Raw genomic sequence first — 57,671 nt, forward strand, 5'->3', positions numbered from 1 at the left:
CCGCGCCGGCGGGGGGGGGGGCCGCCCCCGGGGGGGGGGGCGCCCGTCCGGCGGCCGCACCCGGCTCAGTCCAGGTCCGGGACCTTCGCCAGCTTGTCCGGGTTGCGCATGATGTCGATCGCCGTGATCCGCCCCGCGTCGACCGTGAGCGACAGCACCGCGAGCTGCCCGGTCCCGGCCCGGATCGCCAGCCCCGGCACGCCGTTGACCTCGACCGGCCGGATGCTCAGCGGCCCCACCTTGCCCGCGTACGTGATGATCATCTGCGCCACCCGCGCCGCCTCGCGCTCCGTGCGCTGCAGCGTGACGACCTTGCCGCCGCCGTCGCCGCGCAGCACCACGTCCGGGTCGAGCAGCGCGATCAGCCCCGGCAGGTCGCCGTCCTGGCACGCCGCGGTGAACGCCTCCACCACCTTCTGCTGCTCCGCCACCGTCGCCGGCGTCCGCGGCCGGCCGTCCTCCACCTGCCGCCGCGCCCGCGACGCCAACTGCCGTACCGCCGCCGGCGACCGGCCGACGACCTCGGCGATCTCCGGGAACGGGACGCTGAACACGTCGTGCAGCACGAACGCGGTCCGCTCGGCCGGCGACAGCCGCTCCAGCACCACGAGCAGCGCCATGCTCACCGACTCGTCCAACGTCACCCGGTCCACCGGGTCGTGCGAGCGGTCCGCGACCAGCGGCTCCGGCAGCCACGTGCCCACGTACTGCTCGCGCCGAGCCCGCGCGCTGCTCAGGGCGTCCAGCGCCAGCCGGCTGACCGTCGTCGTCAGCCAGGCGCCCAGGTCCCGCACGGAACCGGGGTCGTCGAGCCGCCGCAGCCGCAGCCACGCGTCCTGCACGCAGTCCTCGGCCTCCACCAGGGAGCCGGTCATCGTGTACGCCACGCGCAGCAGCCGCGGCCTGTTGGCCTCGAAGGAGCGCGCGAGCTGCTCCTCGGCGTCCCGCGAGGCGCCTTGTCCGGCGTCCGGACCGGTGTCCCGTGCGTCCCGTTTCGTCATTGCCCCGTCCCGTTCAGACGAATGGCCGGTCACGTGGCGACACGGCCCGGTTCCGGCGAGTATCCATGTCACACCCCGGGGGGCTGCGTCGTCAACAGGCTACGGAAGCCCGGGGCCCACCCCGGGGACGCTTGACGACCCTCCGGGGAAGAGATCATGACGATTACCGATGACCGAGAAGAGACCGCGGAACCGCCGGTGCAAAAGGGCGTGTTCGTCCGGGTCGGCGGCTTCGCCCACCGCCGCAAGTGGATCGCCCTGGCCCTGTGGGTGGCGGTGCTGGCCGGCGTGTGGGGCATCGCCACCGCGGTCGGCGACTCCTACAAGAACGACACCTCCCTCCCCGGCACCGAGGCGCAGGCGGCCGCCGACCTGCTGAAGGAGCACGGCGCGGAGCGGGCGGCGGACACCATCGACATCGTCCTGCACGACCGGGGCGGGGTGGACGGCGTGCGTGAGCGCGTCGACCCGATGCTCGCGGAGGTCGCGGAGCTGCCCAACGTCGGCGACGTACAGAGCCTTTACGACAACCCGACCGCGATAGCCGAGGACGGCACGATCGGCTACGCCACCGTGCGACTCGAGGTGGCGTCCGACGACATGCCGCTGGAGGACACGGAACGCATCGTCGACGCCGCGCAGGAGATCGAGGGCCAGGGGCTCCAGGTCGAACTGGGCGGTGACGCGGTCCGGCTGCTCGCGGAGGGCGAGACCGGCACCGGGGAGATGGTCGGGCTGGTGGCCGCGCTGGTCATCCTGGTGCTGATGTTCGGCACGTTCATCGCCGCCGGCCTGCCCATCGTGATCGCCCTCTTCGCGGTCGGCTCGACGGTCGGCGTCATCGTCCTGGCGTCGCACCTCTTCACCATCGCGTCCTGGACCCCGCCGATCATGTTCCTCGTCGGCCTCGGCGTCGGCATCGACTACGCGCTGCTGATCTTCGCCCGCTACCGCGCCGAGCTGGTGCGCGGCGCCGAGCCGGAACGGGCCACCGTCACGGCCATGGACGCCGCCGGCCGCTCGGTGTTCTTCGCCGGCTGCACCGTCATCCTGGCGCTGCTCGGCCTCACCGCCCTCGGGCTCGGCTCGATCCAGGGCATGGCGCTGTCGGTGGCGCTGACCGTACTGATGACGATGCTCGCCGCGCTGACCCTGCTGCCCGCGCTGCTCGGCATCTTCGGCAACCGCTTCGCCCGCCAGTTCACCAAGCGGGCGGAGAAGCGCAGGGCCAAGGGCAAGTCCGCGGACGGCGAGGGCTGGCGGAAGCTCGCGGCGGCGGTGCAGAAGCGTCCGCTGGCCGCCCTGCTGGGCGCCGCGATCCTCCTCGGCGCGCTCGCCTTCCCGGCACTGGGCATCCGCCTCGGCTTCAACGACGCCGGCAACGACCCCGACGACTCCACCAGCCGGCAGGCGTACGACCTGCTCTCCGACGGGTTCGGCCCCGGGTTCAACGGCCCGCTGCTGGTCGTCACCGAGGGCGGCGGCGGCAGCAGCGCGGAAGACGCTGCGGCGGCGGTGTCCTCCGCGCTGCGCGGCACCGAGGGCGTCGCGGCCACCGCGCCCGCGACGGCCACCCCGGACGGCGAGGCCGCGACCGTCCTCGTCTTCCCCACCACCTCGCCGCAGGACGAGGAGACCACGGAGCTCGTCGGCACGCTGCGCGACGACGTGCTGCCGGGGCTGACCGAGGACAACGGGGCGGAGTACCTCGTCGGCGGGGCCACGGCGGCATCCGAGGACTACGCCGGCAAACTCGGCGACCGGATGCCGCTGTTCATGATCATCGTGGTGGGGTTGTCCATCGTCCTGCTGATGGCGGTGTTCCGCTCGGTGCTCATCCCGCTGAAGGCCGCGTTCCTGAACCTGCTCAGCATCGGCGCCGCGCTCGGCGCGATGAAGCTGGTCTTCCAGGACGGTGCGCTCGGCTTCGAGGGCGGCCCCATCGAGGCGTACGTGCCGGTGATGATCTTCGCGATCGTCTTCGGCCTCTCGATGGACTACGAGATCTTCCTGATCTCCCGGATGCACGAGGAATGGGTCAACTCGGAGGACCGGGACCCGTCGCGCGCCGTACGGGAGGGGCTGGCCCATACCGGCTCGGTGATCACGGCGGCCGGTTCGATCATGATCGTGATCTTCGCGGCCTTCGTCCTCAGCCCGACCCGGCTGCTGCAACAGGCGGGCTTCGCCTTCGCGGTGGCGATCTTCGTCGACGCGGTCATCATCCGGTGCATGGTGGTGCCGGCGGCGATGGAGCTGATGGGCAAGCGCGCGTGGTGGATGCCGGCGCCGCTGGCGCGGATCCTGCCGAAGGTGGAGCTGGAGAAGCACTGAGCGGCCTCCGGCCGGGGGAGCCGGCCGGGCCGCGGAAGGGCCTCGCGGGTCGTCGACGGACGACCGGCGGGGCTCTTTGCCGTAGGCGGACAGGGGCGCCATGTGCGTACGGGCGGACGGCACCCGGCGCGTACGGGAACCGGCGTCACCCGGGGCGTACGCGGGACGCGTGCCGTCGGCCCGCTCACCCCTTGCGCGTGCGCGGCTCCCACAGCGGCAGCATCGCGTGCCGCACCTCCGCCAGCAACTCCCGCATCCCGGTCTCCGCGTCCCGCGGCCGGCCGCCCGCGACCGCGTCCGCGACCGCCTCGTGCAGGTCGAGGGCCGCGGGCTCGGGGTGGTGGGGCATGAGGCCGAGTTGGGTACGGCCCTGGAGCACGACGGCGACGACGTCGGCGAGCGCGCCGAACATCTCGTTGCCGCTGGCCTGGAGCAGCAGGGTGTGGAAGGCGATGTCCGCCTCCAGGAAGCGGTCGAGGTCGCCGGCCTCGCCGAGTGCGCGGAGGGTGGCGGCGATCCCGACCGCCCGTTCCCGCTCGGCGGCGGAGGCGCTGCGGGCGGCGGCCCCGGCGGCGAGCGGCTCGACGGCGATGCGGAGTTCGGTCAGCGAGCGGAGCTGGGCGTTGCGGCCGGGACCGGAGAGGCGCCACCAGATGACGCGGGGGTCGTAGACGTTCCACGAGGCGCGGGGCTGGACGGTGATGCCGACGCGGCGGCGCGAGCGGACCAGGCCCATGGACTCCAGGATCCGCATGGTCTCGCGGGCGACGGTGCGGGAGACGCCGAAGCGCTCGCGGATCTGCTCCAGCGTGAGCACGTGGCCCTCGGGCAGGGCGTCGCCGGTGATCTCCTCGCCGATGGTGTCGAGGACGGAGCTGTGCAGGACGGCGGCGTCGGTGGCGGGGGGCGGCGGGGACGCTGCGGCGTGCTCGCGCTTCCCATGGCCGACGCCCCGTAGCTCCACCGCTGAAGAGTATCCCGGACGGGACCCTTCCCCGGTTTCGGCCATTGGTGCTACCTTTCCCAGCGATTGGTAACACCATTCTAGGGAGGCTTCATGTCACCGCCTTCTACGCACCGGTTGATCACCTCGGGCACCCACACCGGGCTCGTGGTCATGGGCGTCTCCGGCGCCGGCAAGAGCACCGTCGCCCGGCTGCTGGCCGACCGGCTCGGCTGGGCGCTCGCGGAGGCCGACGACTTCCACCCCGCCAGGAACATCGAGAAGATGCGCGCCGGCACCCCCCTCACCGACGCCGACCGCCGGCCCTGGCTGCGGGCCATCGCCGGGTGGCTGGCGGCGTGGGCGGACGCCGGCGAGAACGCGATCGTCACGTGCTCCGCGCTCAAGCGCGCCTACCGCGACGTCCTGCGCGACGCCGGCCCGCGGGTCCGCTTCGTCCACCTGCACGGCGACCACGACACCCTGGCCCGCCGACTGGGCGGCAGGTCCGGCCACTTCATGCCGCCGGCGCTGCTCGACTCGCAGTTGGCGGACCTGGAGCCGCTGGCGGCGGACGAGGACGGGGTGGTGGTGGACATCGGGGGGACGCCGGAGGAGGTGGCAGCCGAGGCGCTGCGCCGCCTGGGCCCGGCCGTGACCGCCACCCCGGGCCCGTAACGCGTCACGCCACGCGGTCCACGCACTCGCGCCGCGGGTCCCCGCCCGCACCCGGCCCGTAGCAGCCCGACGCCTCCCACCCTCCCCGCACTCACGACACCCCACCCGCTCTCCACCCGATCCCCGCCCGCAACCCCGTCCCCGTACCCGAGAAGCGCCTCCCTCCCTCCCCGGACCCACCACACCCACCCGCTCTCCGCCTGCTGCTCCCACCCCTTCCCCGACCACAACCCCGTCCCCGTACCCGAGAAGCGATGGAGCTTTTCCGATGACGACGGTGCATCTGGCCCAAGAGGTCGAAGACTGGACCCAGACGATGTCCGCGGGCCCGCTGCTCGCGATAGCCGGCGCGGCCGTGGCCGTGCTCCTCTTCATGGTGATCTACCTGCGCATCCACGCCTTCCTCGCGCTGGTCACCATCAGCATCCTCACCGCCTTCGCCGCCGGCATCCCGGCCGCCCAGGTGGTCCCCGTGGCGACCGAGGGCTTCGGCTCGACGCTCGCAAGCGTCGCGCTGCTCGTCGGCCTCGGCGCGATGCTGGGCCGGCTGGTGGAGGTCAGCGGCGGCGCGCAGAGCCTCGCGGACGCCATGATCCGGAAGTTCGGCGAGGACCGCGCCCCGTTCGCGCTCGGCCTCGCGTCGCTGATCTTCGGCTTCCCGATCTTCTTCGACGCCGGCCTCGTCGTGATGCTGCCGATCGTCTTCACCATCGCCCGCCGCCTCGGCGGCGGCGTCCTGCGCTACGGGCTGCCGGCCGCCGGCGCGTTCTCCGTCATGCACGTCTTCGTGCCGCCGCACCCGGGCCCCGTCGCCGCGACCGAACTGCTGGGCGCGGACGTGGGGCTCGTCGTGGCGATCGGCGTGGTGATGGCCATCCCGATCTGGTACGTCACCAGCTACCTCTACGGCCTGTGGATCGGCGAGAAGATCGTCCTGGCGGTGCCGGACATCCTCACCGGCGGCCCGCAGGAGGACAAGCAGCCCGAGCCGCCGAGCGCGTCCACCGTCATCGGGCTGCTCATGCTCCCGCTGGTGCTGATCTTCGCCAACACCGGCCTGGACACGGCCCGCGCGGCGGGCTGGGTGGAGGACACGGAGTCCTGGTACAACGTCGCCCGCGCCCTCGGCTCGACACCGGTGGCGCTGCTGCTGACGGTCTTCGTCGCGTCGTACGTCCTGGGCACGCGCCGCGGCAAGGGCGTGGAGATGATCGAGAAGCTCGTCGACTCCGCGCTCGGCCCGGTCTGCGCGATCATCCTCATCACCGGCGCCGGCGGCATGTTCGGCGGCGTACTGCGCGCCAGCGGCATCGGCGACGCCCTCGCCGACGCCATGAGCGACCTGGGCCTGCCGGTCATCGTCGTCGCGTACGTCGTCGCCACCGCCCTCCGCATCGCCCAGGGCTCCGCGACGGTCGCCCTGACGACGGCCGCGGGGCTGATCCAGCCGGTGGTCCTGGACGCGGACTACAACGCGGTGCAGCTCGCGGCGATCGTCCTGGCCACGGCGGCGGGGTCGGTCACGGCCAGCCACGTGAACGACTCGGGATTCTGGCTGGTGGGGCGGTTCTTCAACATGGACGTGAAGACGACGCTGAAGACCTGGACGGTGATGGAGACGACGATCGGCCTCTCGGCCTTCGGCCTGGCCTCGCTCCTCTTCGTCATCGCCTGACACCGCGCCCCCCCCGGCCGGGACCCGCGGCACGCCTCCCGGCCGGGGGTGCGCCGCGGCTCCCGGCCGGGCCCGCCGGCCGGGCTCGGGGCACCGGAAGGAATCGTTTTGGCGATCTCCCCCGCCATCCCATATCCTGCTGGAGCCCCCGAGCGCGGCTCAACCAGCGCCCCGGCGGGCCGTCGGCCCTCATCGTCTAGTGGCCCAGGACGCCGCCCTTTCAAGGCGGTAGCACGGGTTCGAATCCCGTTGGGGGCACCCACTCTTCGCCCCTCCGAACTGCGAGAATGCGGTCGGAGGGGGGGTCGTGCTGACGTGTCAGCACGGCTGTGCTGACACGAGGCTTCCGTGACCCAGGGCCCGGCGGTGGAGAGCATCCCCCGGCCCCGTGGCCGATACAGTGCTGGCTTCCGGCTCCGGAGAAGGTCGTCGCGATGTCCTGGCGGGACTGACGAACCATGCGAGCCGTTCAGCCATAGTCCTCATCGATCGCGTGACACCGACGGCATCCGTCGCTCTCCCCGCTGCACTCCTGTACGTTATCGTGTACGTCGTGAAGACAATGAGTGTCACTGAGCTGCGCGCCGCCCTCGCCGACGCCCTCGATGCGGTCGAGCAGGACGCCGAGGAACTGGTCATCACCCGGGCCGGTCACGAGCCGATGGTCGTCGTCTCGCTCGCCGAGTACGAGGCACTGAAGGAGACCGACTACCTGCTGCGGTCGCCCGCGATGGCCGAGCGTCTGCGCAGGTCGATCGAGCAGGATCGCGCGGGCCATGGCACGGTCCGCGAGTTGGTCGACTCCGGCGACGAGGCCGGACAGGGCGCCGCGTGAAGGTTCTCTTCCTCGATGACGGCTGGGAAGACTACCTGTGGTGGCAGGCGAACGATCGCAAGCTTCTGAAACGGATCAACCAGCTCATCGCCGACATCGACCGCAACGGCCACGAGGGGATCGGCAAGCCCGAGCCGCTACGGAGCGACCTCTCCGGCTACTGGTCACGGCGCATCAACTCCGAGCACCGGCTGGTGTACCGCATCGACGAGGACGACACCGTCCACGTCGTGGCATGCCGCTTCCACTACGAACGCAGATGAGGACGCGCCGCCCGTAGACACCGCCCCCACCGGGCGCGGCTCACGGCGGATCCAGCCACCACACGCCTCGCAAGCCCTCATTCGCGACAGCAATGGTCCGCCACTCCGTGCTGACGGGCACCCACACACCAAGGCCCTGACCAGCATCTACGCGGTCGGGGCCGTGCCGTCGGCAGCCGGTGGCCGCAGTCGCAGAACCACGGCCTCGTACACGGGGGCGGCACTCCCCGGCTGGGACCTGCCGAGCTTCCGGTACCCCCACGACTCGTACGCGGCCCGAGCAGGCGCCGCCCCGGGCTCGGGCCGCACGGTAAGCGCCACCCGCTCCACGGCCAGCCCTGCGAGGAGAGCGGCATGCAACCGCCGGGCGACCCCCTGCCGCCGCCAGGGCTTGCGGACGGCCAGCTCGACCACGGCGAAGGTGCGCTGCCCGTCCTCGGCGGCGAACGCGGCCGGCGGCGGCCGGAGGAGGTTGCGCCACCAGCCGGTGTCCGGCGGCGGGCGGAAGCCGTAGCCGAAGCCGACGACCTCGCCACCGGCGACGGCCAGCGCCACGCGGAAGCCCGGCCGCCCGGCGTGGACGGCGAACAGCCCGGCGAAACCGGCGATGTCCTCGGGCCCCTCGCGGTACGGCGGCTCGACGTAGATCTCCCGGTACGCGGGCAGGAACGCCTCAAGCGTCTCCGCGGCGGCACCCCCGTCGAAACACCGCACCGTCACCTCATCCATGCGGCTCCCTCCGCGCGGCCCTCGCCGTCGCGTCCAGGGCCCGGTCCCAGGGAAAGCCCGCCGCGTTTCCGTGGCGCGGTGGGTGAGGCTCGTACCCCTCCGGGCCGTCCAGGTACACCACACCCTGCGACCGCAGCGTCTCCACCGCACGCGCGACCGCCGGCTGGGCGCCCTGTGCCTGGTTGAAGTAGGGCATGGCCAGCACCGGAACGCCCATGTGCACGCCCTCCGACACAAGGCCGAGGGCCAGTGTGTCCGCGATCCCCGCGCCCCACTTGCACAACGACGTGCAGGACAGGGGAGCCACCAGCATCGCGTCGCACTTCGGAAGCGCGTCCCTCTCGCCCGGCAGCTTGTACTGCGACCGGACGGGGTGCCCCGTCAGCGCCGCGAGTTCGGCAACCCGCGGCCCCCACCAGCGGGCCGCCGACGGCGTCAGGACCAGGCACGTGTCCCACCCTCCGCCTGGGCGGCGCGCACTCCGTCATCGACATGCTCGGTCGGACCGGCGGCACATGCGATCAGGTACAGGACGCGGGTCATGCCTGGAGTCCACACCGCCCCGCCAGCGCACACAACCGTGCTCCCGGCCGGGGCGTCGCTCCCAGCAGGTTCTTCACCAGACTCACCGTTTCCGGGCGGCCCTCGACTTCCTCGGGTGCCAGCGTGTCCGCTTTGAGCAACTCATTCGCGGCCTCGTCCTTCCGCCGTGTCAGGAGCGACGCGTGTGCAGGGCGATGTGGTGCCTGGCCCGCCGCTCCCGGGACATGTCCGCGACCGCCGACGGCTCCAACCCCGCGGCGGTGTCCAGCGCGGACCACCCGTCCTCGAACCTCCCAGGGGCCTCCGGCGGCCGATCCCCGCAGTGTCCATGGTGGCCCCCTGCGACAAGGCACACACTCTGTGTGCCCCTCATTGGTATACCGCGTCCTACCTTCTGAGCACCCGAACTTGACCGAAGGGCTGTGATGATGCCTGAGGGTATGGCAACGCCGCCGATTGCCGCCTACATCTACGACCGGTGCGCCACGTTGGCGACCGCCGCACTGGACGAGCGCATAGAGCGCTGCCGCCGCTACGCCGTCGAGCACGGCTGGGTGGTTGCCGGGGAGTGGGTGGACCGTGCGCTCACGAACTGGCCGCGCCCGCGGTGGCAAGGCATGGCGCACGCAATGCGGCGGGCCGCCACCGGCAGGGTGTGCCTCGTCGACTCGTGGGAACGCATCAGCCGGGAGCGGGACGGGTCCGCGGTCCTCCGGCGGGCCGTCCATCTGGCCGGCGGGTACTGCGTCACCGCGGCCGGCGAGGACGACTTGGGCCAGGGCCGGATGTACGTCGCCGCCCCGCCGGCGTCGAAGGGGCGGCCGTGAGCACCAAGGGCCGTACCTCGATGGAGGACCACCTGTCTGCCATGTTCCCACCCGCGGACGCCACTTCCGCCCCCGGCTGCGGGCGGTGTGCCGAACTGGTCGCCGCACGGGCCGCGGCCCGTGCGGTGGGGGACCTGTCTGCCGTCAGTGATGCCAATGTCCTTATTCGGAGGTACGCCCACTGAACCCGTGCCCCCGGCCGGGGCAGCGGGGGGTGAGGGTCATGCGGATGTCTTCTGCGGCCCAGAGGACGAAGCGTTCCACCGGTGTCACCGTCTGGTCCGGTGTCAGCGTGAGGTCGAACCGTTTCAGTACGACCGCCAGGGCCAGTTTCGCCTCGACCAGGGCCAGTGCCGCGCCCTCGCAGCTCCGCGGGCCGATGCCGAACGGGATGTAGGCGAGGCGGTGGCGGGTCGCGGAGGCTTCCGGGGTGAAGCGGTCCGGGTCGAAGCGGGTCGGGTCCGGCCAGTGGGCGGGGTTCATGTGGACGGCCCAGAACGGGTAGAAGACCGTCGTGCCGGCGGGGAGGGTGTAGTCGCCGAGGCGGAGTTCCGCGGTGGTCTCGCGGGCGCCGTACGGGCCCGGTGGGTACAGGCGCATCGCCTCGCGGAGGACCGTGTCCAGATAGCGGAGTTGCTTCAGGTCGGCGTACGTGGGCGTGGCGCGGTCGCCCAGGACCCGGTCCAGTTCGGCGGCGGCGCGCTCCGCGGCCGAGGGGTGCTGCGCGAGCAGGTAGAGCGCCCAGGAGATCGCCACACCCGTCGTGTGCTGGGCGGCCATCATCGTCATCAGCACCGTGTCGCGTATCCGCGCCGGCGACTCGCCCGCCGCGACCAGCGCCGCGATCATGTCGCTGTGGTCCGCCTCCGCCGCGGGGCCGCGCTCCTCGTGGGCGGCGAGCACTCCGTCCACGGTCGTACGCAGATACGCCAGCGCCCGGTCCGACCGGGCGCGGCGCTCCTCCGCCGGGCCGGCCACGTCCACCTGGTACAGCCGCGCCAGGTAGTCGGTGAGCAGGTCCTCGAACGCCGACACGACCCGCCCCGCGGACTCCTCGGACGCCAGGCCGCTGCCCAGGGCGAACTCGCAGACCATCTGCAGCGACAGCCTGCTCAGGTCCTTCTGCAGTTCCACGGGCCCGTGCGCCGACCGCTCCGCCCACCGGTCGGCCATCGCCGCCGTCAGGGCGGCGAACTGCGCGAAGTGCGCCTCGTGCGCGGGCCGTCCGGCCAGCACCGACAGCATCACGCGCCGCCAGGGCCCGTGTTCCGCCGCCGGGAGCGTCTGGAGGTTGCCCGACTCCTGGAGGGGCGCCAGGAACTCGAAGAGCTTCTCCGGCCGCTTGTCGATCTCCGCGGTGGCCTCCAGCAGCACGGGATCGGCGACCGACACCGCCATGTCCGCGCCCGGTAAGGGGAACCGCACCAGGGGGCCGTACTCGGCGTGCAGCATCAGTTGATAGTTGTGCAGCCCGCCCGCCGCCGTGATCGCCTTGACGCCGTCGCTCTCGCTCGCGGCGGACGGCCCGGGAATCCGCTCGATGCCGTGGTCCGGCATGGCACTCCTCCTCCGTCGGTGGGCCACATGGTTCCACGTACCCGCCGACGGGGCAGGAGGCCCGGGCCGTACTACTGTGGCGCACGTCGAGAGGAGCGCAGTGTGACACCGGACGGTTTCCGTTTCGAGGAGATCGACGTCAGCAGGCCGCATCCCGCGCGGATCTACGACTACCTGCTGGGCGGCAAGGACAACTACGAGGTCGACCGCCGGGCCGGCGAGCAACTCGTCGCCGCCGCGCCCGAGGCGCGGATCGGCCTGCGCGCCAACCGCGCGTTCCTCCAGCGCGCCGTCCGCCACGTCGTCGGCAGCGGCATCCGCCAGATCCTCGACATCGGTACGGGCCTGCCCACCGCCCCGAACGTGCACGAGACCGCCCAGGAGACCGCGCCGGACACGCGCGTCGTCTACGTCGACAACGACCCCATCGTCCGCGCCCACGCCGACGCGCTGCTGAGCAAGGCCGGCGCGACGAGCATCGTGCAGGCCGACGTCCGCGACCCGCGGTCCATCCTGGACCACCCCGACGTCCGCCGGGTCCTCGACTTCGACGAGCCCGTCGCGGTGTTCCTGGTGGCGGTGCTCCACTTCCTCACCGACGCCGACGGGCCCCGGCAGGTCGTCGCCACCCTGCGCGACGCGCTGCCGTCCGGCAGCTACCTGGTGCTCTCCCACGCCACCGGCGACTTCGCCGACCGCACCGACGCGCAGGCCGTCTACAACAAGGCCACCGCGGGCCTGAACCTGCGCCCGTACGCGGAGATCGAGCCGTTCTTCGACGGCTTCGGCCTCGTCGAACCCGGCCTGGTGCAGGTCCCGTTCTGGCGCCCGGACACCCCGCCGCCGGCGCGGTACGAGGAGATCGGCATCTACGCGGGCGTCGGACGCAAGGACTGACGGCCGCCGGGCGCCGGTGTCAGACCCCTGCCCTACGTTGGCGGGATGCGCGCTGACACCCCCCGTATCGACCGCCCGGCAGACCTCGACGCCGTCCGCACCTCCTATGACCGAGTGGCAGACAGCTACGTCCACTTGATGCAGACGACGGGCATGGCCGACATCCGCCGCTACCCCTGGCTCAAGGCCGCGCTCGACGTGTTCGCCGACGCCGTGGGCGACTCCGGGCCCGTCCTCGACGTCGGCTGCGGACCGGGCCAGGTGACCGCGTACCTCGCCGAACGTGGTCTTGACGCCTCCGGCGTGGACCTCTCGCCCGGCATGATCGAGCACGCCCGCCGGCTGCACCCGCAGTGCCGCTTCGGCGTCTCCTCCGCGACCGACCTCGAACTCGCCGACGGGTCGCTGGGCGGGGTGCTCGGGTGGTGGTCGCTGTTCAACCTGCCGCGGGACGTCCTGCCGCAGGTGCTCGGGCTGTTCGCGCGGGCGCTGAAGCCGGGCGGGCACTTCCTCACCGGAACGCATGTGGGGGAGGGGGATCTGCTCCGGACGGAGGCGTACGGCACGGAGGGCGTGCGCTGGACGACGCACAGGTGGCGGCCGGAGGAGTTCGCGGCGTTGATCGAGGGGGCGGGGCTGCGGGTGGTCGCGGAGCTGCGGCTGCCGGGGGACGGGCAGACGGGGCCGGGGGTGGTGGTGATGGCGAGGAAGCCCGAGGCGTGACGGGCGCCCGCCGGGCCGGAGGCCTGACCGGCGCACCGAACCCCGGCCCGGCCCGGCCCCCGGCTAAAACACGTCGAAAACTCGCCACCGTCCGCGCTAACGTCCGCAACCATGTCGCGAACCTTCGAACGTCCTCCCCTCCTCGCCGATGAACGCACCTCCCTCACCGGCTGGCTCGAACTCCAGCGCAAGATCCTCCGGTGGAAGTGCGACGGCCTGAGCGAGGAGGACGCCCGCCGCTCCGTCATCCCGACCTCGCCGCTCATGACCATGGCCGGGCTCATGGTCCATGCGCGCTGGGTCGAGCACACCTGGCTCGACGTCCTGTTCCTCGGCGGGGACAGCACGCCGAACCCGTCCTTCGACGAGTCCGCGGCCGAGGACGCCGACTGGTTCACCGACGGCGCCACCCTCGCGCAGGTGCTCGCGGACTACGAGGCCCAGTGCGTCCACAGCGACGAGATCATCGCCGGGGCCTCCCTCGACGACGTCGCCCGCCACCCCGGCTTCCCGCGGAGCCAGGGGAACCTGCGCTGGATCCTCACCCACCTCATCGAGGAGACCGCGCGGCACGCCGGGCACGCGGACATCGTGCGCGAGCTGATCGACGGCAAGCAGGGCTATTACTGAGCGGGAGCGGGTGACCTGCCTCTTCTTCCGTATCAGGGCCGGTGTCAGTCCCGCTCACTAGGCTCCTGCCGCATGACCATGATCTTCGACGTCTTCACCGAGGCGACCCGCGGCACCACACTTTCCGGGACGGTGCAGTACCGCGACCCCGACAACTACGGGTTCAACCAGGGACCCGCTTTCGGGCTGCAGCTCATCATGGAGGGCTGGACCGAGCGCGGCGACTTCGGTCCCGCGTCCGTGTCGCCCGCGATGGAGGCCGAGTTCAAGGAGCTGTACGAGCTGTACTTCGGCCCGAAGGCGCGCGTGGACAAAGAGGGGTATCTGCTTCAGGACGGCTCCACCGAGGTGCGGATACCGCGCGTGAAAGCGGCGGAGTTCTACAAAGGCCGCCTCGACCCGTACGGCGGGCGGGGTTTCTCGGACGGCGTCCACTACCTCGACCTGATGCCGGAGCCCGGCGCGTTCGCGCGCCGTACGGAGGAGATCATCGTCTCCTGGGAGATCGCCGAGGACGACACCTACGAAATAGAGGAGGACGGCGGGACGGCCGCCTCCTTCACCCTCGAAGTGAGCGACAAGCGGTATCTGGAGCACTTCCGCAAGAACGCCTTCTTCCAGACCACGTTCACGGGCCACCTGCCCGAGGCGTAGATAGTCCCGGCCAGTTGCTCCCGCGCCCTCGTCCCCGACCGACCCGGGGACGAGGGCGCGGTGTCCGCAGAGGACGGCGTCAGTGGTCGCGGTACGCGACCTGGACCGCCATCTCCCCCAGCCGCTCCCGCCAGCCCGGTGCCAGCGGCGCGCTCTCCAGCGCCTCGCGGGCCGTCGCCACCAACTCGTCGATGCGGCTTTCCACTTCCTCCCGCATCCCCGACGCCAGCAGCGCCCCGTGGAGGCGGTCCGCGTCCCAGTTCTGGCCGTCCGCGACCAGGCGCGCCACCTCGGCGTCCTTCGTCGCCGCCAGGGCGAGCAGCAGGTTCATCTTGTGCTCGCTGATGTCGAGGCCCGCGGGCTTGCCCGTGACCTCCGGGTCGCCGAAGGCGTCGAGGAGGTCGTCGCGGAGCTGGAACGCCTCGCCCGCCGCCACGCCGTACGCCTCGAAGACCTCGTTCAGGTCGTCGCGGCCCGCGATCGTCGCGCCCAGGGACAGGGGGCGGTGGATCGTGTACTGGCCCGACTTGCAGATGGCGACGTAGCGCGCCAGAGCCGGGTCGGGGGCGAGTTCCGCCGCCAGGGACATGTCGAGCTGCTGGCCGAGGATCATCTCGGTGCCGAGGTGGTTCCACACCCGGCGCGCCGGGCCGGACAGGGCCTCCACGGCGGTGTGGGCGTAGCCGTACGCGAGGTCGCCGGCGATGATCGCCGCGCCCTCGCCGTAGCGGCGGGCCTCGCCGGCCCAGCCGTGGTCGGCGTGGATGCCGGCGTGCTTCATGTGGGCGGTCGAAAGGCCGCGGCGGGTGGGGGCGTTGTCCATGACGTCGTCGTGGATCAGGGCGAAGGCGTGCAGCAGTTCCAGCGCGGCGCCGGCCGAGACGACAGCGTCCTCCGCCTGCGAGCCGTCGAGTGCGCCGCCGGCGGCGAGGTAGCCGCTGATGCAGAACGTCGGGCGCAGCCGCTTGCCGCCGGCCCCGACCAGGTGGGCGATCGCGTCTATCGGCCGCGTCATCCGGGCGTCGACGTCGCCCCACGTCTTGCGCTCGGCCGCGAGTAAGTCCTCGATGCGGGCCGAGACGCGGGTGAGGAGCCTGACCGTGGACACGGCCAGCTCCGCCGAGTCCGCTGCCGGGTCCCCTGCCAGGCCCGCCGCCAAGTCTGCTGAGTCCGCCGCCGGGTCCACCTCGGTCCCCGGTTGCCCCGGGTCCGCCGGTGTGCGGAAAGACGGGTTCTCCTCCGCGGTCATGACCGGATCGACCTCCCCCACAGGCCAGTACCACCATCCGTGCGCTGCGTTCATTATCGGCCTGACGCCTTGTGCCGCACTGGAGTCCGAATTGGCTCCGACTTGGGATCCCCAGGCGGGCGAACCGGGGTGGGCCGCCAAGTCGGCGCCAAGCGGTTGGACAGTCCGTCTGCATACGCTCCGGCAGTCTCCTCGTCGAGTCTCCTCGTCGAGTCGCCCGGGCAGAGGCCACGTTGACGCCCGGGGATGAATGCTCCAAACTCGGTGCGTACCATCAGATCTCGGACTGTCGGCCGCAGCGACCGTCCGAGGAGAACCGAGCGGCGTGCGCCGCCGCTCCTGGTTGGCTCCCCCGCCGCCCCGGGTCACCCGTGGGCGGCGGGGTGTTGTTCAGGTTCTGCCCCCCACCGAGGAGAGAGATGACCAAGAAGCTGTACGCGGCCCTCGTCACCACCGCCGCGGCCGCCGCCGCCCTGCTGGCCGCCCCGGGCGCGTCCGCCCAGGCGGTGGCCGACGGCTACGACCGCTGTCCGGCGGAGCACTACTGCCTGTTCTCCGGCCTCGACGGCACCGGCGACATGGTCGCCCTCAAGGACGACACCCCGAACCTGGCCGCGGTCGGGATGGACGACCGCGCCAAGTCGGACTGGAACCGCACGGGTTACTGGATCAACCTGTGGTCCGACGCCGACTACGCCGGCTGCATGGCCGTCACCAGCCCCGGCGGCAAGGGCAACTTCTTCTCGTCCTTCCAGGACTTCTTCAGCTCGGTCGAGGTCGACGAGCCCAACGGCATGTCCTGCTGACGAAGCCGCACGCGCCGGGCCCGCCCCTCCGGGCCCGCCGCCCCCCGGTTCGCCGTTCGGGGACCCGTCCCGGCGCCGGCCCGCTAGCGTCTCCGTATGGCGTTCTGGCGGCGTGACCGCAAGGGGAAGAACCCGGGCAGCGGCACCGGCGGTACGGGCGGCTCCGGCCGCTCCGGCGGCATCTCGGTCAACGTGGTCGACCCCCGCAGGCCCGGTCCGGCCGACCGGCCAGGGCTGCTGCTCGGCGACCGGCAGCTCCCGCGGATCACGGTCTCCAGCTTCACCGACCGGCTCACCGCACACGCCCGTTCGCAGCATCCCCCCGGCACCGGACAGGTGGCCGTCGTCATGCAGCACCGCTCGTTCGCGGAGGACGACGGTGTGATCTTCATGGGCTTCGCCGGCCGCCCCGGGATCGTCGTCCGGATGACGCCGCGGCTGCGCGCCGACCTGTACGACCTGGGCGAGGCGATCGCCGCCGACGGCGGGGTGCTGTACCTCGACGCGCACGAGGGGTTCCTGCGCGCCACGCTCGTGCTGCCCGCCATGACGGTCGACCTGGACACCGGGATGCTGCTCCGGGAGGGCAACGTCCAGGAGTTCCTCGCCGCCGCGTACGCGACCGAGACCGTCGAACTGCACGTCCAGCACACCACCCACGACCGGCTGCTGAACTACACGTGCGCCGCCCCCGGCATCCGGGCCGTGCTCGACGAGGGCTTCGACCTCTACACCCAGCCCCCGCCGGCCGACCTGCGTGCCGCCCTGCTCGCGGTCAACGACCGCCTGAACCCGGCCGTGCGCCTGCCGCTCCGGGTCACGGGCAACGCCGACCTCGCCCTCGCGTGCCTGGTCGACGTCTGACGCGCCGCCGCCGGCTCACTCCGGCCCGTAGCGCAGGACGTGCGTGGGCAGGACGGTGCGCCGCGGGGGCCGGGCGGCGGCGGGGCCGCCGTTGATGCGGTCGATGAGGAGCCGCGCGGCCTGCCGGCCCATCTCGTCGGCGTCGTACGACACGATGGTCAGCGGCATCCCGAGGACGTCGGCGAGGTCGAAGTCGTCGAACCCGGCGAGCGCGACGGGCAGTTCGAGGGCGCGGACCGCGCGGATGGCGCCCTGGGTGAGGCGGTTGTTGGTGCAGAAGAGGGCGGTGGGGGCGGTTCCGGTGCCCGCGGGCCCCGCCGGCGCCAGCAGCCCCAGCGCCGCCTGCTCCGCCGTCGCCACGTCCGCCGGCCCGCGCCGCACGAGCCGGTCGTCGGGCTCCAGGCCGGCGTCCTCGTGGGCGGCGCGGTAGCCGCGGTAGCGCTCGGCGCCGGTGTGGATGGCCGGCGGGTTGCCGAGGAACCCGATCCGGCGGTGGCCCGCGGCGATCAGGCGGGCGGTGGCGTCGCGGGCGCCGCCGAAGTCGTCGACGAGGACGCAGTCCGCCTCCATGCCGGACGGCGGCCGGGAGGCCAGCACCACGGGCATGTCGCGCAGCGCCGCGGGTGTGAGGTGGCTGTGGCTGCCGCCCGCCGGGACCACGATCATGCCAGCGACCTGCCGCGACGCCAGGTCCTCCACCAGCCCGCGCTCGCGGTCCAGCTGCTCGCCGGTGTTGCTGAGCAGCATGCTGAGCCCGTGCTCGGAGGCGACTTCCTGGACGCCGAGCGCGAGCCGCGAGTAGAAGGGGTTGGCGAGGTTGGTGACGATCAGCCCGATCATGCCGCTGCCGCCCAGGCGCAGGCTGCGCGCGGTCGCGTTGAGCCGGTAGCCGAGGTCGTCGACGGCGGTGAGGACGCGCCGCCGGGTGTCCTCGCTGACGCGGGTGTCGCGCTTCAGCACCCGCGACACCGTCATGGTGCTGACCCCGGCGCGGTTGGCGACGTCACGCATCGTCGGTGCCCCGGCGTCGCCCGGTCGCTGCTGGGACATGCCCGTTCCCTCCACCCGCTCCGCGGTCCTTCGCGACCGCGAAACCGCCAATTCTAGGGTCCGGCTTCGATCTCGCGTCGTTCGCCCGAAGGGCGGGTGGCGCGGCGTCTGGTGCGTGCGATCGCAAGGCGGAGGGCCGACCGCATAGTGGGCCTATTCGGTCGATCCCGACAACGCGGCGAGCGTGCGTGCCCGGGGGTCGCGCCGCAGGCGGGAGGTTGAAGACAGACCCCGGGGGACGCTCCGCGGGTGCGGGGCCGGGGTGCCCGGAGCGGGGGTTCCGGCGGGCGCGATAGTGGCGGGGTGACTCGCGTACGCACCCGAAGGGCCGGCGCCGCCCTCGCCGGCGCCGCCGTCGTGGCCGCCGCCCTGCTCGTGGTCCCGTGGGGAGAGGGCGACGGGGACGGGGCCGAGGGCCGGGCGCTGGAACTGCCGCCGCCCGGCGCCGGGCTCGACTACCAGATCGGCGGCGCGTACGACCCGCCCCCCGGCGTCGGCGTCGTCGTCCGCGACCGCGGCGACGCCCCCGCCCCCGGCGTGTACAACGTCTGCTATGTCAACGCCTTCCAGGCCCAGCCCGGCGCCGAGGACGAGTGGGACCCCGACCTGCTGCTGCGCGACGCCGCGGGCGAGGTCGTCTACGACGAGGACTGGGGCGAGGCCGTGCTCGACCTGCGCACCGCGGACAAGCGCCGGCGCATCGCCGCGGTGGTCGGGCGCTGGATCGACGGCTGCGCCGAGCGCGGCTACCAGGCCGTCGAGCCCGACAACCTGGACACGTACACCCGCTTCCCGCGCCTGCTGACCGCCGCCCAGGCCCGGTCGTACGCCGCGCTCCTCGCCGAGCACGCGCACGGCCGCGGGCTGGCGGTGGCGCAGAAGAACACCGCGGAGCTGGCCGGCGACCGGGCGCGTACCGGGCTGGACTTCGCGGTCGCGGAGGAGTGCGGCGAGTACGACGAGTGCGCTGCCTACGCCGGGGCGTTCGACGACCGGGTGCTGGTCGTCGAGTACACCCCGGGCGGCCTCGCGGCGGCGTGCGGCGAGTGGGCCGACCGCCTGAGGATCGTCCGCCGCGACCGCGCGGTCTCCCCGGAGGGCGCCGCGGACTACGTCCGCGAGACCTGCTGAGAGACGGCTCCCTTCGGCTCGGCCGCCGCGTACCCGGACCCGGACCCGGTCTCGGACCCGGACCCGGACCCGGACCCGGGCTCCCGTTCCCGCTCCGGGCGCGGCGTCGCGAGCAGCGACGTCAGGCACGCCGCGCCCAGCAGCACCGCCGCCCCCACCGTCAGCGCCGTCGTGTACCCGTGCACCGTGGCCGCCGTCGCCGTGGTCCCGGCCGCCGACGCGAGGTGCGCGGCGGCGGCGCTCGCGGCGAGGGTGTTGAGCAGTGCCGTGCCCAGCGCGGCGCCCAGTTGCTGGGACGCGTTGTACGCCGCCGAGGCCGCGCCGATCTCGTGCGGGCGCATGTGCGCGGTGGCCAGCGCCGCCGTCGGCGGCATGACGCAGCCGAGGCCGAGACCGGTGAGCACCAGCGCCGGTACGAGGTACGCCCCCAGCACCGCCGAGGAGTCCGCCGTCAGCCGGGTCAGGAGCAGCATGCCGAGCGCCGCCGCGACCAGCCCCGGCACGATCAGCGCGGCGGGCGCGACACGCCCGTGCAGCCGCCCGGCGATGAGCATGGAGCCGGCGAGCGCCGCGGCGGCGTTGACGATGAGCGTCAGCCCCGACTCCACGGGCGAGTAGCCGAGGACGGTCTGCGTGTAGTAGCTCATGAACAGGTAGAAGCCGAAGATCGCGACGAACATCAGCGTGATGGCGGCGAACGCCCCGCCCCGCGCCCGGTGCAGCAGCACCCGCATCGGCAGCAGCGGCTGCGGCGCCCGCAGTTCCACGGCGACGAACGCGGCCAGCAGCGCCGCCCCGCCGGCGAGCAGCGCGAGCACCTTCGGGTCGCCCCAGCCGTGCGGCTCGGCCTCGCTGAAGGCGTAGACGACGGCCGCGAAGCCGGCGGTGCTGAGCAGCGCGCCCGGCACGTCGAGCCTGCCCGCGGCGCGCAGCGGGGGAGCGTGCGGCACGAACGCGGTGCCGAGGACGGCGAGGAGCGCGACGGGCACGTTGACGTACAGGCACCAGCGCCAGCCCGCGTACTGCGTCAGCAGCCCGCCCGCGATCAGCCCGACCGCCGCGCCCGCCGCGCCGACCGCGGCGAACACCCCGAAGGCGCGCCCGCGTTCGCGTGTGCCGGTGTAGGTCGTCGTCAGCAGCGAGAGCCCCGCGGGCGCGAGGAGCGCGGCGAAGACGCCCTGCAGCGCGCGGGCGCCGAACAGCATCCCGGGACCGGTCGCGGCGCCGCCGAGGGCGGACGCGGCGGCGAAGCCGACGAGGCCGACGGCGAACGCGCGGCGGTGGCCGAGGAGTCCGCTGACCCGGCCGCCGATCAGCAGCAGGCCGCCGAAGGCGAGCGCGTACGCGGTGATCGCCCACTGGCGGTTCGCGTCGGTCATGCCGAGCGCCTGCTGCGCGGACGGCAGGGCGATGTTCACGATCGTGCTGTCCAGCACGACGAGCAACTGGGCCGTGCTGACGGCCAGCAGGGTCCACCAGCGGCGCCGGCCCCCGGCGCGTGCGTGCGTCTCATCCGGCACGGGTTCGCTCCTTATCTAACGACGTATGGGATTCCCTAACAGCGTTAGGGAACGCCGCACACCGTACTACACTCGGCCGGGTGGGTAACGAGAGAAAGCCGCGTGACCAGCGGAAACGCGGCAAGGACGGCGAGGCGCAGAGCATCTGGCTGCGCCCTGGGCGGACGTCGACCCGGGGCGAGCCGCCGCTGACCCGGGCGCGGATCGGGACGGCGGCGGTCGCGCTGCTCGACGAGGACGGCATCGACCGGCTCACCATGCGCCGCCTGGCCGACCGGCTCGCGGTCGTCGCGCCCTCGCTGTACTGGCACGTCGAGACCAAGGACGACGTCATCGACCTCGCGGTCGACGCGATCTTCGGCGAGGCGGAGCCCCCGGCGGCGGGAGCCGCGACGGCGGCCGGGACCGGGGCCGCGGCCGGGGACCCTGCCGCCGACTGGCGCGCGGACGTCGCCGCCGTGCTCGGCACCTGGCGCGCCGTCCTGCTGCGCCACCCCTGGGCCGCCGCCGTCCCGGCCCGCCGCAAGCCCGGCATCGGCCCCCGGTTCCTCGCCTGGATGGAGGTGTTGCAGGCCACGCTCGTACGGGCCGGCTTCACCGGCCGCGACCTCCTCGCCGCCACCTGGGCGCTGCACAACCACGTCCTGGGCTCGGCCTCGACCCAGGTGGCGCTGGACGTCACCGAGGAGGAGCGCGACACCGCCCAGGAGCGGGTGCGCGCGGACAGCGACCGCTACCCGACGCTCGCCGCCAGCGACTACCTCCGCGACGACGACTGGGACGGCACCTTCGCGGCCGGGCTGGAGTTCCTCCTCGACGGCCTCCAGGCGCGGCTCGCACGGACCGCGGCGGGCGGGGCGTAGCGCGGCGGCCCGGGACGGGGCACGGGGCGTAGCACGTTCGCGGGGGACGGGCTCTGCTGTCGGCGTAGCGATGCCGTGCCGGACGGGTATCGGTGCTTGGGTGCGGGGATGGACATTCTCGTGCTGGGCGGTACGGCCTGGGTGGGCCGGGAAGTGGCGCGGCTGGCGCTCGCGCGGGGGCACCGGGTGACGTGCCTCGCGCGCGGCGAGAGCGGCGGGGTGGCGGACGGCGCGGAGCTGGTGGTCGCCGACCGGCGGGAGCCCGGCGCGTACGACGCGCTGCCGGCCCGTACCGCGGACCGCCCCTGGGACGCCGTCGTCGAGGTGTCGTGGCAGCCCGGCTTCGTCCGCGGCGCCCTCGCCGCGCTCGCCGACCGGGCCCGGCACTGGACCTACGTCTCCTCCGGCAACGTCTACGCCACCCACCACCGCCCCGGCGCCGACGAGTCCGCGCCGCTGATGGAGCCCACCGACCTCGACGAGGTCGGCCGCGAGCTGTACGGCGAGGCCAAGTCGGCCTGCGAGCTGGCCACCCGCGCGGCGGTCGGCGACCGGCTGCTCGTCGCCCGCGCCGGCCTCATCGGCGGCCCCGGCGACCACACGGGCCGTACGGGCTACTGGGTGGCACGCGCCGCCCGCGACCCCCGGAGCCCGATGCTCGTACCCACGGGCCCGCGGCTGTCGACGCAGGTCGTGGACGTCCGGGACCTCACCGCGTGGCTGCTCGACAACGCGGAGTCGGGCGCGACCGGCACGTACGACGCGGTCGGCCCGGTGCTGTCGCTGGCGGAGTGGATCCAGCTCTCCCGGGAGGTCGGCGGGCACACGGGGCGGGTGGCGGAGGCCGGTTCCGGGTGGCTGCGCGCGCAGGGCGTGGAGCAGTTCATGGGGGCCGAGTCGCTGGCGATGTGGCTGGACGAGCCGGGCTGGGAGGGCTTCACGGCGCGCAGCGGTGCCGCGGCGGTGGCGGCGGGGCTGACGCACAGGCCGCGCGTGGAGCTGCTGGCGGACCTGCTGGAGTGGGAGCGCGAGCAGGGCCTGGACCGGCCCCGGCGGGCGGGGCTGAGCCCGGAGCGGGAGCGGGAGTTGCTGGCGCTGCTGGTGGCGGAGGCGTAGTCGCCGCGCGCGAGCGGGTGCCCACCGCTGCCGTACGGAAGATCGTTGTCGGTGGGGCGGCCTACCCTTGGGCGGGTGCGTGGGGGAGATCGCTCCGACGGGAGACCGGCACGGTGCGCTCCGCCCAGCCGGGCGCACCGTGCCGGCCGGTCATCGGCCCGTCCTCTCCGCCTACCCCGTCGTGAAGGTGAAGGCGTCGATGTCGAGCAAATTCCCCTGCCCCGTCGGCCCCGCGAACCGCAGGTAGAGCGTCGTCGCCCCGGCGGGCGCCGCGGTCAGCGACGCGCTGACGTCCTCGTAGTTCTCCCAGCCGCCGGTCGGCGGGACCGTCAGGGTCCCGAGCAGGTCGCCGGTCGGTGAGCCCGTACGGACCTCGATCGTGCCGCCCGGACCGCCGGAGGCGACCCGCGCGCTGACGCCGGTCACGTCGTCCAGCGCGTACGGCTCGAAGGACACCCAGTCGCCGTTGTCCGTGAACCCGACGGTGGCGCCGCCCTCCGCGCCGCCGTGCCCGGCGATCTCGATGCCGGACATCCCGCCGAAGTGCTCGGCCTGCCGGTGCCGCGGCTGGAGGGTGCGGGTGCTGGTGCCCGTCAGCCCGCCGTTGTCGGTGTACTCGGCCTCGAAGACCCCGTACAGGTTCGCCGCGCTGTCGTGTTCGCCGTCCTGCGGCACGCTGATGGTGCCGCTGCAGCCGTTCGCCGAGGTGATCTCGTGGGTGTGGCTGTCGTGCCCGAGCGAGTAGGCGACCCGGACCTTGGAGCAGTCCACGGCACCGTCCTCCGGGTCGCTCGCGGCCACAGTGAACGGCACGTCGTCGCCGAAGGAGAACAGCCGCCCGTCGCCCGGCGTCCGGAGCGTCACCGTGGGCGCCGTGTTGCCGGCCGTCACCACCAGGCTCGCGGTGCCCGTCAGGCCCTCGGGGTCGGTGACGGTGAGGGTCGGCGTGAAGGTGCCCGCCCCGGTGTACGTGTGCGAGGGGTTCGCCTCGTCCGAGGTGCCGCCGTCGCCGAAGTCCCAGCGGTACGTGAGCGCCCCGCCCTCCGGGTCGGCGCTGCCCGCCGAGCTGAACTTCACCGTCAGCGGCGTACCGCCCGAGGTGACGTCGGCGGCGGCCTGGGCGACCGGGTTGCGGTTGGAGCCGGCGAGGTACTCGATGCGGTACAGCGCCGCGGGGCCGCTGCCGGAGCCGTAGTCCAGGACGTACAGCGCCCCGTCGGGGCCGAAGTCGGTGTCGATGATCTGCGTGCCGTCCCAGGGGAAGTCCTCGATCAGCCCGGGGGAGCCGTCCTGGCCGACCTCGATGGCCTTGATCCACTGCCGGCCCAGCTCGGCCGCGAAGTACCGGCCGTCCAGGGACTCGGGGAACTTCACGTCCGAGTCGAGGCCCGGGTCGTAGCGGTAGACCTCGCCGCCCATCGGCGACTCCGAGCCGCCGCCGAACTCCGGCGGGCTGCCGGCGTCGCCGCCGTAGCGGATCCAGGCGGGCTCCGCCGCGGGGAGCTTGTCCTGCCCGGTGTTGTGCGGGGAGTTGTTCACCGGGCCGCCGGCGCAGTCGTACTTCGCGCCCGAGGGGCCGTTGGGGAAGGTGAACTCGTTGTACGTCTCCGCCGCGGTGTTCGTGCCCGTGCAGTACGGCCAGCCGAAGTTGCCGGGCCCGGTGATGCGGTTGAACTCGACCTGGCCGCTCGGCCCGCGGTTCGGGTCGCTGCCGCCGGCGTCCGGGCCGTAGTCGCCGAGGTAGACGGCGCCGGTCTCGCGGTCGACGGACATCCGGAACGGGTTGCGGAAGCCCATCGCGTAGATCTCGGGACGGGTCCCGGGGGTGCCGGGCGCGAAGAGGTTCCCGGCGGGGACGGTGTAGCCGTCGGCCGTGGGCTTGATCCGCAGCACCTTGCCGCGCAGGTCGTTGGTGTTGCCGGAGGAACGCTGGGCGTCGAACTGCGGGTTGGTGTCGGCCCGCTCGTCGATCGGGGAGTAGCCGCTGGAGGCGAAGGGGTTGGTGTCGTCGCCCGTGGTCAGGTACAGGTTGCCCTGGGCGTCGAAGTCGATGTCGCCGCCGACGTGGCAGCACTGGCCGCGGTCGTTGGGCACTTCGAGGATGACCTGCTCGCTGCCCATGTCCAGGGTGTTGTCCGCCCTGAGCGTGAACCGGGACAGGTTCAGGTGGCCCTTCCAGGGCTCGAAGTCGGCGGGGCTGCCGGTGGCGGGCGCGTCGCCGGGCGGGGTGTTCAGCACGGGCGAGTAGTACAGGTAGACCTGCCGGTTGGCGGCGAAGCCGGGGTCGGCGGCGACGCCCTGGAGGCCCTCCTCGTCGTGGCTGTAGACGTCGAGTTTCCCGGCGGTCTTGGTGTTGCCGGCCGCGTCGGTGACGCGGACCGTGCCGTCGCGCGCGGTGTGCACGACCGAGCGGTCCGGCAGCACGGCGAGCGACATGGGCTCGCCCATCTCGGCGCCGCCGGACGCGAGTTGGACGTGCTGGTAGTCGCCGGGGGGTATGTCCGCCGCGTCGCCGGCGGCCGGGCCGCCGGTGGCGACCGCGCCGCCGCCGAGCACGAGCGCGAGGACGGTGAGCAGCCGCAGGGAGCGGCCGGGTCTGGACACCCGTCTCGGCCGGGGCCAGCGGTGGGGGGTGCGTCTCATCGGGTTCCTTCCTGGTACGTCAGGGGTGACGGTCCGTACGGTGCGCGGGGAGTGCGGGTCGTACGTGCTGCTGGTGGTACGTGCTGCGGGGCGTGCGGTTCGCGGCGAGTGCGGTCGTGCGGTTCGCGGGGAGTGCGGGGCGTGCCGTTCACAGGGCCCTCAGGGCCGTCCCGCCGCGCAGCCTCGGGGTGAACGCGGCGTGGAAGATCGTGGAGGCGGCCCCCACCGCGGCCGCCTCCGGGCCGAGCACCGACCGCTCGACGTCCACGTGCCGCAGCCGGCGCGCGGTGGGGAAGTCGTTGACCATCTCGCCGATGTGGGACAGGTACAGCGGCGCGGCCGGGTCGGTGAAGAACGGCCCGCCCAGGACGACGAGGTCGATGTCGAGCAGGTCCACCAGCCCCGTGGTGCCCTGCCCCACGGCCCTGGCCAGGTCCCGTACGGCGGCGGTGGCGGCCGGGTCGCCGGCCGCGGCGGCCTCGGTGACGGTGCGGTAGCCGGCGGTGGTGCCGGCCGCGGCGGCGTCGAGCGGGAAGCCGTGCCGGGCGGCGAGCCGGGACAGTCCGAGCGGCGGGTTGCACTCGGGCAGCACCTCGGGCCGGCCGCCGGCTTGCGTACGTCCGAGCGCGACGGCGCACAGCTGCCCGAACTCGCCGGCGTTCGCGCTGGTGCCCCGGTGCAGGTCGCCGTTGAGGTAGAGGCCGGAGCCCACGCCCGTACCGAGGTAGACGTACGCGAAGTCGCGGGCGCGCCGGTCGCGGCCGATCCACCGCTCGCCCGCGGCCGCCGCGGTCGCGTCCTTCTCCATGATCAGCGGGCACTGGAAGTGGTCCTTGAGGAGGTACAGCAGCGGCAGGTCCGTCCACACCGACATCAGCGGCGGGTCGAGCACCGTGCCGGAGTCGGTGTCCACGGGCCCGGGGACGGCCACCCCGATGCCGAGGAACCCCCCGGGCCGTACCGCGCCGCGGGCGTCCGCCAGCACGCCGCGGCCGAGTTGGGCCACCTGCCTGACCAGCACGTCGGGGTCGGCGGTCGGCTGCACGGGCCGGGTGCGCTCGGCGACGATCGTGCCGTCCAGGTCGATGACGACCGCGGTGAAGACCTCCGGGTCGATGTGGATGCCGACCGCGTGCGCCGCTTCGCCGCGCAGCCGCACGGGGGTGCGCGGCTTGCCGGACGTCGCCTGGCGGCGGTTGTCCTCGACGAGGATGCCGCGCGCCAGCAGCGAGCGGGCGATGCGGGACACCGACTGCTGGGTCAGGCCGGTGCGGTGGGCGATCTCGCCGCGGGTGACGGTGCCGGCGAGGCGTACGGCCTCGATGACGACGCACTCGTTGAACGAGCCGAGGTCGATGTGGTTCGCTCCGCCGGCCGCCTCCCGCCGGGCGCCGCCGGCCGCACCTCCGGCGGTGCCGCCCCCTGCGGCGCCGGGCGGTCCGTCGCGGCGGGTACGGGGGCGGGGCGGGGCGGCGTGGCTGGCTATCGACTCGCGGAGCCACTGCAGCGGCTCGCCCGCGGGCCGCCGGGCGTACGCCTCGACGGCGCCGGCGAGGTCGAGGTAGACGCGGCGGGAGGACTCGGGGTGGCGGGAGCTGTCGAGGGCGACGAGGGCGCGGAGGTAGCTGCGCCAGGTGCAGGTGGCGGGGATGCGGTGGAGGGTGGCGGGGGGAGAGGCCTCGGGCCGGATGAGGGCGGGGGCGGCGGGCGCGGCGGGTCCCGTGGGGCCGGCGGGTCCTGCGGGCCCCGGGAGTACCGCTGGAGCCGCGGGAGTCGAGGTGGCCGCGGTGCCCGAGGCGGCCGCGGTGCCCGCGGTGGGCGGGTGGGCGTGCGGGTGGACCGCGGCGGGGTCCGCGGTCCAGAGCGTGAGCGCGTACAACTCGATACGCGGATGCCGCCTGCGGGCCTTGGTGAGGAACGCGGCGAGCGCGCGGTGCGGCGCCGGCGGCCGGCTGCCGGCCACGGCGCCGGGCAGCGCGGTGCAGGCGCGGTCGAGACCGGCGAGCACGTCGGCGCCCACGGCGCTGCCCGCGGGGCGCGGCTGCGCGGCGGCGCCGGGCCGGGCGCCGGCGAGGAGCACGGCGCCGTGGGCGTCCGCGTACAGGCCGACGACCCAGATGTCGGAGCCGGGCAGCGGCGGGTCGGCGGGCGGGTGCTCCGACCAGCGGCGCCGGATGGCGGCGACGGTGGCGTGGGACAGGCCCAGTTCGCGGCCGACGGCCCGGGAGGCGGCGGCGCCGTCGCTGGCGAGGAGCGTACGGGCGAGGACCTCCGCCTCGTCGACGGTGGCCGGCCGCCCGGGGCGGGCGCGGTGCCGCAGGCCGGCGATGCCCTCGTCCGCCCACTTGTGCCGCCAGGTGCCGACGGTCTGCCGGGAGACGCCGAGCCGGCGGGCGATATCCGTGTCCCGCATGCCCTGCCCGGCCAGCAGCACGATCCGCGCCCGCAGTTCGAGCGCCCCGCCCTCGGCCGCCCACTGCCGCAGCACACCGGTGTCCTCGGCGGAGGGCAGTGCGGGGGCGGCGACGGTCGCCTGCTTGTGGGGGTGCATGGCGTGGCCTTCCTGTCCAGCTCGTGCCGCACATGTAAAACCACGGGTGTTATTAAGTCAACGCCCTGATTCGACCTTTTAGTTGCCGTCCTGTAAAAGGTGCTGGTGAATTGTCAGGGGAATTAAAAGACGCCCGGCGCAATGTTGGAAAATAACCGGCTGACAACCGCCCCCGGCCGGCCGGCCGGGGGCGGTCGTCAGCCGGGTGGCTGTCAGGGCAGCCGCTCGGCCGCGTCGACCTCGTGCAGGTGCACCAGGACGTCCGCGGACCGCGCGAGCGACTGCGGGGTCTCGGCCGCCGGCGGGTAGTTGGTGCCGACCTGGCGGCTGAGCCGCGCCTCGGTCAGCCACCCCCGGGCGGGCTCGCCCACGGTGCGCAGGTCCATCGTGAAGTCCCGGTACGGGACCTGGTCGAGCAGGTGCTCGTTGCTTCCGGCGGGGGCCGGGCCGACGGTGAACGTGCCCATCTCCCCGTCCGGCCCGATGGCGTTGAACGAGCCGTGGTCGAATGTCGTCCGGAGGCTGACGTACCGCCCGCCGAGCCGCTCGCGCAGGACGGCGCCGGCGGTCGTGGGGAACTGCCCGGGGTCGATGGGCTCGTAGGACAGGTGGGCGTTGTGCCCGGCCATGAGCACGGGGTCGTCGGTGTACCCGTACCACCAGGCGGTGTTCTCGGCCATCATCTCGTCGCGGTGGCGGCGGGAGGCGAGGTCCTCGGCGGGGTCGTCGAAGTCGAAGGCGTACATCCTGGCGACCTGCGCGATGACGCGGGCGTGCTGGAGCGCGAGCGCGTACGCCCGGTCCCCGCCGCCGCCTCCGCCGCCCGCCGGGCGCGCGTCCCGCAGCAGCTCGTACGCGGCACCGGCCCGCCGGTGCATGTCCCGGCGCTCGGCGAGGGGCAGGCCCATGTACGTCTCCATGGACTCGTCCACGGACCCCTCCGGGCGCTGCCCGGCGTACAGCCGCGTCAGCTCCGGCAGGAGGTCCGGGTGCCGGTCGCGGACGTAGGAGGTGACCTTGTCGAAGAGGACGGGCCCGGCGAGGGCGATGTCGTTGCCGACGAAGCGGAGCTGCCGGTCGTGCCGCTGGTTGTAGGCCCGCATCCATTCGAAGAGGTCCAGGTATTCGCGGGTGTTCCACAGCCGGTAGGAGTTCTGGAATTCCTCGCGCATGATCCGGCGGATGTCGCCTTTGCCGCCGCGGATATACGCGTCGATCCGTACGCCGGCGCTCCAGTTGGCCTCCAGAACGAAGGTCCGGTATCCCTTCTTCTCGACCAGGTGGCGGAAGAGCCGGTCCCGGAAGGTGAAGAACTGCTGCGAGTTGTGGGTCGCCTCCCCGACACCGGCGACCTCGGCGTCCCCGACGGCCGCGACGAGCGGCCGCAGGTCGCCGGCCGGCCCGCCGGGCGCGGTGGAGGCCAACGGCCGGGCGGCCCGGGTGAGTTCGGGCAGCGGGTCGGACGCGGACGCGGTGCCGGTACGGGCGTGGGCGGGCACCGTCGTTAACGCACCCGCGAAGAGCAGGGGCACCAGGGCGAGCCCGAGGAGTCTCTTGCGCCGCGGCGACCGCGGACGGGATGTGCTGGCGTATGCGGGAGTTCTCGTGTCCATGGCCGCCATACTCCCGACGCCCACGCCCCACCAGAACCCGAAGAACCCCCGCCCCCGGGTAGCGCAATCCCCACCCCGGACACCCGGCCACCACCCATCCCCGACCACAGCCCCGCCGACCGCGCGCACCGGCGGCCCGCTGCGCGGGGCTCGCGAGTTTCTGTCCTCGGCGGCTGCGTGGACCCGCCCGGGCCCGGGCCCGCGGCGCACATCGCGGGCCCGGGCGGTGGGTGGGCGGTCAGCCGCCGTAGGTGTAGGTCTGGCCTGCTACGGCGTCGATGATCTGTTCGCCGCCCGGCAGCAGGTCGCTGCGCAGCGTGAGTTGGCGGGTGCGGCTTGCGTGCAGGGCTATGCGGGTCGCCCGGCCGCCGGACCATGTGATGTCGAGCGTCGCGCCGCCGCGCGCCCGCAGGCCCGTCACCGAACCCGAGGGCCAGGCGCCGGGGAGGGCCGGCAGTACTTCGATCGGGCCGTGCTGGCTCTGCAGGAGCATCTCCGCGATGCCGGAGGTGGCGCCGAAGTTGCCGTCGATCTGGAACGGCGGGTGGGTGTCCCACAGGTTCGGCAGCGTGGAGGACTTGAGTTGTTCGCTGAGCATCTTGTGGGCGTGGTCGCCGTCGGTGAGCCGGGCCCAGAAGTTGATCTTCCAGGCCTTGCTCCAGCCCGTGCCGCCGTCGCCGCGCGCCGTCAGCGACACCTTCGCCGCCTCGGCCCACCGGCTGCCCACCTCGATCTGCCGCCCCGGGTGCAGGCCGAAGAGGTGCGAGACATGGCGGTGGTCGTTGTTCTGGTCGTCCAGGTCCGCCTTCCACTCCTGCAACTGGCCCCACGACCCGATCCGCAGCCCCGGGTCCAGGTCGGCGAGGGTCTGCTCCAGGCGCGTACGGAAGTCGGGGCTGTCGCCGAGGGTCTGCGCCGCCTCCAGCGTGCTGGTCAGCAGGTCGTGCACGATCTGCTGCGACATCGAGCAGCCCGCGGTGAAGTTGCCCTGCTCGGGGGAGTAGCTGGGGGTGACGACGAGTTTGCCGTCGCGGGGGTCGGTGCGCAGGTTGGCGAGCCAGAACTCGGCCGCCTCCTTCATCGCCGGGTACGCGGTGGTGCGCAGGTAGTCCGTCGAGCCGTCGAAGCGGTAGTGCTCGTACATCTGCTGCGTCAGCCAGGCCGCTGCCTCGGGGAACCAGAAGGACGACGCCCAGTCGTGGACGCCCGTGAAGCCGAAGGGGTTGGTCTCGTTGTGCACGACCCAGCCGCCGCTGCCGTAGATCTCCTGCGCCGAGACGCGCCCGGGGGCGCGGAGCGCGTCGACGAACTCGTCGTAGGGGACGGTGGTCTCGGCGAGGTTGGTGGTCTCGGCGGGCCAGTAGTTCATCTGCAGGTTGATGTTGACGTGGTAGTCGGCGCTCCACGGCGGGTTGGTGACGTTGTTCCACACGCCCTGGAGGTTCGCCGGCGTCGACCCGGGCCGCGACGAGGCGATGAGCAGGTAGCGGCCGTACTGGAAGAACAGCGCCTCCAGCGCCCGGTCCGCCGCCGAGCCGCCGCCGTACCCGGCGAGGAGCCGGTCCGTCGGCTGCGCCGGCTGCTGCTGGCCGATGTCGAGCGCGACCCGGTCGAACAGCCCGCGGTGGTCGGCGACATGGCGTTCGCGCAGCGTGCCGTGGCCCGCCTGGACGGCCTGGTCGACGGCCGCGGTGACGCGGTCGTGGGGGTCGGCGCCGCGGTAGTCCGGGTAGGTGTCGGCGTAGTCCGTCCCGGCCGCCAGCACGAACCAGGCGCTGTTCGCTCCGCTCACGGTCAGCGTGCCGTTCCCGGCGGAGACGCTGCCGCCGTCGGACAGCAGCCGGATCTGCGCCTCGAAGACCATCCCGTTGTCCTGGAGCGTGCCGCGGACGGTCAGGCGGTCGCCGCTCGCGGTGGCCTGGAAGTCGTTGCGCGGCGAGGCGTAGCGCAGGGTGAACGACACCCGCCCCGGCTGGCTCGCCGTCAGCCGGCCCACCGCCACGGAGTCCGGGTGCGAGACGAAGTACTCGCGGCGGTGGTCGGCCCCTTCGTGCGCGTACGCGACGGCCGCCACGCCCTCGGCGATGTCGAGGTCGCGCCAGTACGAGCCGTCGGGGCCGCCGGGCGCGGACGGGTGGTCGAGCAGCAGCTCGCCGAGGATCTGGTACGCGCCGAAGCCGTGCTTGGACTGGCCGAGTTGCTGTGCGACGGTCTCGGGGCTGAGCTGGCCCTCGGCGTCGAGCCGGTCCTGCACGGCCTCCAGCGCGCCGGGCCGCGGCTCGCGCCAGTTGCCGAAGTCGTAGCCGCCGCCGGAGCCGGGGCCGCCGGTCCACAGGGTCTTCTCGTTGAGCGTCAGCTTCTCGGAGGCGAGCGTGCCGAACACGCCGACGCCCAAGGCCCCGTTGCCCAGCGGGAGCGACTCGCGTTCCCAGTCGGCGGCGGGCTTGTCGTACCAGAGGCGCCAGGCGGCGCCGGGGTCGGCTGCCGCGCGGCGGGCGGCGTACGCCAGGGCGGGAGTGCCCAGGGTCAGGGCGCCCGCGGCGGCGAGCGCGGTCTTCACGGTGGCTCTGCGGGTGATGTCTCCGGACATGTCCACTACCTCGAAGGTCGTTCGTGCGACGGAAGGACTCGGGGGGTGGTGCGCGTGCGCCGCCGGTCCCCGGTCGCCGCCGGACCCGCGCGCGGGGGCGCCGGCGCGCGGGTCCGGCGGCGCGATCAGGCGCCGTGCGGCGCGATCGGGCCGCGCGTCAGGCGCGCGGCTGCGTGGGCCGGTCCGGGGTGAGGGCGAGTTCGCCCTTGAGCATCCGGCCGCCGTCGGCGGTCAGCCGCAGGTAGTAGTCCGACGAGCACGACGTGCCGTCCTCGTCGAGCGCGCGGATGCCGGAGCCGGCCGGCACCTGGGCGGCGGTCTCGGCGGTCTTGGCGATCTGGTTGGCCTCGTTGTACTCGTCGAACATGGAGATGTAGAAGCCGGCGACCTCCAGCCGGCACTGGTTGTAGAACTGCCGCCACATCAGGTCGCCGTGCGCGCGGTGCCCGCTCTGCAGGTCGCCGGGGATGATGCACGGCTGGTAGTCGATGCCGTGCGCGTCGCAGTCGGCCTTGTCCGGGCCGTTGACGTTGGCGTAGAAGTGGTCGGCGCCGCCGACGTCGGAGATCCGGCCGACCATCCACGGGGAGATCATGTGGAAGGCGTGGTAGACGTCGAGGAAGCCGGGGCGGGAGTCGGACTGGCCGGTGCGCCAGTGCGTGGGTACGCCGCCGATGACGTAGCAGCCCTGGTCCTTGAACCAGTTGACGACGTCGAGGCAGGGCCCGGGCTCGAAGGGGCGGCCGTCGTCGTTGAAGCCGAAGCCCCAGATGCACACGACCGGCTTGCCGTTCTGCACGGCGTACGCGCCGGACGACGTGTACGCGCTCATCTTCGTCGTCCAGTCCTCCTTGATCTGGGACTGCATCTGCGTCCAGGAGGTGACGTCGTACATGATGTAGAACTTCCGGCCGTGCTTCTCCGCCGCCGCGCGCACCTTCTGGGCCATGCCGTCGCGCGTGGCGCCCTCGCCGCCGAAGGGGTTGAAGCGCTGGAGGGCCGCGGTGTCGCAGCCGTTCTCGGCCATCCAGCGGAAGTGCGTGTCGACGGTCTGGTCGTCCCAGGAGGAGAACAGGGCGGCCGGGCCGCCGCCGTTCAGGTCCTGGTAGGCGGTGGGGTACGTGTGGTCGTACTCGCGCATGTCCGGCCAGGACGCGATGGTCGTGTTGTCCGGGGACGGCGGCCGGCTCATGTCGCGGCTCCAGTGCCACCACCCGTTGATGGGCGCGCCGTCGCCGGGGCAGGCGAACCAGCCCTGGTAGCCGACGGTGACCTTGCCGACCACGTCGCCGACGGGGCTCGCGGCCGGCGCCGTGCCCGGCTTCGCCGCCGCGGCGGGCTCCTCGGCGGCACCGGCGAGCCGGGCGGAGAACACGCCGCCCGCGGCGGCCGCGGAGGCGGCGGCGCCGGAGATCATGAGCTTGCGTCTGGAAATCGTCACGAGGGCTTTCCTCACGTTCGGGCCTGCGGTGGGGGAATTCCCGGCGGCGGCGAAAGGTGCCGCGCCAAGGGACGCGAGCCGTAACGTAGTCGGGCGCAAGTCGCGTAGCAAGAGATCCGACGAATTGAATTCGATTTCCCAACTCACTTCTTTGTCAGGCCATTTATTTTACGAAAGGGAGCGCGCCGGGAAATCAGTCCACGACCTTGATCTTCTTCATCGTGGGCTGCGAGATGACCCGGGCGACGCCCGGGATCCCGATGATCTTCCCGGTCTGGAACTGCTCGTACGCCGCGTAGTCCGCGACCAGCACCCGCAGGAAGTAGTCCGGCGTGCCGAACACCCGCCGGAACTCCACCACCTCGTCGTACGCGCCGATCGTCGCCTCCAGCCCGGCGAGGGTGTCGAGGTCGCTCACCGACACCTCGATCGACACGATCACTTCGAGCCCGCGCCCTGCCGCCTCCTCGTCCACCCGTGCCCGGTAGCCCGTGATGATCCCGGCCTCCTCCAGCCGCTTCACCCGCCGCAGGCAGGGCGGCGGCGTCAGGCCGACGCGGCGGGCCAGCTCGACGTTCGTCAGCCGGCCGTCCTGCTGGAGCTGACGCAAAATTTCACGATCGAGTTCATCAAGTTTTCGTTCATTGCCCACTGCGGCAGCTTAGCGCCATAATCCGCAACCATATGAGCCGCGGATCTTTCTAGGATCGATCCATGCCACGCCAGCTGCGCGCCGACCTCTCCCGGGCGCTCGCCGACTCCGGGTCCGTCGGGCTCGGCGCCTTCCCCATGGGCGTCGCGTTCGGCGTCCTCGTCGTCCACTCCGGCCTGGACTGGTGGTGGGCGAGCGTCTTCTCCGGCCTGATCTACGCCGGTTCGCTGGAGTTCCTCCTCCTCGGCCTGGTGCTCGCCGCGGCGCCGCTCGGGCAGGTCGCGCTGACCGCGTTCACGGTCAACTTCCGGCACGTCTTCTACGCCCTGTCCTTCCCGCTGCACCGCGTCCGGGGCCGCGCGGCCAGGGCGTACAGCACCTTCGCGCTCTCCGACGAGGCGTACGCCGTCACCGCGCACCCCGCCGCGCAGTCGTACCCGGGGCGCCGCGTGCTGTGGCTCCAGGTCTTCATCCACCTGTACTGGGCCGGCGGCGCCACCACCGGCGCGCTGCTCGGCGCCGCCGTCCCCGCCGGCGCCGAGGGCCTGGACTTCGCCGTCACCGCGCTGTTCACCGTGCTGGCCCTCGACGCGCTCCGCGACCGGCCCGGGCGCGCCGTGCCCGCGCTGGCGCTGGGCTGCGCGCTGGCCGCGCGGCTCGCGGTGCCGGGCGGGCAGCTCTTCGCCGCGTTCGTGCTGTTCGCCGCGGTGCTCCTGGCCCGCTACGCCCTCGTACGCAGAAGGGAGGCGGGCGCCCGTGTCTGACGTCCCCGCCGGCCACGCCCCCGCCGCCGGCTACCTGCTCGCCGCCGTCGCGGTCGCCGTCGCCGTCACCTGGGCGCTGCGCGCCCTGCCGTTCGCCGTGCTGGCGCCGCTGCGGTCCAGTCCGCTCGTGGCGTACCTGGCCGCGGCGATGCCGGTGGGCGTGATGGTGATCCTCGCCGCCTACACCCTGCGCCACCTGACCCCGCGCGACCCCGGGGCGGCGTGGCCGGCGCTGCTCGCGCTGGCGGCCACCGTGGCCGTGCACCTGTGGCGGCGCAATGTGCTGCTGTCGATACTGGGCGGCACGGCGGTGCATGTGGTGCTCGCCAGCGCGGTGTTCTGAAGCCCTCCGACGTCTGCGCCCGCTTTGCCGTGCTCCACCGGTTTGCGCGTAAGAAGAAGATTCCCCCGGACTCCCGCATACGGAAAGGGCTTTGCCGCACGCGTCGGCGGCCCGGCGGAGTTCGTCCGCCGGGCCGCTCTTTGACGGTCGCCGGCCGTGCTCGCCGGCCGTGGTGCTCAGCCGCAGGTGACCTTCGGCTCGGCCCAGTCGGCGTGGTCGTAGCTGATGCCGTCGCCGCCGTCCGCCACCTCCAGGGTGAGGAGGTCGACGCCGGTCACGTCCGCCGTCACCGGCTGCGCGGCGTCCGTGCCGCGCAGGGTGCCGGTGGTCGCCAGCTCCGTGTCGTCGCCGAGGACCCGGAAGCCCACCGAGCCGCGGTCGCCGACCTCGTCGTCCACGCCGACCTGCGCGGAGAAGGAGGTGCACGCGCCGCCGAGGTAGACCGTCACGCGGGACGGCGCGTGGGCGCCGAGGCCCTTGGCGTACGTCGTGCCGCCGATGGTCAGCGGCGCGCCGTCGCCGGCGCCGTCGTCACCGACGCTGGTGTCGACCTCGACCGGGCCCCAGCCGTTCGTCGCCGTGAGCAGGTGCAGGTCGCCCACGTGCGCCTCGCCTTGCGGCACCGGCGGGGCGACCAGCACCCGCACGGCCTGCTCGACGTGCACCCGGGGTTCCGCGGGGCCCGCCCCCGGCGCGCGGTACTCCGCGACGACGGGCACGTCCACGTACCCCGGCTCCGCCGACTCCGGCACCCGGACCGTCCAGTTCGCGGACAGCGCCTGTCCCGGCCGCAGCGCCGGCCGGGCCACGTCCTCGCCCGCCGCGGTCCAGCCGGCTCGCGGCCGGGCGCCGAGGGTGACGTTCCGCAGCGTCGCGGACTCCCCGTCGGCGGCGGCGAAGCGGCCGGTGACCTCGATCTCGTCGCCGGGCGCGACGGTGGCCGTCGCGGGGGTGATCGCGAGCGCGGTCGCCGGCGTCGTACGCACCGGCTCGTCGCACGTCGTCCGGCCGCGCTCGGCGGCGCAGACCAGCGCCACGAACCCGCCGTTCTCCGCCACCGGCACCGTCAGCCGCGCGTCGCCGCCGACCGTGCGGGTCTCGCGGGCCAGCCCGTCCGCGCCGTCGGTCACCAGCTCCACGAGCAGCCGGTCGTCGTCGTCCGCGCCCAGCCGGCCGAGGTCCACCTCGGCGGTGCCGGCCGCGCCCGCGTGGATGCCGCCGACGAACCACCGGTCGCCGGCGCGGCGCGCCAGCACCGCGTCGTCGCCGGGCCGCCCGCCGAGGTAGCGGGTCTCGTCCCACACCGTGGGCAGCTGGTCGAGCACGCGCTCGGCCCCGGGCAGCGCGGCGTACGTCTCCGGGCTGTCCGCGGGGTGCTGCAGCCCGGACTCGTACACGACGGGGAGCGCCAGCTCGTGCGCGTCGCTGTGCGTCCTGTTGGTCATGGAGAAGGTGCCCGGCGTGACGTCGGCGGAGCCGACGATGTTCCGGGTGAACGGCAGCATCGTGTTGTACGCGGGCGTGAGCGCCTGGCCGAAGGAGTAGTACTCGTGCCCGCGCACCGCCTCGTACGTCATCAGGTGCGGCCAGGTGCGCTGGAGGCCCTTCGGCAGGGTCGCGCCGTGGAAGTTGACGAGCAGCTTGTGCTCGGCGGTGGCGGCGAGCACGTCCTCGTACCAGGCGTGCCTGCCGACGCCCTCCGGCTCGCCTCCGCCGTTGTTCATGAAGTCGACCTTGACGCCCTTGACGCCCCAGTCGTTCAGCTCGCCGAAGACGGTGTCCATCTCCTGCGGCGTGTCCACCTCCCACCAGCGGAACCAGAGCAGGATGTCGACGCCCTTGGTGCGCGCGTACCGCACCAGCTCCGGCACCCACTCACGGCTCCAGCCCTCGTCGACGAGCGTGTACTCCCAGCCGTGCTCGGCGGCGTAGTCGACGTAGTCCTTCTGCCGCTCGAAGTCCCGCGGGCTGTCGTGCTCGACGAGCCAGGACCAGGAGACGGTGCCGGGGCGGATCCAGGAGGTGTCGGAGAACTCCGCGTCCGGCGCGAGGTCGCTGACGAGCGTCGACTCGGTGACGGTCGCCAGGTCCCCGACGATCGCGGTACGCCACGGGGTGGCCAGGTCGCCGGGCGAGACGACCTCCGCCTCGGCGAGCGCGACGTCGTACGCGCCGCTGCCGGCGGCGTGCGCCAGCTTGCTGCCGGGGTAGGTGGAGTCCATGCCGGCCTCGGTGAGCAGCACGTACCCGTCGTCGGCGGCCTTCGCGCCGGCCCCGGCCCCGGCGGTACCGGTGCCGAGTTCGAAGAGCGCGGGGTAGCCGTAGTCGTCGGCGGGGGCGCCGCCGGCGGTGGTCTCGTTCCGTACCTCCTCGTACCAGGAGGTGTGCGGCAGCAGCCAGGCGGGCGCGTCGGCCGGCAGGCGGTAGCCGCTGGCCTCGCCGGTGACGACGGTGCCCTCGGAGTCCGGCAGTTCGTAGCGGAACGCGACGCCGTCGCGGGCGACGCGGACGACGAGGTCCATGCGGACGCCGCCGTCGCCGCGCAGCGCGAAGCGGGACTCCGTCATGGGGGAGTCGACGCGGCGCTGCTTGCCGGTGGTCATCGCGTACTTCTCGTGGACGCGGCGGTCGTCGCGGCCGAGGAGTTCGAGCCCGCGGGTCAGGTCCGCGTCCTTGGTGCGCAGGCCGAGCGGGGAGTCGGGGAGGACGTCGGCCGCGCCGCGGCGGACGGTCAGGGTGAGGGCGCCGGTGGTGTCGTCGCGTACGACGTCGGCGGTGAGTTGATCTTTGTTGTTCTCTGGTGAAGCCACGGTCCAGACATCGGAGGTCGCGGCCGTACGGGTCGGGGAGTCGGGGGCGGGTGTCGCCGCGGCGGGCGTCAGCCAGGCGGTGGCCAGGACAGTGAACGCGGTCAGCATGGTGCCGGCCGGCCGCCGTCCCAGCGGGCCGAGGATGGGCACGGGTGCTCCTTACACATCGGATGAGCAGGAGGGAACCGATGAACTGACGTGTTGCACTCTGTTGGTTCGCGTCTGGTTGAGTTAATTCTTGTGAGGGAGGGCTGTCAAGAGTCCTCGCCGGGGGTGGGCGACGGGTCCGTCCCTTCGGCGCCACCGGGCCGGTTCCCCTCGACGAGATGGCGGCTGACCTCCGCCGACGTCAGCCCCAGACCGCCCAGCGTGATCTCGTCCCACGCCTGCAGCCTGCGCGTACTCCGGTCGAGATAGAGCACGGACGCGCTCACCTTCTCCGGTACGTCCTCCTCCACCGCGCGCAGCCCCCCGCCGCCCGCCGAGCCCTCGACCATCAGCCGCGTGCCGTCCGGCAGGTCGTGCTGCTTGCGGTGGTGGCGGTGGCCGGCGAGCGCCAGCGGCACGAGGCCGTCGACCTCCTCCAGCGCCACCGGGTTGTGCGCGACGGCCAGGTCGGCGGGCTTGCCCCGGTCCCGCAGCGCGGTGAGCGCCGCGGCCAGCCGCTCGCCGGCCGCCGTCTCCGCGGGGTCGCCGGCCGCGGCGACGGAGCGGTCCGGGGTGAACTGCGGGTCGCCGATGCCCGCGATCCGCACGCCGGCGACGACCACCGACTCGCCGTCGTCCACGACCCGCGCGTTCTTCTGGCGCTCGACGGCGGCCTGGGTGGCGAGCGAGTCGTGGTTGCCGCGGACCCACACGTACGGGACGCCGAGGGTGGCGATCGGGTCGAGGTAGACGTTCTCGGCGGCCGAGCCGTGGTCCATCGTGTCCCCGGTGTCGATGACGGCGTCCAGCTCGTACTGGTCGACGAGGGAGCGGATGATGCCCCAGGCGGCGGGGTTGAGGTGCATGTCGGAGACGTGCAGGAAGCGGACGGTGGAGGGGTCCGGCCGGTACGCGGGCAGGGTGGAGGCCGCGTCGTACAGCTTGCTGACGTTGGTGACCAGGCGGGCCAGTTCCTGCTGGTACACGTCGAACTCGGTGACGATGCTGCGCGCGTCGCCGATGACGCTGGGCGCGCTGGCCAGCAGCCCCGAGTACTTCGGCTCCAGCACGGACTTGGGGTTCCACGTCGCGAAGGCGGTCGCGCCGGAGGCGGCGAGCAGCGCGAGCGCCAGCCCGCCGGCGGCCAACGCGCGGCGCGGCGTGCGGTAGACGGCGAGCCCGAGCGCGGTGGCGCCGACGAGGGCGGCACCTCCGGTGCGTACGCCCAGATCGAACGTGCTGCGGCGGATGTCGGCGGTCACCTCGTCCTCGAGGCCGGAGAACTCCTCGGGGTGCGCGACGAGCGCGCGGGAGCGGTCGGGGTCGAGCCGCTCCACGGCCACGTCGAGGCGGAGGGGGCCGTCGTGGCTGTCCATGTCGAGGGCGCCGAGGGGCGCGACGCCGATCCGGGTGCCGCCGGTGAGGGACGGCGTCAGCGCCATCCGGGTGTCCATGGGCCCGACGGACGTCTCCATCCCGCCGACGACGAGCAGCCCGAGCCCGGCCCCGACGACGGTGACGGCGGCGAGGCCGAGGGCGCGGCCATAGGGGTGGGGGCGCCCGACGAGGGACGACTCGACGCGCGGCCGGCGCCCCCGGCGCCCGGGTGGCGCCTGCTGTGCCCGCCGCGCCCCCCGCGCCCGCTCGGCCAGTCGGCGGACGGCGGCGGGGAAGCGGCGGACACGGGCGGGAGCGCGGCGCAGGCGCTCGAACAGGGCGCGGACGGGGGAGACCGCAAAAGGCACTTCGCGGGCCATTCGCAACGTATGCCCGGTGTGACCCGACGGTATTCAGCGGCCTGACGCAGAATGGGCCATGTGCTGGACATGTCGAACGAGGAGTTCGAGGAACTGGTCGCGCAGGCCCTCGACCGGATCCCGGCGGAGCTGACCCGTCTGATGGACAACGTCGCGGTCTTCGTCGAGGCAGAGCCGCCGCCGGACGACCCCGGCCTGCTCGGCCTCTACGAGGGCACGCCCCTGACGGAGCGCGGCGAGTGGTACGCGGGAGTGCTCCCGGACCGCATCACCATCTACCGCGGCCCGACGCTGCGGATGTGCGAGTCGCGGGAGGACGTGGTCGCGGAGACGGAGATCACGGTGGTGCACGAGATCGCCCACCACTTCGGCATCGACGACGAGCGGCTGCACGCGATGGGGTACGGCTGACGGGACGCGGCCGAGGAGGCCGCACGGGACCGGCGCGCGTACGGCGATGACGCAACTCACCGCGCGGGACGGGGTGATGACGCGTTCCGCCGGGGCGCGGGGGCTCCGGCCGGGCGCCGCCGACCTGGAGCCCGCGCGGCCGCTCTGCCGTCAGGCGGAGGGGAGTTGGGGGGAGGAGCCGCCGGCGCCTGCTGCGGTGCCGCCCGTGTCGTCCGTGGGGGTCGGCGTCAGCGTGGGGGTCTGGGTCGGCGTCGGGGTGGGGGCCGGGGTCGTCGGGGCCGGGGTCGTGGGCTGGGGGCGGGGGCGCGGGGTGGTGGGCCGCGGGGGGTCCGGCGTGGTGCCGGCGCCGCCCGCGGCGGAGGGTTCGCCGGTGCCGGGGGACGGCGTCGCCGGATCGGCCGCGCCGCCGCCCGGTCGGCCCGTCGCGGAGGGGCTCCCGGGGCCGCTCCGCTCGTCGGCGGCGCCCCCGGCGCCGCCCGCCTCTCCGGTGCCGGCGCCGGTGCCGCCGGCTGCGGCGGACGGCGCGTCGTTGACCCGTACGCCGCCGTCGGGCTCGGTGCCGCTGCGGCCGGAGCCGGGGTCGGGGGCGCCGGGCCGGCCGGTGCCGGAGACGGTCATGCACCCGCCGAGCGCCAGCACCGCCATCGTGGCGGCTGAGATCCGCAGGGCGGCACGGGCTGTCGGCTCAGGCATGGGGAGCCCCTTTCAGGACGTGTCGTACGCTCAACTCCCCAGCGCCCGCGGAGGACACGGGGCGCGTCACGGGGCGCGCCGACCGGCGCGTACCCGATACGCGCGCCGTCGGGCGCCACCCCGCGAGCCGTGTCCGCGGAACTGATTTGCCAGCCGGCCCACCGGGTGCGTACTCTGGTAGATCGTTTGATCCCATTTGCCCGGCGCCCCACCGAAGCGCGCCGTGTGTGGCGCGTTCCCTTCCCTGCCGTGGCAGACCGCAAGAGGCGGTCCTCGTAAATCCGCCGCGGAGTCGTGGCGCGTGCCGACGACTGCGGAAGGCTTTAACTCGTTCATGTCTGAAACCCCTGTGCTCGCCCCTGCCCTCGACGAGGCGGAGACGCCCGCGGTGACCGAGATCACCGAGGCGGCCGAGGCGACGGAGACCGACGCCACCGCCGAGGCCCCCGAGGCCGCCGGCGCACCTGATGCGGCCGGCGCGCCCGAGCCTGCCGATGCCCCCGAGGCCGCCGCGCCCACCTTCGGCGACCTCGGCCTGCCCCGCGGCGTCGTCGCCAAGCTCGCGGACTACGGCGTCACCACCCCGTTCCCGATCCAGGCCGCCACCATCCCCGACGCCCTCGCCGGCCGCGACGTGCTCGGCCGCGGCCGTACCGGATCCGGCAAGACCCTCTCCTTCGGCCTGCCGCTGCTCGCGACCCTCGCCGGCGGCCACACCGACCCCAAGCGCCCCCGCGGCCTCATCCTCACCCCGACGCGCGAGCTGGCCATGCAGGTCGCCGACGCGCTCCAGCCGTACGGCGACGTGCTGCGGCTGTCGATGAAGGTCGTCTGCGGCGGTACGTCCATGGGCCGCCAGATCGGCGCGCTGGAGCGCGGCGTCGACGTGCTCGTCGCCACCCCCGGCCGGCTGCGCGACGTCATCGACCGCGGCGCCTGCTCCCTGGACCGGGTGCAGATCACCGTGCTCGACGAGGCCGACCAGATGGCCGACCTGGGCTTCCTGCCCGAGGTCACCGAACTGCTCGACCAGGTGCCGCCGGGCGGGCAGCGGATGCTGTTCTCGGCCACGCTGGACAAGGGCGTCGGCACGCTCGTCCAGCGCTACCTCGTCGACCCCGTCAGCCACGAGGTAGACCCCTCGGCCGGCGCGGTCACGACGATGAGCCACCACGTGCTCGTCGTGAAGCCGCGCGACAAGGCGCCGGTCACGGCCGCCATCGCGGCGCGCAAGGGCCGCACCATCGTCTTCGTACGCACCCAGCTCGGCGCCGACCGCGTCGCCGACCAGCTCCGCGAGACCGGCGTGCGCGCCGCCGCGCTGCACGGCGGCATGACGCAGGGCGCGCGGACGCACACGCTGGCCGACTTCAAGGACGGCCGGGTGCACGCGCTCGTGGCGACGGACGTCGCCGCGCGCGGCATCCACGTCGACGGCATCGACCTGGTGCTGAACGTCGACCCCGCCGGCGACCACAAGGACTACCTGCACCGCGCGGGCCGCACGGCCCGGGCCGGCGAGTCCGGCACCGTGGTCTCCCTCGCCCTGCCGCACCAGCGCCGCACCGTCTTCCGCCTGCTGGAGGACGCGGCGGTGGACGCCTCGCGGCACATCATCAGCGGACGCGGCGCGTTCGACCCCGACGTGGCGCGGATCACGGGCGCCCGGTCGATCGACGAGGTGCAGGCCGAGTCGGCGGCCCAGGCCGCGACGGCCGCGGAGCGGGACGTGACGCAGCTGGAGGCCCAGCTGGAGCGGGCCCGCAAGCACGCGGTGGAGCTGCGCGCGGAGGCGACGCGGCTGGCGACGCGCGCGGGCGTGACCCCGGAGCCGGCGGCGCCGGTGACGGAGCCGGCCGGGGACGCCGCCGGGGCGGAGGCCCCGCCCGCGGAGCCCCGGTCCGAGGACCGCGCGTACGAGGCCCGCGCCGACCGCGGGTACGACCGTACGGACCGCAACGGGACGCGGAACGACCGCAGGGAGCAGCGCTTCCGGGAGTTCGACAGGTCGGGCGACTCGCGCCGCAACGACCGCGAGTACCCGCGCCGGGACAACCGGGACGGCCGCGACAACCGGGACGGCCGGGACTACCGGAACGACCGCCGCGACGACCGCTCGTACGACCGCAGGGACGACCGCCCGTCGTACGACCGCCGCGACGACCGCCCGTACGGCACCCGTGAGCCCCGCTCGTACGACCGCCGGGACACCCGCCGCGACGACCGCGGCTCCCGCCCGTACGACCGCGGCACCCGCTCCTACCCCCGCCGGGACGACCGCGGCACCGCCGCCCGCCCCTACGACCGCGACAACCGCCGCCCCTACGAGCGCCGCGACTCCGAGCGCTCCCGCTTCGGCGGCGACCGCCCGGCCGGCCGCGACCGCCGCGACGCCCGTCCGGCGTACGGCCACGACCGCCGCACCTCGGATGACCGCCGTACGGACAAGCCCCGCTGGAAGCGCCAGGACCGCAACAACCGCAAGGGCTGACACCCACCACCGTGCGGGCCCCCTCCCCAGGGAGGGGGCCCGCACGCGTCCGCGCCCACGCCCGCCGAAAACAAAGGGTAGGCGCGATGTCACAGCGGGTTGTTAGGCTGCGCGAGCACCACGCCTTGAGGGGCCCCACACCCTCCGCCAGGAGAAATCCCGTCGGTTCTCGTCCAGGAGGGAAACCTTGGCCCGTCACGCTCTTTTACGCTCTGCCTTGGTCACCGCGGCGCTGTCCGCAGCGCTGGCGGCTACGCCGCTCACGGCGGCGGCAGCCGAGAACGCCGCGCCCGACCGGCCGGACACGGCCGACCTCACTACGTGGTCGCTCCCCTGCACGGCGGGGGACGAGCGCCCGTACGTCCGCATGAAGCCGGATCTCCGCGCGGTCCTGCACGACCCGGACGACGAGATGGTGGCGGCCCAGTTCGAGCTGGGCTGGCAGGACCCGGCCGGAGGACCGCAGACACGCGAGCTGACCACGTCGTCGAGGCCCAGCGGCTCCGAGTTCGCCTGGCATCTGAAGGAGCAGGACATCCCCGAGGACACGCCCGTGCAGTGGCGGGTGCGGGGCTGGGACGGCAAGGCGTGGGGGCCGTGGAGCTCCGAAGGGGGCGCAGGGCCCTGCGAGTTCGTCTACGACACCACCGTGCCCGCGCTGCCCGTGATCTCCTCGCCCGACTACCCGGAGGACCCCGAGGGCTGGACCGACGGCGTCGGCGTCCCGGGCCGGTTCACCTTCGACGCACCGGGGGAGGATGCGGTCGGTTACCGCTGGTCTGTCCTCGGTTCGCCGCCCTACATGGTCGACGCCCCCGCCCCCGGGGAGCCCGTGACCGTCACGTGGACGCCCGAGCGGTCGGGTACGACCATCGTGGAGGCCCAGTCCGTGAGCAGGGCGGGCAACATATCAGCGCCCGTGCAGTACATCATCCGCGTCAGCTCGGGCCGTCCCCCGGTGGCGAGTTGGGCCCTCGGTGACGCGCCGGGCGCGACCGAGGCGGCCCCCGCCGCGGGCACCGCACCGGCCATGGCGGGCACGGGCGCCACCTTCGGCGCCGCAGGCCCGGAGGGCACGGCGTACGGGACGGCCGCCGCACTCGACGGCACGGCGGACGGCTACCTGACCCCGCGGACCCCGGTGGCGGACACCTCGGAGTCCTTCGCCGTGGCCGCGTGGGCGCGACCGGAGACCGGGGCCGGGGAGAACATGACTGTCCTCAGCCAGGACGGCGGCGCGATCCCCGCGTCGTTCGACCTCGGCATCCACGACGGCCGCTGGTCCCTGGCGGTCGGGGACGGGACCGCGGACCAGGTCCGGGCGACGGGCGGCGCGGCGGCGGCCGGCAAGTGGGCCCACCTCACAGCGGTGTACGACGCCCCCGCCGGGACCGCCCGCCTCTACGTCGACGGCCGCCTCGCGGCGACGGCGGAGGGCGCCACCGCCGCCCCCGCGGCCGGCGACCTGCAGCTGGGCCGGGTGCGTACCGCCGCGGGCCACGCGGGCAACTGGCACGGCCGCCTGGCGGACGTCCGCGTCTGGGACCGCGTCGTGGTCGCGGACGAGGCCGCGGCGCTGGCGACCCGCAAGGCCCAGCGCACGGGCTACTGGCAGCTCAACGAAGCCTCCGGTGGCACCAGCCCCGAATACACCGGTGGCCAGCCGCTCACCCTGTCCGACGGCGCGGCCGTCACGGAGAGCGACCTCATCGCCGGCACGGGCCTCCTCGAACTCACCGGCAACGGCAGCTACGCCGCCACGGCCACCCCGCCCGTGGACACCAGCGCCAGTTATACGCTCGGCGTCCATGTCCGCTTCGGTGACGACCTGCCCACCCGGGACATGACCCTGCTGTCCCTCCCCGGCGATCACACCAACGCCGTCGAGGTCCGCTACGAGGCGGACACCGGCATGTGGCAACTCGTCGTAGCCGACGCGGACACTCCGACGGCGACGCACACGACGACCGAGACGTACGCGAGCCCCTGGGGCCAGCACGTCGCCGTCGTCCACGACGACCCCGCCGACCGCATCCGCCTCTACACCGGCGGCACCCTCGCCGCCGACCTCCCCCTCCCCGACTCCGCCACCTGGCCCGCCACCACCGGCCTCCAACTCGGCCGCGCCCGCACGGCCACCGGCTGGACCGACCCCATGACCGCCGCCATCGACGAACTCCGCACCTACACCGGAGTCCTCTCCGCCGGCGACCTGAACATGATCAGCCTCCCCTGGGAAGTCCCGGAAGTCTGACCGGCACCCCGCCCGCGGCCCCTCCCACCCCGGGGAGGGGCCGCGCTCAGCCCGGCGGCCGATATCCGCTCGGGGGCACGCCGGGGTCCGGGCTATGCTGGCCGGGCGGGCCGCTAGCTCAATTGGCAGAGCACCGGACTTTTAATCCGTTGGTTGTGGGTTCGAGTCCCACGCGGCCTACGGCTAGAGCCCAGGTCAGAGCGTATATGGCCTGGGTTCTACTGCTTAAATCACCGGCCGAAGACCAATTGCTGGCCCGCTGCTGGCCCGAACGTCAAAGGATCATGGTTCGGCCGGGCCATCCTGTGAGGTGCGGACTTCAGCCCCGTTCGCACGCAGGGGGTGTCTCTCAGGGACTGACGTACACATTGTTGGGGTCGCCCTTGCCTCGCGCGTCCTCTCGTAGGAGTACGGCCCAGGCAGCCTGGCGCCCTCACCCGGGTCTCCAGGGCCCGTCTCAGATTTCCGTCCCGGCCGCGCCGGGTGAAACGGTGCCCTGCAGCGGGGTGGCTGTCGGGGTGGGCTGTGCTGCGGTGAGGGCGTGGTGGTAGCGGCGTAGGAGGAGGAGGGCGGTGGTGGCGAGGCCGGTGAGGAGGCCGAGCCAGATGCCGAGGGTGTCGAGGCTCAGGGGGTATGCGAAGAGCCATGCTGCGGGCAGGCCGCAGGCCCAGTAGCCGATCAGGGTGATGCGGAAGCCGCTCTTGGTGTCGTCGAGGCCGCGCAGGAGTCCGATGCCGATGTTCTGCGTGCAGTCGAAGAACTGCAGGAACGCGGTGACGATCAGCAGGTGGGTGGCGATGGTCACGGCGTCGTCGGAGCCGGTGTCGAGGAACGGGGCCAGGATCAGGCCCGGCAGGGTGAGGTAGAGGATGCCGACGGCGGTCATCACGGCGGCGGCGCATGCCAGGGCGGTGTTCTTGATGCGGCGGGCGCCGTCGTGGTGGCCGAGGGCGAGTTCGCGGCTGACGTTGATGGACGCGGCGTGGGACAGGCCGATGGCGACTTGCAGGACGATGTAGACGAGTTGGTTGACGGCGGCGTGGGCGGCGAGGGCGGCGGGGCCGAAGGAGCCGGCCATCAGGGCGGTGACGGAGAAGAAGCCGGCTTCGGAGCCGTAGGTGGCGGCGATGGGGACGCCGAGGCGGAGGAGGCGTCCGACGGTGGCGGCGTCGGCGCGGTGTACGGCGAGGGTGAGGAGCGGCGCCAGTTCGTCGTCGCGTTTCGCGGCCAGGTAGAGGGCGGCGAAGGAGAGCAGGTACACCGCGGAGGTGGCGATGCCGACGCCTCTGAGGCCGAGGTGGGGCAGGCCGAATGTGCCGTGGATGAGGACCCAGTTGAGCGCTGCGTTCACGGCGACGGAGGCGAGGGTGATCTGCAGGAGGGCTTGGGGGCGGCGCATGCCGACGGTGAACTGGCGTACGGCTTGGAACCACAGGCAGGGCAGCAGGCCGGGGGCCAGGGCGTAGAGCATCGTCTGCGTGAGGTCGACGACGGCCGCGTCCTGGCCGAGCCAGGACAGGGTGTGGCCGATGAGGACCATCAGGACGGCGCCGGCGATGCCGGCGAGCGTGGCGACGGCGAGGCTGGCGCGGACGAGGGCGCGGACCTCGTCGTGGCTGTCTTGCTCCGCCGTGGTGTCGCCGCCGGTCTTCTCCGCGCGGGCGGCGGCGGCTGCGATCTGGTTGCCGACGGCGGTGCCCAGGCCGACGCACATGGTGCGTATCTGGTTGAAGATCACGATGGCGAGGCCGCCGGCCGCGAGTTCCGTGGTGCCCAGCAGGCCCATCATCACCGTGTCGGTGGTCGTCAGGGCGACCTGGGCGAGCTGGGTGAGGATGAGGGGGACGGCGAGGGCGCCGAGCGCGCGGCTGTCGCGCAGGAGGGTGGACAGCATGGCTACCGGGGCCCGCGGAGCTTGGTGAGGAGTTCTGCCACGTCGCGTTCGGTCGCCGGGCTGAGGAGATCGCGTGCGGCCATCCAGTCGTCGTTGAAGACGGTGTCCATGTACTTCTCCCCTCCGTCGTTGACCAAGGCGACCATAACCGTGCCCGGTGGGAGGGAGGGCAGCCGGGTCAGCGCCTCGTGGACGACGCCGCCTGCGGATCCGCCGAGGAGCAGCCCGGTGCGGGCGACGGCCCGGCAGGTGGCGAAGGCTTCGACGTCGCCGACCTTGGCGCCTTCGTCGAGGAGGCCGAAGTCGACCAGGGCGCCGATCTCGGCGCCTTCGGGTGTGCCGGTGCCAGACTGGTAGTAGTCGTGGGCGGGGCCGCCGAAGGCGATCGAGCCCTTCGGTTCGACGCCGATGACGGTGAGGCGGGGGACGAGCCTGGCCAGGGCGCGGCCGGTGCCGCACAGGGCGCCGCCGGTGCCGACGGCGCCGATGAGGATGTCGATGCCGCCGTCGAGGGCTTCGGCCAGTTCGTACGCGACGGGCAGGTACCCGAGCCCGTTGGCAAGGTTGTGGTGCTGTTCGGTGAAGACGGTGTTGTCCTGGCCGCGGGCCAGGTCCTCGGCGAGTTCCTCGCGGGCGGCGGTGGCGAGTTCCCCGGATCCGGCGGTGGTGTCGTCGACGTAGACGAGTTCGGCGCCGAGGGCCTTCATGGCGCGTAGTTTGTCGGCGGCGGCGTGGTGGTCGACGACGGCGGTGAAGGTGTAGCCGCGTTCCGCGGCGATCACGGACAGGCCCAGGCCGGTGTTGCCGGAGGTGGACTCGACGATTCTGCCGCCGGCCCGCAGTTCGCCGGCGGCTTCGGCGGCGTCGATCATGGCGCGGGCCATCCGGATCTTCGCGGTGCCGGTGGGGTTGAACATCTCCAGCTTCAGCAGCAGGCGGCTGCCGGTCCCGGTGGTCGCGAGTTCCAGCAGGGGGGTGCCGCCGATCAGGTCGGAGACGCGGGAGACGACCGCGGGGCGCCGAAGGGCTCCGGACATCCAAGGGCTCCTGTGGTGGAGGGCGGCTCGGGGGTGGTGGTCAGGCGGAGGGGTGGTGAGGTGAAGTGGCGGTCAGGTGAAGTGGCGGTCGAGGCGCCAGCGCGGCCGGGGCTGGTCGGTGCGGTCGATGACGGCTTTGGGGGGCAGCGGCAGATCGTGGAAGCGGGACTCGTTGGAGTCCATCTGGTATCCGGCGGTGTTGGGGTAGAGCAGGAGGTCGCCGGGGCGCGGCGGGTGCGGGAAGGCGATCTTGCGCCAGGTGAGCATGTCCGATTCCAGGCAGGTGGCGGCGCCGACGCTCGCCGGGAACACCCCCGTGGCGGGCGCTGGGTGGCGGGGGATGAGCTGGGGGTCGGGGAGGTACTCGCTGGCGAACCACTGCTCGGAGAGGCTGAGGCTGGTGCCGTCGACGGTCACGATTTGGTAGCCGTCGCGTTCCTTGACGCCCTGGATGCGGAAGACGGTGGCGCCGGCCCGGTCGAGCAGGGCCCGGCCGGGTTCGAGGGCGAGCCGGATCCCGGCGTCCCTGATCAGTTCCGCCAGCGCACGTCCGGTGCCCTCCGGGCGGGTGGCCAGCAGTGCGGCGAGCGCGTCCGCCCCGGCCACGGGCGCGTGGTACGGGTAGAAGTCGCCGGTGTGGAACGTCTTGCCGGCGTGGTAGTGGGCGGGCCGCTGAGCGTCGAGGAAGGCACGCCAGGTGGCGGCGTCGGTGTAGCTGACGGGCAGGCCGCCGCCGATGGAGATCCGGTCGGCCGGCAGGCCCTGGAGTCGGGCGGTGCGGCACAGGTCGGCGAGGCGGGCGGCGAGGTCGGCGCGGGGCTGGAGGGTGTAGCCGGACAGGTGGAAGCTGAAGCCCTCCATCCGTACGACGTCGGCGGCTTCGCGGCACCGCTTGAGGGCCGTGGTCATCTCGCTGTCGTCCATCCCGAACCGGGAGTGCGGCTGGGTCGCGGGCAGGGCGCGCAGCAGCACGCGTGCGGGGCGTATCCGGCCGGTCGACGCGAGGCAGACCAGCCGGTCGAGTTCGTCGAGCGCGTCCACGGCGACGGTGGCGCCGTGCTGGACGGCGAGGTGGAGCAGGGCGGGGTCCTTGGCCGGGCCGGTCACCATGAGATCGGCGCCGGGTACGCCGTGGCCGAGGGCTTCGCGCAGTTCGGCGGTGGACGCGACGTCGACGCCGGCCCCGCCGGCGGCGGCGCGCTCGACGAAGACGGCTGCCTTGTTGGCCTTCTTCGCGTAGTAGACGAACCCCTCCACGTGAGCGTCGGTGAGGGCCTTCTGCATCGCCGTGAGGTTGGCGGTGAAGGCGTCGGGGAGCAGGAAGTGGTACGGGCCGCCGAAGGCGTAGGCGAGTTCGGCCACTAGGCCGCTGGCGACGACCCGGTCGGTGGCCGGGTCGGGGAGGGCGGGGACGGAGGGCCAGGCGGCGGGGGGCGTTGCGGGTGTCACTTCCACAGCGGTACCTCCGTGCCGAGGCCCTGTTCGAGGGCGAGGCGGGCGAAGTGGTGGCCGAGGGCGATGTCGGTGACAACGAGGCCGCTGTTGTACGCGAAGATCCGCTCCTCGGGCCGCGTACGTCCCGGGGCGCGGCCGGCGAGGACGTCGGCCAACTCGGCGTCGGCGCGGCGGAGGGTGCCGCCGGCGTCGGCCAGGTCGGCGCCGGTGTGCGCCATCTGGGCGGCGCTGGTGGCGACGACGCGGTCGGCGCGTTGCAGGGTGGAGGGGGCGAGCCCGTAGCCGACCAGGACGGCGAGGGCGCCGGGGGCGAGCCAGCCGGCTTCGACGGCCGCCGGGGTGGTGGGGCCGGCGGTGCCGATCACGATGTCGGCGCCTTCCGCCGCCGCCCGCAGGTCCCCGGCGATCTCCACCGTACGGTCGGGGAAGTGCGCGGCGAACTCGGTGCGCACGGCCGCGATTCCGTCGGGGTGGGTGCCGTACAGCATCAGCCGGTCCAGGCCCGGCAGCGCGGTCAGCAGCAGGGGCAGCGCCATGCGTGCCGTGGTGCCGGTGCCGATGAGCAGCGCGGTGCGCGCGTCCGGCGCCGCGCAGATACGGGCCATGAGGGCGGAGACGGCCGGGGTGCGCAGTGCGCCGATCCGGCCGCAGTCCATGAGCGCCAGCGGCAGGCCGGCGGCGTCGTCGTACAGCGTGAGGGTGGTGTAGTGCCGCAGCCGGGCGCGGTCGCGGTGCGGGTCATGCCGGTAGGAGGCGCGGACGGCGACGACCTGCCGGGTTCCGTCGCGGCCGAGCATCGCGTACGACACGGAGCTGTCGTCGGGCGGACTGACGGAGAGCTTCGCGGGGTTGGCGGACGTGCCGTCCGCGAGCGGTCTGATGGCCTGCGCGACGACGTCGAGCACCTCGGTGAGGGTGATGTCGACGGACTCGATGTCGCTCCGGGTGAGGATGCGCAGGCTCTTGTCGTCGGTGTCCACGTCGCGGTCTCCCTTCCGTCCCGCTCAGCCGAACGCTGGCCGGGCGGCCTGGCCGTACCCGTGCTCGGCCGCCTCCGCGGCCGGGCGGGTGCGCCGCCCGGGGACGCGGACGGAGGCGCGCTTGAGCCAGCGGTCGGTGCCGTCGTAGCGGGCCCGGAACGGGACGCGGCCGTGGGCGACGACGTCGTTGTCCACGACCAGGACGTCGCCGGGCTCCAGGCTGACCGCGACGGAGACCCGGGCGAGTTCGTCGCCCAGCCGCCGGTACGCCGCGCGCCAGGGGCCGTCGGCCGCGTCGAGCGGGGTGTAGGCGGGGTCGTAGCGCAGGGTCGGTCCCTCGGGGGTGGCGAAGAGCGTCGGTACGGGCGCGGGGGTACCGGCGTAGCGCCGGGCCTCCTCGTAGGCGTCGTCGGGGAGGATCGGCACGACGGGCCGCCGGAGCCGCGTCACGTCGGCGGGGGCGAGGGCGGTGCGGCGGATGCTGGCCGCGGTGGTGGCGACGGCGTCGTGGTTGCGTAAGCAGCACAGCAGGAGCAGGTGCGCGCGGCCGGGGTGGAAGGCGTCCTCGGTGTGCGGAGCCAGCAGCACGGAGCTGGAGGCCCCCGTCTGCTCGCTCTCGTGTCCGGGCGCGGGCACGATGTCGTGGACGAACCGGCCGCCCTGCTGTCCGTCCCAGGCGATCGGGGTGCCCATCAGCGAGGCGACGAGCAGCAGGACGGCGTCCCACGGCGCACCGTTGCCGCCGGCGTCCGACCAGTGGCCGGGGGTGGGCCCGGCCCCGGCGTCGTCGAAGGGGAGTCCGCGCAGGACGAACAGCCCGTCCGCGGTGTCTACGGGCCGTAAGCCGTGGCGGACTTCGTCCCCGAGACGGGCGCGGGCCCCGGGGAGGGCGGCGAGGAGTGCGGGCGAGGCGGCGGAGCCGTAAGCCGCCGTGAGCCGGGCGGCGGCGGTGGTCAGTTCGGCCGCCGCGGTGGCGTCGAGGGGACGTACCGGGGCAGGGCAGGTGGACACGGTGGCACCTTCCAGGGGGCGGATCGGGGCACGGGCGTACGCCGTCGCCGTATCGGCTCGCAAGCGGAGAAATGAGCGCGAAGCGGGTCGGTCACTGCCCGGCCCGGGGCGCCGCCGGGCATCTGGAACGTAACAACGCTGCTAAGGTGAGGCAACCCTAACCGGCGCGATTGACTACCTTGCGTGATCGCGCCCGCGGGCCGCCCCGGATGGTTCCGTCGTCCCGTCAACGAGGCGGCTGAGCAGGCAAGTCGAGCCGCGGCCGGGGAGCGGCGGGGGGCCGGGGAGTGGGGCAGGACACCTTGCGAAGTCTGGCCGACTTCGGTTAGGTAACCCTAAGAAAATCCGGGTGCATCTGAGACGAGGACAAGACGTGGGCGTCACCAGACGGCAGTTGCTGTGGGCCGGCTCCGGCATCGGAGCGGCCGGGTTCCTCGCGGCCTGCAGCGGCGGAAGCGACGACTCGCGGAACGCCGGGTCCGCCGGCGCGGACGGGAAGCCGCGCCCGGGCGGCACGCTGCGCGTGGGCGCGCTCGGGCACGCGAGCGCGATCACCCGTGACCCGCACGGCACCCAGACCAACGAGAGCGACTACCTCGTCATCGCCCTGGTCTTCGACACCCTCACGATCCCCGGTGCCAAGACCAACACCGCCCCGCGGCTGTCCGCCTCGTGGGAATCGTCCGCGGACCTCAAGACGTGGAAGTTCACGATCGCCGAGGGTGCGAAGTTCCACGACGGCAGCCCGGTGACCGCCGAGGACGTGGTGTGGTCGCTGAAACGACTGCGCAACACCCCCTCCGGCGCGGCCCGCCTGCCCGGAATCCAGGCAAAGAACATCAGCGCCGAGGGCACCGGCACGGTCGTGGTCGTCTCCGACTACGCCAACGCCGACTTCCCGCTCATGACCCGCTTCGCGTCCTTCGTACTGAAGAAGGACACGGAGGACTCGGCGATCGAGAAGGCGCCCGGCACCGGCCCGTTCAAGCTGGACTGGTACCGCAACGGCAACGCCCGCCTCGTCCGCAACGACGACTGGTACGGCCCGGCCGTGCACCTCGACGCCATCGAGGTCACGATGTTCGAGACCCCGCAGGCGATGGCGAACGCCCTCATCGGTGGGCAGATCGACCTCGCCTCCAACGCCGGCGCGGTGGCCGCCCGTACCGCGGAAGCCCGCGAGGACATCCAGGTGCTGCGCCGCCCGGACGACATGGCGATGCCGATCGTGATGCGCACCGCCGAGGGCAGTCCCTTCGCCGACGAGCGGGTACGTGAGGCGATGCGCCTGGTCGTGGACCGCGAGGCGATGGTCAAGCAGGTCCTGTCCGGCTACGGCACGGTCGCCAACGACATCATGGGCACCGGCGACCCCGACTACGCCGGGGACATACCGCAGCGCGAGCGCGACGTGGCGAAGGCCAAGCAGTTGCTGCGGGACGCGGACTTCGACTTCTCCAGGACGTACGAACTGGTCACCACCGAGGACATCGCCGGACTGGCCGACTCCGCGACCCTCTTCGCCAACCAGGCGGGCGACGCGGGCATCAAGATCGAGGTGGTCAAGCAGGAGTCCGGCGCGTTCTGGGAGAAGACCTGGAAGGCCGGCGACTTCTACACGACCTACTGGGGCACCAACGACTCCGTCGTCTTCTACGCCTCCAAGACCATGGTCAGCGAGGCGGGACAGAACGAAGCCGGCTGGCAGGACGCCGGGTTCGACGCCGCCTACCGCGAAGCCATCAGCACCGACGAGCCGAAGCGGCGCGCGACGGCGCTGACGGAACTCCAGCAGATCGAGCACGAGCGCTCCGGCTACCTGCTGTGGGGCATGGCCGACGGCATCGACCTGGCCGCGGCGAAGGTGCAGGACCTGCCCAAGCTCGCCGGCTACGGCCGCGTCCAGCTCGAAGGCGTGTGGCTGAGTTGAGCCGGCCGGCCGGGAATGGCCCGGTGGCCGCACCCGGCGCGGGGGCGGCCACCGCCCCACGTCGGGCCGGAACCACCGCGTGGGGTGTGGCCGTACGCGTCGCGGGCACGGTCGGGCGCCGGGTGCTGATGCTGGTCGTCCTGCTCGCGCTGGTGTTCGCGGCCGTCGAGCTGCTGCCGGGGGACGCGGCCAGCGCCGCGGCCGAGCGCGGCGAGAGCGCGGCCGACCTCGCCGAGCGGCGCCACCTGCTGGGCCTGGACCGGCCGTTGTGGGAACGGTTCGCCGACTGGATGACGGCGCTGCCCACCGGCGACCTCGGCACCTCCGCCCGCGGGCAGGAGGTCACCGAACTGCTCGCCGATCCGCTGCCCAACACCCTCATCCTCGCGGTGTCCGCCCTCGTGCTCACCGTGGTGCTGTCCCTGCTGCTCGGCTGCTGGGCCGCCACGCGCCCGCACCGCCTGGCCGACCGCCTCGTCACCCACACCTCGACCGCGGCGTTCGCGGTGCCGGAGTTCGTGGTCTCCGCGGCCCTGCTGCTCGTCCTGTCCCTGTGGACGGGCTGGCTGCCCGCGGTCACGGTGACGGGCGGCGACGGCCGGCCCACCACCTGGACGATGCTGATCATGCCGGTCCTCGCCCTGGCCATCCCCCAGACCGGCTGGAACACCCGTGTCGTCCGCGGCGCCCTCGCCGACCAGGCCGCCACCCCGCACGTGGAAGCCGCGCACCTCGACGGGCTGCCGCCGCACCAGGTGATGCTGCGCCACCAGCTCCCCGGCGCGGTCCCGGCCATCGCCACCGGCATCGCCACCTCCACCGGCCTGCTGTTCGGCGGCGCGGTCGTCGTCGAGACCCTGTTCAACTACCCCGGTATCGGCGCCGTCCTGGCCGGTGCGGTCGCCGCCCGCGACACCCCGCTGATCGCCGGGGTCGTCATCTGCGCCGGTGCCGTCATCAGCCTCGTCCTGCTGGCCGCCGATCTCATCCGCGACGCCACCCTGGGAGCCCGCGCATGACCGCCACCGTGCCCGTGGCCGCGGGCCGGCCACCCCGCGGGCGCCGGACGCGCCGGCGCCCGCGGACGAGAACCCTCGTGCTCGCGGCCGTTGCGGCCCTGCCGCTGCTGCTCGCGCTCGCCGGACCGCTGATCGCACCCCACACCGTCGACACCCCCGTCACCGCGCCGTTCGCCACCGCCGGGGACGGCGCCCCGCTCGGCGGCGACCAACTCGGCCGTGACGTCCTCAGCCGCGTACTGCACGGCGGCACCCTCCTCGTCGTCAGCGCCCTCGTCGTCGCCGTCGTCACCACCCTGACCGCCGCGCTGGTCGGCTGCGCCGCCGTGCTCCGGCCCCGGCTCGGCCGCGTCATCGAGCGCACCGCGGACATCGCGATCCTCCTGCCGCCGCTGCTGGGCATCATGCTCATCGCCCTCGCCTGGCCGGGCGGCGGGCGCCGGGCCGTGATCGTCGCCGCCATCATCCTCGGCACGCCGTACGCGATCCGGGTCGTCGCCGCGGCCGCATCCCCCCTCGCCACGGCCGGCTACGTCGAAGCCGCCCTGGCCCGCGGCGAGTCCACCGCCTACGTCGCCCTGCGCGAGATCCTGCCCAACCTCCGCGCGACCGTCTTGACCCTCTTCGGGCTCCGGTTCGTCGAAGCCGTCTACGTCATCTCCATGGCCGGATTCCTCCAGATCGGCCCGCAGCCGCCCGCGTCCGACTGGTCGCTGATGGTCCGCGAGAACGCCTCCGGCATCCTCCTCAACCCCTGGGCCGTCATCGCCCCCAGCCTGGCCATCGCCCTGCTGGCCATCACCGTCAACCTGGTCACCGTCTCGCTGGCCCCCGACACCACGGCGAAAGCGGTGACCCGCCCGTGAACGAACTCGCCCCCGCCCCGCCCACAGCCCTCGCACCGGAAGACGAGCCGCGGCCCCCGGTCATCACCGCCACCGGCCTGGCGATCCGCCTGCCGGAGGGGCCCATACTCCTGCCCGCGACCAGCGCCGAGATCCGCGCGGGGCAGGTCACGGCGCTCATGGGCGCCTCCGGCTGCGGCAAGACCACCCTGCTGCGCGCGCTCGTCGGCCACCTGCCCCCCGGCACCGCCGTCGACGGCGAACTCGACGTCCTCGGCCGCACCCCGCACCACCTGCCCGCCGCCGAACTGCGCGCGCTGCGCCGCACCACGGTCGCCTACGTCGGCCAGGACCCCGGCTCCGCCCTCAATCCCCGCATGACCGCACGCCGCCTGGTCGCCGAACTCGCCACCGACCCGTCGGCCGCGAACGTCCTCGGCCTACTGGCCGAATGCCGGCTGCCCGTCGACAGCAGGATCACCGACCGCAGGCCCACCGCCCTCTCCGGCGGCCAGCAACGACGCGTCGCGCTCGCCCGCGCCCTGGCCCGTACGCCCCGGATCCTCCTCCTCGACGAGCCGACCGCCGGACTCGACGCGGCGGTCCGCGACGACCTCGCCCGCCTGCTCCGCGACCTCGCCACCGGCCGCGACCTCGCCGTCGTCGTCGCCACCCACGACCCGCACCTGGCGAACGCCTGCGCCGACCGCACCATCCGTCTCACGACGGGGCCGACCGCCGCGCGGGCCAAGTCCTCGACCGCGACCCCGTACACCGGCAAAGGCGTTGGCGCCGGCGCGGGCGAGGGCATCGCCGCCGAGTCGATCGACGCCTTCTTCCGCAACGGCCGCAGGCGGCATCCCGTCCTGACCGGCATCGCGTGCACCGCGACCCCCGGTTCCGCGATCGCCGTCATCGGCCCGTCCGGGTCCGGCAAGACCACCCTCCTGCGCGTCCTCGCCGGACTCCACCCCACCCACACCGGACGCCTCACCCTCGACGGCCACCCCCTGGCCGCCCGCGCCCAGAGCCGCACCCGTGAACAGCGACGCCGCATCCAGCTCGTCCCCCAGGACCCGCTGGCCGCACTCAACCCCCGTCACACCGTCGGCTGGCAACTGGCCCGCCCTCTGCGCCTCCACCCGGACCTTCCCAAGTCCGCCCGCCCCGACCGCGTGGCCGAACTCCTCGCCCAGGTCGACCTGCCCGCCGCCCACGCCGACCGCTACCCGGGCGAACTCTCGGGCGGCCAGCGCCAGCGCGTCTCCATAGCCCGCGCCCTCGCCGCGAACCCGGACATCCTGCTCTGCGACGAGATCACCTCCGCCCTCGACACCGACACCACCACCGAGATCATGGATCTCCTCACCCGCCTGCGCACGGAACACGGAATGACCCTGATCGTGGTCTCCCACGAGCACCACCTGGTCACCCGCTACACCGACACGACCC

45 protein-coding genes, 2 tRNA genes and 1 pseudogene (1 of these 48 running past the window's edge) are annotated in these 57,671 nt (G+C 73.5%); 26 read left to right on the forward strand and 22 right to left on the reverse strand.

The features are described from left to right. Nucleotides 1–65: 65 nt before the first annotated feature. On the reverse strand, nucleotides 66–1,001 hold the full coding sequence (gene sigJ / locus LG396_RS21320) for an RNA polymerase sigma factor SigJ (protein WP_037743779.1): 936 nt from the start codon (nucleotides 999–1,001) through the stop codon (nucleotides 66–68). Between the two features lie 156 nt (nucleotides 1,002–1,157). Here sigJ and LG396_RS21325 point away from each other — a divergent pair, with 156 nt between their 5' ends. Then, entirely contained in the window at nucleotides 1,158–3,335 is a 2,178-nt protein-coding gene (locus tag LG396_RS21325) for an MMPL family transporter (protein ID WP_225795972.1), read from the forward strand. Between the two features lie 184 nt (nucleotides 3,336–3,519). Here the strand turns inward: LG396_RS21325 and LG396_RS21330 are convergent, their stop codons facing one another. Further along, nucleotides 3,520–4,299: a FadR/GntR family transcriptional regulator gene (locus LG396_RS21330; RefSeq protein ID WP_225795973.1), complete on the reverse strand. Its 780-nt coding sequence runs from the start codon at nucleotides 4,297–4,299 to the stop codon at nucleotides 3,520–3,522. 93 nt (nucleotides 4,300–4,392) lie between these two features. Here LG396_RS21330 and LG396_RS21335 point away from each other — a divergent pair, with 93 nt between their 5' ends. The 5 genes from LG396_RS21335 to LG396_RS21355 all read left to right on the forward strand — a co-directional run bounded on the left by LG396_RS21335 (nucleotide 4,393) and on the right by LG396_RS21355 (nucleotide 7,729). Next, on the forward strand, nucleotides 4,393–4,956 hold the full coding sequence (locus LG396_RS21335) for a gluconokinase (protein ID WP_051102945.1): 564 nt from the start codon (nucleotides 4,393–4,395) through the stop codon (nucleotides 4,954–4,956). A gap of 268 nt (nucleotides 4,957–5,224) precedes the next feature. Continuing rightward, nucleotides 5,225–6,631, forward strand: coding sequence for a GntP family permease (locus tag LG396_RS21340; RefSeq protein WP_018844509.1), 1,407 nt, complete (start codon nucleotides 5,225–5,227; stop codon nucleotides 6,629–6,631). 185 nt (nucleotides 6,632–6,816) lie between these two features. Further along, nucleotides 6,817–6,889: transfer RNA gene (locus LG396_RS21345), tRNA-Glu, on the forward strand. A 286-nt stretch (nucleotides 6,890–7,175) separates the two neighbouring features. After that, nucleotides 7,176–7,466 carry a type II toxin-antitoxin system Phd/YefM family antitoxin gene (locus LG396_RS21350; RefSeq protein ID WP_027745963.1) on the forward strand — a complete coding sequence of 97 codons (291 nt, stop codon included), beginning with the start codon at nucleotides 7,176–7,178 and terminating at the stop codon, nucleotides 7,464–7,466. Continuing rightward, nucleotides 7,463–7,729: a Txe/YoeB family addiction module toxin gene (locus LG396_RS21355; protein ID WP_037743788.1), complete on the forward strand. Its 267-nt coding sequence runs from the start codon at nucleotides 7,463–7,465 to the stop codon at nucleotides 7,727–7,729. The genes LG396_RS21350 and LG396_RS21355 overlap by 4 nt, the downstream gene beginning before the upstream one ends. Before the next feature lie 147 nt (nucleotides 7,730–7,876). On the opposite strand, the gene LG396_RS21360 is transcribed toward LG396_RS21355, so the two are convergent. Together LG396_RS21360 and LG396_RS21365 are read right to left on the reverse strand one after the other, a co-directional pair. Next, entirely contained in the window at nucleotides 7,877–8,458 is a 582-nt protein-coding gene (locus tag LG396_RS21360; protein WP_225795974.1) for a GNAT family N-acetyltransferase, read from the reverse strand. Beyond that, nucleotides 8,451–9,001, reverse strand: a pseudogene (locus tag LG396_RS21365) (flavoprotein). The gene LG396_RS21360 and the pseudogene LG396_RS21365 overlap by 8 nt, the downstream one beginning before the upstream one ends. 440 nt (nucleotides 9,002–9,441) lie before the next feature. Here LG396_RS21365 and LG396_RS21370 point away from each other — a divergent pair. Next, nucleotides 9,442–9,828: a recombinase family protein gene (locus LG396_RS21370; protein ID WP_225795975.1), complete on the forward strand. Its 387-nt coding sequence runs from the start codon at nucleotides 9,442–9,444 to the stop codon at nucleotides 9,826–9,828. Nucleotides 9,829–9,990: 162 nt separating this feature from the next. Here the strand turns inward: LG396_RS21370 and LG396_RS21375 are convergent, their stop codons facing one another. Further along, a complete protein-coding gene (locus LG396_RS21375) occupies nucleotides 9,991–11,385 on the reverse strand; it encodes a cytochrome P450 (protein ID WP_225795976.1) in 1,395 nt (464 codons plus the stop codon). Nucleotides 11,386–11,487: 102 nt separating this feature from the next. On the opposite strand from LG396_RS21375, the gene LG396_RS21380 reads away from it, so the two are divergent. From LG396_RS21380 to LG396_RS21395, 4 genes are all read left to right on the forward strand, one after another. Further along, nucleotides 11,488–12,282, forward strand: a complete 795-nt coding sequence (locus tag LG396_RS21380; protein ID WP_225795977.1) for an SAM-dependent methyltransferase — start codon at nucleotides 11,488–11,490, stop codon at nucleotides 12,280–12,282. Between the two features lie 45 nt (nucleotides 12,283–12,327). Continuing rightward, nucleotides 12,328–13,005: a class I SAM-dependent methyltransferase gene (locus LG396_RS21385; protein ID WP_225795978.1), complete on the forward strand. Its 678-nt coding sequence runs from the start codon at nucleotides 12,328–12,330 to the stop codon at nucleotides 13,003–13,005. 111 nt (nucleotides 13,006–13,116) lie between these two features. After that, nucleotides 13,117–13,635: a DinB family protein gene (locus LG396_RS21390; RefSeq protein ID WP_225795979.1), complete on the forward strand. Its 519-nt coding sequence runs from the start codon at nucleotides 13,117–13,119 to the stop codon at nucleotides 13,633–13,635. A 72-nt stretch (nucleotides 13,636–13,707) separates the two neighbouring features. Next, nucleotides 13,708–14,289 carry a hypothetical protein gene (locus tag LG396_RS21395; protein WP_225795980.1) on the forward strand — a complete coding sequence of 194 codons (582 nt, stop codon included), beginning with the start codon at nucleotides 13,708–13,710 and terminating at the stop codon, nucleotides 14,287–14,289. Nucleotides 14,290–14,368: 79 nt separating this feature from the next. Here the strand turns inward: LG396_RS21395 and LG396_RS21400 are convergent, their stop codons facing one another. Then, the gene (locus LG396_RS21400; RefSeq protein WP_225795981.1) at nucleotides 14,369–15,538 is read right to left on the reverse strand and encodes a polyprenyl synthetase family protein; all 1,170 of its coding nucleotides are present in this window, start codon (nucleotides 15,536–15,538) and stop codon (nucleotides 14,369–14,371) included. Between the two features lie 419 nt (nucleotides 15,539–15,957). On the opposite strand from LG396_RS21400, the gene LG396_RS21405 reads away from it, so the two are divergent. After that, nucleotides 15,958–16,344 (forward strand): peptidase inhibitor family I36 protein, encoded by a 387-nt coding sequence (locus LG396_RS21405; protein WP_018839214.1) that lies wholly within the window; start codon nucleotides 15,958–15,960, stop codon nucleotides 16,342–16,344. Between the two features lie 96 nt (nucleotides 16,345–16,440). Continuing rightward, entirely contained in the window at nucleotides 16,441–17,208 is a 768-nt protein-coding gene (locus tag LG396_RS21410) for a hypothetical protein (RefSeq protein ID WP_225795982.1), read from the forward strand. Between the two features lie 15 nt (nucleotides 17,209–17,223). Here the strand turns inward: LG396_RS21410 and LG396_RS21415 are convergent, their stop codons facing one another. Further along, nucleotides 17,224–18,258, reverse strand: coding sequence for a LacI family DNA-binding transcriptional regulator (locus tag LG396_RS21415; RefSeq protein ID WP_018839212.1), 1,035 nt, complete (start codon nucleotides 18,256–18,258; stop codon nucleotides 17,224–17,226). A gap of 303 nt (nucleotides 18,259–18,561) precedes the next feature. Here LG396_RS21415 and LG396_RS21420 point away from each other — a divergent pair, with 303 nt between their 5' ends. Then, nucleotides 18,562–19,389, forward strand: coding sequence for an endo alpha-1,4 polygalactosaminidase (locus tag LG396_RS21420; RefSeq protein WP_225795983.1), 828 nt, complete (start codon nucleotides 18,562–18,564; stop codon nucleotides 19,387–19,389). On the opposite strand, the gene LG396_RS21425 is transcribed toward LG396_RS21420, so the two are convergent. Beyond that, nucleotides 19,368–20,909, reverse strand: coding sequence for an MFS transporter (locus LG396_RS21425; RefSeq protein WP_225795984.1), 1,542 nt, complete (start codon nucleotides 20,907–20,909; stop codon nucleotides 19,368–19,370). The genes LG396_RS21420 and LG396_RS21425 overlap by 22 nt on opposite strands. An 80-nt stretch (nucleotides 20,910–20,989) precedes the next feature. On the opposite strand from LG396_RS21425, the gene LG396_RS21430 reads away from it, so the two are divergent. Together LG396_RS21430 and LG396_RS21435 are read left to right on the forward strand one after the other, a co-directional pair. Next, nucleotides 20,990–21,772 carry a TetR/AcrR family transcriptional regulator C-terminal domain-containing protein gene (locus tag LG396_RS21430; RefSeq protein ID WP_225795985.1) on the forward strand — a complete coding sequence of 261 codons (783 nt, stop codon included), beginning with the start codon at nucleotides 20,990–20,992 and terminating at the stop codon, nucleotides 21,770–21,772. Between the two features lie 108 nt (nucleotides 21,773–21,880). Next, nucleotides 21,881–22,888: a Rossmann-fold NAD(P)-binding domain-containing protein gene (locus LG396_RS21435; protein ID WP_037743830.1), complete on the forward strand. Its 1,008-nt coding sequence runs from the start codon at nucleotides 21,881–21,883 to the stop codon at nucleotides 22,886–22,888. Between the two features lie 171 nt (nucleotides 22,889–23,059). Here the strand turns inward: LG396_RS21435 and LG396_RS21440 are convergent, their stop codons facing one another. The 6 genes from LG396_RS21440 to LG396_RS21465 all read right to left on the reverse strand — a co-directional run bounded on the left by LG396_RS21440 (nucleotide 23,060) and on the right by LG396_RS21465 (nucleotide 34,336). Next, nucleotides 23,060–25,531, reverse strand: a complete 2,472-nt coding sequence (locus tag LG396_RS21440) for a PQQ-dependent sugar dehydrogenase (RefSeq protein WP_225795986.1) — start codon at nucleotides 25,529–25,531, stop codon at nucleotides 23,060–23,062. A 148-nt stretch (nucleotides 25,532–25,679) separates the two neighbouring features. Beyond that, the gene (locus tag LG396_RS21445; protein ID WP_225795987.1) at nucleotides 25,680–28,082 is read right to left on the reverse strand and encodes an ROK family protein; all 2,403 of its coding nucleotides are present in this window, start codon (nucleotides 28,080–28,082) and stop codon (nucleotides 25,680–25,682) included. A 212-nt stretch (nucleotides 28,083–28,294) separates the two neighbouring features. After that, nucleotides 28,295–29,695, reverse strand: a complete 1,401-nt coding sequence (locus tag LG396_RS21450; protein ID WP_225795988.1) for an erythromycin esterase family protein — start codon at nucleotides 29,693–29,695, stop codon at nucleotides 28,295–28,297. A 238-nt stretch (nucleotides 29,696–29,933) separates the two neighbouring features. Beyond that, on the reverse strand, nucleotides 29,934–32,285 hold the full coding sequence (locus tag LG396_RS21455) for a glycoside hydrolase family 95 protein (protein ID WP_225795989.1): 2,352 nt from the start codon (nucleotides 32,283–32,285) through the stop codon (nucleotides 29,934–29,936). 157 nt (nucleotides 32,286–32,442) lie between these two features. Next, a complete protein-coding gene (locus LG396_RS21460) occupies nucleotides 32,443–33,702 on the reverse strand; it encodes a glycoside hydrolase family 99 protein (protein ID WP_263979446.1) in 1,260 nt (419 codons plus the stop codon). 217 nt (nucleotides 33,703–33,919) lie between these two features. Next, nucleotides 33,920–34,336: an Lrp/AsnC family transcriptional regulator gene (locus LG396_RS21465; RefSeq protein WP_443729181.1), complete on the reverse strand. Its 417-nt coding sequence runs from the start codon at nucleotides 34,334–34,336 to the stop codon at nucleotides 33,920–33,922. Between the two features lie 104 nt (nucleotides 34,337–34,440). Between LG396_RS21465 and LG396_RS21470 the strand changes: the two genes are divergently transcribed. Both LG396_RS21470 and LG396_RS21475 read left to right on the forward strand, forming a co-directional pair. Then, the gene (locus LG396_RS21470) at nucleotides 34,441–35,142 is read left to right on the forward strand and encodes an AzlC family ABC transporter permease (RefSeq protein ID WP_225795992.1); all 702 of its coding nucleotides are present in this window, start codon (nucleotides 34,441–34,443) and stop codon (nucleotides 35,140–35,142) included. Then, entirely contained in the window at nucleotides 35,135–35,485 is a 351-nt protein-coding gene (locus LG396_RS21475) for a branched-chain amino acid transporter permease (RefSeq protein WP_037743843.1), read from the forward strand. Before LG396_RS21470 ends, LG396_RS21475 begins: the two co-directional genes overlap by 8 nt. Nucleotides 35,486–35,661: 176 nt before the next feature. Here LG396_RS21475 and LG396_RS21480 read toward each other — a convergent pair whose 3' ends face one another. Beyond that, nucleotides 35,662–38,445 carry an NPCBM/NEW2 domain-containing protein gene (locus LG396_RS21480; RefSeq protein ID WP_225795993.1) on the reverse strand — a complete coding sequence of 928 codons (2,784 nt, stop codon included), beginning with the start codon at nucleotides 38,443–38,445 and terminating at the stop codon, nucleotides 35,662–35,664. 104 nt (nucleotides 38,446–38,549) lie between these two features. Then, nucleotides 38,550–40,199 (reverse strand): metallophosphoesterase family protein, encoded by a 1,650-nt coding sequence (locus LG396_RS21485; RefSeq protein ID WP_225795994.1) that lies wholly within the window; start codon nucleotides 40,197–40,199, stop codon nucleotides 38,550–38,552. A gap of 60 nt (nucleotides 40,200–40,259) precedes the next feature. On the opposite strand from LG396_RS21485, the gene LG396_RS21490 reads away from it, so the two are divergent. After that, nucleotides 40,260–40,610 (forward strand): metallopeptidase family protein, encoded by a 351-nt coding sequence (locus LG396_RS21490; RefSeq protein WP_018843887.1) that lies wholly within the window; start codon nucleotides 40,260–40,262, stop codon nucleotides 40,608–40,610. Between the two features lie 150 nt (nucleotides 40,611–40,760). Here the strand turns inward: LG396_RS21490 and LG396_RS21495 are convergent, their stop codons facing one another. Beyond that, nucleotides 40,761–41,303: a hypothetical protein gene (locus LG396_RS21495; RefSeq protein WP_225795995.1), complete on the reverse strand. Its 543-nt coding sequence runs from the start codon at nucleotides 41,301–41,303 to the stop codon at nucleotides 40,761–40,763. 334 nt (nucleotides 41,304–41,637) lie between these two features. On the opposite strand from LG396_RS21495, the gene LG396_RS21500 reads away from it, so the two are divergent. The 3 genes from LG396_RS21500 (at nucleotide 41,638) to LG396_RS21510 (ending at nucleotide 46,228) form a co-directional block, all read left to right on the forward strand. Beyond that, a complete protein-coding gene (locus LG396_RS21500; protein WP_225795996.1) occupies nucleotides 41,638–43,794 on the forward strand; it encodes a DEAD/DEAH box helicase in 2,157 nt (718 codons plus the stop codon). A gap of 217 nt (nucleotides 43,795–44,011) precedes the next feature. Further along, nucleotides 44,012–46,048, forward strand: coding sequence for a LamG-like jellyroll fold domain-containing protein (locus LG396_RS21505; protein ID WP_225795997.1), 2,037 nt, complete (start codon nucleotides 44,012–44,014; stop codon nucleotides 46,046–46,048). 107 nt (nucleotides 46,049–46,155) lie between these two features. Beyond that, nucleotides 46,156–46,228: transfer RNA gene (locus LG396_RS21510), tRNA-Lys, on the forward strand. Between the two features lie 277 nt (nucleotides 46,229–46,505). Here LG396_RS21510 and LG396_RS21515 read toward each other — a convergent pair. The 5 genes from LG396_RS21515 to LG396_RS21535 form a co-directional block, all read right to left on the reverse strand. After that, on the reverse strand, nucleotides 46,506–47,942 hold the full coding sequence (locus tag LG396_RS21515) for an MATE family efflux transporter (RefSeq protein ID WP_225795998.1): 1,437 nt from the start codon (nucleotides 47,940–47,942) through the stop codon (nucleotides 46,506–46,508). Between the two features lie 2 nt (nucleotides 47,943–47,944). Beyond that, nucleotides 47,945–48,979, reverse strand: a complete 1,035-nt coding sequence (locus LG396_RS21520; RefSeq protein WP_225795999.1) for a cysteine synthase family protein — start codon at nucleotides 48,977–48,979, stop codon at nucleotides 47,945–47,947. Between the two features lie 72 nt (nucleotides 48,980–49,051). Beyond that, nucleotides 49,052–50,428 carry a type III PLP-dependent enzyme domain-containing protein gene (locus LG396_RS21525; RefSeq protein ID WP_372483547.1) on the reverse strand — a complete coding sequence of 459 codons (1,377 nt, stop codon included), beginning with the start codon at nucleotides 50,426–50,428 and terminating at the stop codon, nucleotides 49,052–49,054. Beyond that, the gene (locus LG396_RS21530) at nucleotides 50,425–51,414 is read right to left on the reverse strand and encodes an ornithine cyclodeaminase family protein (RefSeq protein ID WP_225796001.1); all 990 of its coding nucleotides are present in this window, start codon (nucleotides 51,412–51,414) and stop codon (nucleotides 50,425–50,427) included. Before LG396_RS21530 ends, LG396_RS21525 begins: the two co-directional genes overlap by 4 nt. Nucleotides 51,415–51,438: 24 nt before the next feature. After that, nucleotides 51,439–52,425: a TauD/TfdA family dioxygenase gene (locus LG396_RS21535; protein ID WP_225796002.1), complete on the reverse strand. Its 987-nt coding sequence runs from the start codon at nucleotides 52,423–52,425 to the stop codon at nucleotides 51,439–51,441. A gap of 373 nt (nucleotides 52,426–52,798) precedes the next feature. On the opposite strand from LG396_RS21535, the gene LG396_RS21540 reads away from it, so the two are divergent. The 4 genes from LG396_RS21540 to LG396_RS21555 form a co-directional block, all read left to right on the forward strand. Beyond that, complete coding sequence (locus LG396_RS21540; protein WP_225796003.1) at nucleotides 52,799–54,355, forward strand: ABC transporter substrate-binding protein; 1,557 nt, start codon at nucleotides 52,799–52,801, stop codon at nucleotides 54,353–54,355. A 128-nt stretch (nucleotides 54,356–54,483) separates the two neighbouring features. Further along, the gene (locus LG396_RS21545; protein WP_225796114.1) at nucleotides 54,484–55,374 is read left to right on the forward strand and encodes an ABC transporter permease; all 891 of its coding nucleotides are present in this window, start codon (nucleotides 54,484–54,486) and stop codon (nucleotides 55,372–55,374) included. Then, nucleotides 55,371–56,240, forward strand: a complete 870-nt coding sequence (locus tag LG396_RS21550) for an ABC transporter permease (protein ID WP_225796004.1) — start codon at nucleotides 55,371–55,373, stop codon at nucleotides 56,238–56,240. Before LG396_RS21545 ends, LG396_RS21550 begins: the two co-directional genes overlap by 4 nt. Continuing rightward, on the forward strand, nucleotides 56,237–57,671 hold the 5' portion of the coding sequence (locus LG396_RS21555) for an ABC transporter ATP-binding protein (RefSeq protein WP_225796005.1). Its footprint extends 56 nt past the window's final position; the window shows 1,435 of its 1,491 coding nt (coding positions 1–1,435); the start codon lies at nucleotides 56,237–56,239; its stop codon lies off the right edge, out of view. The genes LG396_RS21550 and LG396_RS21555 overlap by 4 nt, the downstream gene beginning before the upstream one ends.

The sequence above is a fragment of the Streptomyces aculeolatus genome, from assembly GCF_020400605.1.
Taxonomy (GTDB): Bacteria; Actinomycetota; Actinomycetes; order Streptomycetales; family Streptomycetaceae; genus Streptomyces; species Streptomyces aculeolatus.

Coding starts and splice junctions, on each gene's coding strand:
- sigJ (WP_037743779.1), bottom strand. CDS start 1,001: ATGACGAAACGGGACGCACGGGACACCGGTCCGGACGCCGGACAAGGC.
- LG396_RS21325 (WP_225795972.1), top strand. CDS start 1,158: ATGACGATTACCGATGACCGAGAAGAGACCGCGGAACCGCCGGTGCAA.
- LG396_RS21335 (WP_051102945.1), top strand. CDS start 4,393: ATGTCACCGCCTTCTACGCACCGGTTGATCACCTCGGGCACCCACACC.
- LG396_RS21340 (WP_018844509.1), top strand. CDS start 5,225: ATGACGACGGTGCATCTGGCCCAAGAGGTCGAAGACTGGACCCAGACG.
- LG396_RS21360 (WP_225795974.1), bottom strand. CDS start 8,458: ATGGATGAGGTGACGGTGCGGTGTTTCGACGGGGGTGCCGCCGCGGAG.
- LG396_RS21370 (WP_225795975.1), top strand. CDS start 9,442: ATGGCAACGCCGCCGATTGCCGCCTACATCTACGACCGGTGCGCCACG.
- LG396_RS21375 (WP_225795976.1), bottom strand. CDS start 11,385: ATGCCGGACCACGGCATCGAGCGGATTCCCGGGCCGTCCGCCGCGAGC.
- LG396_RS21385 (WP_225795978.1), top strand. CDS start 12,328: ATGCGCGCTGACACCCCCCGTATCGACCGCCCGGCAGACCTCGACGCC.
- LG396_RS21390 (WP_225795979.1), top strand. CDS start 13,117: ATGTCGCGAACCTTCGAACGTCCTCCCCTCCTCGCCGATGAACGCACC.
- LG396_RS21395 (WP_225795980.1), top strand. CDS start 13,708: ATGACCATGATCTTCGACGTCTTCACCGAGGCGACCCGCGGCACCACA.
- LG396_RS21400 (WP_225795981.1), bottom strand. CDS start 15,538: ATGACCGCGGAGGAGAACCCGTCTTTCCGCACACCGGCGGACCCGGGG.
- LG396_RS21405 (WP_018839214.1), top strand. CDS start 15,958: ATGACCAAGAAGCTGTACGCGGCCCTCGTCACCACCGCCGCGGCCGCC.
- LG396_RS21410 (WP_225795982.1), top strand. CDS start 16,441: ATGGCGTTCTGGCGGCGTGACCGCAAGGGGAAGAACCCGGGCAGCGGC.
- LG396_RS21415 (WP_018839212.1), bottom strand. CDS start 18,258: ATGTCCCAGCAGCGACCGGGCGACGCCGGGGCACCGACGATGCGTGAC.
- LG396_RS21435 (WP_037743830.1), top strand. CDS start 21,881: ATGGACATTCTCGTGCTGGGCGGTACGGCCTGGGTGGGCCGGGAAGTG.
- LG396_RS21440 (WP_225795986.1), bottom strand. CDS start 25,531: ATGAGACGCACCCCCCACCGCTGGCCCCGGCCGAGACGGGTGTCCAGA.
- LG396_RS21445 (WP_225795987.1), bottom strand. CDS start 28,082: ATGCACCCCCACAAGCAGGCGACCGTCGCCGCCCCCGCACTGCCCTCC.
- LG396_RS21450 (WP_225795988.1), bottom strand. CDS start 29,695: ATGGACACGAGAACTCCCGCATACGCCAGCACATCCCGTCCGCGGTCG.
- LG396_RS21455 (WP_225795989.1), bottom strand. CDS start 32,285: ATGTCCGGAGACATCACCCGCAGAGCCACCGTGAAGACCGCGCTCGCC.
- LG396_RS21460 (WP_263979446.1), bottom strand. CDS start 33,702: ATGATCTCCGGCGCCGCCGCCTCCGCGGCCGCCGCGGGCGGCGTGTTC.
- LG396_RS21470 (WP_225795992.1), top strand. CDS start 34,441: ATGCCACGCCAGCTGCGCGCCGACCTCTCCCGGGCGCTCGCCGACTCC.
- LG396_RS21485 (WP_225795994.1), bottom strand. CDS start 40,199: ATGGCCCGCGAAGTGCCTTTTGCGGTCTCCCCCGTCCGCGCCCTGTTC.
- LG396_RS21495 (WP_225795995.1), bottom strand. CDS start 41,303: ATGCCTGAGCCGACAGCCCGTGCCGCCCTGCGGATCTCAGCCGCCACG.
- LG396_RS21500 (WP_225795996.1), top strand. CDS start 41,638: ATGTCTGAAACCCCTGTGCTCGCCCCTGCCCTCGACGAGGCGGAGACG.
- LG396_RS21515 (WP_225795998.1), bottom strand. CDS start 47,942: ATGCTGTCCACCCTCCTGCGCGACAGCCGCGCGCTCGGCGCCCTCGCC.
- LG396_RS21520 (WP_225795999.1), bottom strand. CDS start 48,979: ATGTCCGGAGCCCTTCGGCGCCCCGCGGTCGTCTCCCGCGTCTCCGAC.
- LG396_RS21545 (WP_225796114.1), top strand. CDS start 54,484: ATGCTGGTCGTCCTGCTCGCGCTGGTGTTCGCGGCCGTCGAGCTGCTG.
- LG396_RS21550 (WP_225796004.1), top strand. CDS start 55,371: ATGACCGCCACCGTGCCCGTGGCCGCGGGCCGGCCACCCCGCGGGCGC.